The organism is Marinibaculum pumilum, from assembly GCF_042646425.1.
Classification (GTDB): Bacteria; Pseudomonadota; Alphaproteobacteria; order Ferrovibrionales; family Ferrovibrionaceae; genus Marinibaculum; species Marinibaculum pumilum.
On record NZ_JBHRTR010000036.1, the window covers coordinates 1,477 to 57,790 of the forward strand.

Below are 56,314 nucleotides of genomic sequence, written 5' to 3' on the forward strand. Positions count from 1 at the left end.
GGCGCCGCGGGTGGAGGCGGCGCTGGCGCAGCTGCGGCGCACCCCCGGCGTCGCCGCGGCCGACGCGCTGCAATCGACGGAGATCGCCGCCCTGCTGCGGCCCTGGCTGGGCGATGCCGCCCTGCTGCAGGACCTGCCGCTGCCCGGCGTGATCGAGGTCCGCCTGGACGGCAATGCCGCGGTCGACCGGCGGGCGCTGGCGGTCGGCCTGCAGGACGCGACCGCCGGGGTCCGGGTCGACGATCCGCGCGCCTGGCTGTCGCAGCTCTCCGCGGTATCCGAATCGCTGCGGGCGCTCGGCTTCGGCGTGGTCGCGGCGATCGCGCTGGCCACCGTGGCGATGATCGTCTTCGCCACCAATGCGGGCCTGGGCAACCACCAGGAGACGATCGCGGTCCTGCACACGATCGGCGCCCGCGACCAGTACATCGCGGCGCAGTTCCAGTGGCATGTCCTGGGCCTGGCCCTGCGAGGCGCGGTGATCGGCCTGGCCCTGGCCGCCCTCGTCGCCTTCGCCGTGGCGGAGACCGCCGCCGACCTGCAGGCGGCGCTGCTGCCGCCGATGCGCCTGTCGCCGCTCGACTGGGCGGGCATCCTGGCGATCCCCCTCTGCTCCGTCGTCCTGGCGGCCGTGACCGCAAGGTTCACGGTGCTGCGGGCGCTGCGCCGCGAGGTCTGAGATGCTGGTGCTGCTGGACCGCGACGGCGTCCTCAACGTCAATCGCGAGGATTACGTGAAGGCGCCATCGGAGCTGGTGATGCTGCCGGGCAGCGCCGCCGCCGTGGCCCGCCTGAACGCCAACGGCCACCGGGTGGCAGTCTGCACCAACCAGAGCGTCGTCGGCCGCGGTATTATCGGCGAGGAGCGGCTGGCGGAAATCCACGGCCGGCTGCAGCAGGAACTGGCGCGCGCCGGCGCCCGGCTGGACGCCCTGTTCCACGCCCCGGACCCGCCCTGGGCGGCCAGCGACCGGCGCAAGCCCGGCCCGGGCATGCTGCGGGAGGCAATGGCGCGGCTGCGCAGGGGCGCGGAGCCGGTGCTGTTCATCGGCGATTCGCTGTCCGACCTGCAGGCCGCGCATGCCGCCGGCTGCGCCCGGGTCCTGGTCCGCACCGGGCATGGCGCGACGGTACAGGGCCGCGGCATCCCGCCCGAGCTCCTGCCCGTGCGGGTGCTCGAGAGCCTCGCCGATGCTGTGGAGCGGCTGCTGGCGGAGGCGCCGGCTTGACCCGTCGCCCGGTGTTCCGGCGCCCCTCCGGGCCGAGCGGACGCCTCTGGCTGCTGCCGGTGATCGTCGTGCTGGTGCTTGCCGCCCTCTGGGCCGGAGCCTTCCTGCAGTTCCTGTCCGGCCTGCCGTCGGGGGAGAGCATCGACCGTCGGAAGACCGATGCCGTGGTCGTGCTGACCGGCGGGCCGGTCCGGCTGGCCGAGGGGCTGAACCTGCTGCAGCAGGGCCTGGCCGGACACATGCTGGTCTCCGGCGTCAATCCGACCGTCGACAAGGCCGCGCTGGGCGAGGTGGCCGGCCGGGCGGAGCTGCTGGACTGCTGCGTCGACCTGGGCTTTGCCGCCCGCAATACGGAAGAGAACGCCCTGGAGGTGGCCGAATGGGCGCGCAGTCGCGGCTATGACAGCCTGCGGGTGGTGACCGCGGCCTATCACATGCCGCGCAGCCTGCTGGAACTGCGGCGGGCGGACCCGGAGATCGACTATATCGCCCATCCGGTCTTCCCGGAGCAGATCCGCCTGCGGGACTGGTGGCGCTGGCGCGGCACCGCGGAGCTCCTGGTGGGCGAGTTCCACAAGTATTTCGCCGCGCTGCTGCGCGCCCGCGCCGAACGGGCGCTGACCGGCAAGCCGCCCGGTGCCGGCAATGCCGGCGCATTGGAACCGGTGCCGGCGGAGGGCACGGTCCCGGCGCCGGAGATCTCCATCGGCGGATCGCCGTTGTCGGTCGAGCGGTCCCGCGGCGGCGATGCGGCCCGCGGCGGCAGCGATACCTAGGCGCGGAGACGGACATGACCTGGCTGCGCGCCCTGCTCTTCAACCTCTGCTTCTACCTGTCCACGGCGGGCTTCTGCATCGCCTATCTGCCGCTGCTATGGTCCGACCGCCGCATCCTGGTGCGCGGTATGGACCGCTGGAACCGGCTGGTGAACTGGCTCCTGCGCCGTATCGTCGGCCTGCGCCACGAGGTGCGCGGCCTGGAGCACCTGCCGGCCGGCCCCTGCATCGTGGCGGCGAAGCACCAGTCGGCCTGGGACACGATGATGTTCCACAGCCTGCTGGACGATCCGGCGCTGGTGATGAAGAAGGAACTGCTGCGGATCCCGCTCTATGGCACCTATGCGCGCCGGGTCGGCATGATCCCCGTCGACCGCAGTGCAGGCGCCACCGCGCTGCGCGACATGCTGCGGGTCGCGCGGGCCTGCGCCGATGCGGGGCGGCCGATCGTGATTTTTCCGGAGGGCACCCGGGTCGCGCCGGGGGAGCGCCGGCGGCTGCAGGCGGGGATCGCCGCCCTCTACGACCGGCTCGACCTGCCGGTGGTGCCGGTGGCCTTGAACTCCGGCCTGTTCTGGGGCCGCAAGGCTTTCATGAAACGGCCCGGGACGATCCTGATGGAGTTCCTGCCGCCGATCCCGGCAGGGCTGAAACGGCCCGAATTCATCGCCCTGCTGGAGGCGGCGATCCAGGACGGCAGCGACCGGCTGGCCATGGAGGCCCGGGTCGGCATCGAAGCCGAAAATCCAGCAAAAACAGAGCTTTGACTAACCCTGCCTGACATGTTGCGGCGAAATGGACGTCGCACATAACGGGAACATTCATTGACGGCAGCGGGCCGCTGCCGATACAATCGCCCTTCGGTGAGGATGCCGGTTGCGGGATCGGCAAGGCGTTCGCACCGCCCTCCCGACACTATGCAGACAAACCGTCCAGGACGAGCGACCGGCCATGCCCGAGCAGCAGATCGCCCCGATCTCCCGTCAGATCTGGGACATGAAGTACCGCCTGAAGGATGCCGACGGCACGCCGGTCGACCGCACCCTGGACGACAGCTGGGACCGCATCGCCCGTGCCCTGGCTGCGCCGGAGGCCGATCCCGAAGCCTGGATCCCGCGCTTCCGCGAGGCGCTGGAGGATTTCCGCTTCCTGCCGGCGGGACGGATCGTCGCCGGCGCCGGCACCGACCGGCGGGTGACCCTGTTCAACTGCTTCGTCATGGGGACGATCCCCGACGACATGGCGGGGATCTTCGACAACCTGAAGGAAGCCGCCCTGACCATGCAGCAGGGCGGCGGCATCGGCTACGACTTCTCCACCCTGCGGCCGCGTGGCGCACCGGTCCGCGGCGTCGGCGCCGACGCCTCCGGGCCGCTGACCTTCATGGATGTCTGGGACGCGATGTGCCGCACCATCATGTCGGCCGGCCATCGCCGCGGCGCCATGATGGCGGTGATGCGCTGCGACCATCCCGACATCGAGGCCTTCATCGCCGCGAAGGAGGATGCCGGCCGCCTGCGCATGTTCAACCTGTCGGTCCTGGTCACCGACGCCTTCATGGAAGCGGTGAAGGCGGATGCCGGCTGGGACCTGATGTTCGACGGCACCGTGTTCCGGACCGTGCAGGCGCGCGACCTGTGGAACCGGATCATGCGGGCGACCTATGCCTATGCCGAACCCGGCGTGATCTTCGTCGACCGCATCAACCGGCTGAACAACCTGCACTATTGCGAGACCATCGCCGCCACCAATCCCTGCGGCGAGCAGCCGCTGCCGCCCTATGGCGCCTGCCTGCTGGGCTCGATCAACCTGGCGCGGCTGGTGCGTGAGCCGTTCACCGACGCCGCGGCGCTCGACCTGCAGGCGCTGGACGCGCTGGTCCGCACCGCGGTGCGGATGATGGACAACACCATCGACGTGTCCGGCTTCCCGCTGCCGCGGCAGCAGGAGGAGGCGCGCAACAAGCGGCGCATCGGCCTTGGCGTCACCGGCCTGGCCGATGCGCTGATCATGACCGGCGCCCGCTACGGCAGCGACCGGGCGGTGCAGCTGACGGAAGCCTGGATGGCGGCGCTGCAGCGGGCGGCCTATCTCGCCTCCACCGAACTGGCGGCGGAGAAGGGCGCCTTCCCGCTGTTCGACCGCGAGGCCTATCTGGCGGGCGGCCATGTCGCCACCCTGGATGCGGACGTGCGCGACGCGATCGCGCGATCGGGCATCCGCAACGCGCTGCTGACCTCGATCGCGCCGACCGGCACGATCTCGATCCTGGCGGACAATGTCTCCTCCGGCCTGGAGCCGGTGTTCAGCTTCTCCTACCGCCGTTCCGTGCTGCTGCCCGACGGCAGCCGGCAGGAAGAGGAGGTGACCGACTATGCCTATCGCCTGTACCGCCGGCTGCGCGGCGAGAATGCGCCCCTGACCGACGCCTTCGTCGATGCCCAGACCCTGGCCCCGGAGGCGCATGTGCGGATGCAGGCCGCGGTGCAGAAATATGTCGACAGCTCGATCTCCAAGACCATCAACCTGCCGGAGGACATCTCCTTCGAGGCGTTCAAGGACGTCTATGTCCAGGCCTACGAGCAGGGCTGCAAGGGCTGCACCACCTACCGACCGAACCCGGTCACCGGCTCGGTGCTGAGCCTCGCGCCGGACAAGGACAAGGCGAAGGCGCAGGAAGCCGCCGCCCAGGCGGAACTGCCCCTGGCGGCGCCGGCGCCGAAGCCGAAGGATGCCTTCGAGGCCGGCGGCGTGGTCTACATGACCCGGCCGCTGGACCGGCCGGAGGCGCTGCCGGGCCAGACCTACAAGGTGGTCTGGCCGGAAAGCGAGCATGCGATCTACATCACCCTGAACGACATCGTCGCCGACGGGCGCCGGCGGCCGTTCGAGGTCTTCATCAATTCCAAGAACACCGAGCATTACGCCTGGACGGTGGCGCTGACCCGGATGATCTCCGCGGTGTTCCGGCGCGGCGGCGACGTGGCCTTCGTTGTGGAGGAGCTGAAGGCCGTCTTCGACCCGCGCGGCGGCCACTGGATGCGCGGCCGCTACGTGCCGTCGCTGCTGGCGGCGATCGGCGAGGTGATCGAGCGGCACATGATCGACATCGGTTTCCTCAGCGCCCCCGAGGAACGCAGGACCGAGCAGCTCGCCTACCTGAAGGCGGTCGGGCAGGAGGAGGCGCGGCCCGGCGCCGGCCTGGCGCAATGCCCGAAATGCGGCCAGCCGAGCCTGGTCCGGCAGGAAGGCTGCGATATCTGCACCTCCTGCGGCTATTCCCGCTGCGGTTGAGCGCGGGAGAGGCGGCCATGAGCGAGCCGGAGCATGCCAACCCGTTCCGCAAGCTGACCTTCGGCGGCAACCAGGAGATCTTCACCGAGGGCCAGCGCGGCGACGTGATGTATTTCGTCGAGGAGGGCCAGGTGCGGATCTGGACCGGCCGTCCGCCGAACGACCGCACCCTGGCGACCGTCGGCCCCGGCGGCTTCTTCGGCGAGATGGCGCTGGTCGACGGCAAGCCCCGCTCTGCCAACGCCACGTCTATGGGGTTCGTCGCGGTGCGGGCGATACCGGGCACCACCCTGCGCCGCAAGCTCGCCAATGCCGACCCGTTCCTGAAGGCCCTGGTGCGGATCCTGGTCGAGAACCTGCGCTCGACCAGCACCACGGGCCGGTAACCGTCAGTCCGGCCGACCGCCCGGATCGGCACCCCGGTCAGTGCCCGGATGGCAGCGGGCAGCCGGCCCGCCCCAGGTCATGGCCCAGACGGGCAGCCGCGCCAGCATCGGCGGCCCGCAACGCCGCGTCGAGGCCAAGCGCCAGTTCGATGCAGGATGCCGGCGCCGCTTCGACATCATCGTCGAACCACAGGCTCAGGCCCAACGGCACGGCAATCGCCCAGAACGACAGGATCAGCGGCACTGCCCAGAACGGCCGCCCGCCATCCTCCCGCTCGTCATGCCAGCCGGCGTCGAAACTGCCGGGCACAGCGGTTTCCGGCAGGACGGAACCGGGCACGGCTGCGCCCTGCACGGTCGGCGGCAACCCGTCCGTCGTCCGGCCCGGCACCCGTCCGGCCGGGCCCTCGTTTCCTGTCATGGGACGACCTTCTTTCCCCGCAGCCGTCCATCGGCGACCGGGAAGGATGCAATTCCAGATGGCAACCACCCCGGTCACTTGCCATCGCTGAGTGTACAACAGCCATGCCCGCCGTCACAGGCAATCTTGCTGCCGCACCGCCGGCTGGCAGGGCCAGGACACCGGGGACAGCCAGGGCCAAGAATTGGGGCATCCAGGTCCAAGCTGCCACCGGCCGGCCGGCCGCGCGCCGGCATAGAATGCGCGGACAATGGGTCCAGTCGACAGGGAAAGCGGCATGGCAGACGATCTGGAGGCGCGCGTCGCGCGGCTGGCGGCGATCGAGGAGATCACCCGGCTGAAGCATCTCTACTGGCACTACAACGACCAGGGCCTGGATGCGGCCCGGATCGGCCCGCTGTTCGTCGACGAAGGGGTCTGGAGCAATGCCGAGCTGGGCCATCACGAGGGCCGCGCCGCGATCGAGGACTTCTTCGGCGGCGCCTCGGCCACCATCACCTTCTGTGCTCATCTGGGCATGAACGGCATCGTCGAGGTCGATGGCGACACCGCCCGCGGCCGCTGGCGGCTGCTGCTGCCCTGCACCTTCATGCAGGACGGCCGCAAGGTCAGCCGCTGGATCCTGGGCGATTATGACGACGCTTTCGTCCGCCGCGACGGCAGCTGGCTGTTCAGCCGCCTGGACGTGATCTTCAATTTCAACGTGGCCCAGGGCGACAGCTGGGCCGGCATGGAGCAGGTGCGCGCGGGCTGATCCCGCCGCCGGAACGGGAAGGGAGCAAGGGCAATGACGGCATCCGCAGACGAGACGGGCTTGAGGGAACGGTTCGAGGCCTGGAGCAACGCGCTCAACACCGGCGACCTGGACGGCTTCTGGGCGATGTTCGACGAGCGCTGCGAGATCCTGGACGAGGATTATCCCTGGCGCATGACCAAGGCCGAGTTCATCGACCATATCGACTTCCACGCCCGCGGCTGCGGCCTGGGCGACGGCCAGGGGCTGTGGGAGTTCTTTCAGTGGATCCCGCGCGAGGTGAACGTCCTGGCGATCGGCGATATGGGCCATGTCAGCGGCTTCTCCACCTTCCGCGGCAAGCCGCGCGACACCGGCTTCCGGCAGCGCTTCATGGGCTTCACCCTGACCTGGGCGCGGATCGACGGCACCTGGCAGCTGGTCTGCTGGCACCAGAGCGTGTTGGCCGGGCGCATCGCCGGCGCCTCGCCGGGCTGAACCGCCGCCCGCAATACCCCTCCGCCGCGAACTGTGGTGAACTGGCATCGCTGCGCCCGGAAACGGTGCGGCCGGCGATGCGGGAGGCGGATGTCATGCAGGCGCCTGGCGGCGAGACCAACCTGCGGCAGATCGATGTCGGCGGGGTGCCGCCCGAACGGCGCCTGCAGGCCTGGGCCGACGCGATCTACGACAGCTACTACCCGGTCGATCTGACCAATCCGGCAGCCACCGCATTCCGCAGGGGCGAGCTGGCGATCTTCGACCTGGCCGGCGCACGCTTCTGCATGGTCGATTGCGACCCGATGCTGGTCGACCGCCGGCGCTGCCATATCGGCGATGGCGGCGACTACTACATGCTGCCCGTGCCACGGCGGCAGCCGCTGGAACTGCACCAGGGCGGCCGCCAGGCACGGATCGCGCCCAGCGACCTGGGCATGATCGGTACCGCCGATACCTACCGCTACCTCCAGGCCAGCCCCGACACGCTCACCACCCTGCGGATCGAGGGGCCGATGGCGCGCGACCGGCTGCCGCTGATCGACGACCTCACCGCACGGACCATGGCCGGCAATGCGCCGCTGGTGCGGATCTTCCTGGATTTCATGGAAGCGATCGTGGCGCAGCGTACGCAGCTGTCGCCTGCAGAGGCGGCACGGCTGGTGCCGCAGCTGCTCGACCTTCTCGCGCTGGCGCTGACCGCGCCGGCCGCTGCCCTGGAAAGCGACGAGAGCGCGGTCCGGCTCGCCCATCTGCGCCGGCTCTACCGCGCCATCGACCGCCATCTCGGCGAAGAGCGGCTGGGGCCCGACTTCCTGGCGCGCGACCTTGGCCTGTCGCCGCGCTATGTGCAGAAGCTGCTCGCCGCCAGGGGGGAAACCGTCTCCGCGACGATCCGCGCGCGGCGCATGGCGGCGGCCCGGATCCGCCTGGCCGACCCCGCCCGGCGTGGCCATTCGGTGGCCACCATCGCCTATGGCCTGGGCTTCGCGGATCCCGCCCATTTCAGCCGCCTGTTCAAGGCGGAGACCGGGCTGTCGCCGCGCGACTGGCGCCGTCAGCGCATGCAGGGCAACGCGTGACAGGGGCCGGGCGCTATCCCATCTCCATCAAGGGAATCCTGGCCTTCGACGGCAAGGTCTGCCTGCTGCGCAACGAACGCGGCGAGTGGGAGCTGCCGGGCGGCCGCCTGGAGGCGGACGAGACACCGGAACAGACGATCATCCGCGAGATCGCGGAAGAGCTCGGCATCGCCGCCACCGGCCCGCGGATCGTGGACAGCTGGCTCTACCGTATCGACAGCCTGCCGGCCGCGCCGGAGGTCTTCATCGTCAGCTATGCCCTGTCGAGCACAGCCGCCGCCGGCGATTGCCGGCTGAGCGATGAGCATGATGCGTTCGGCCTGTTCGGCTTCGCGGAGCTGGAGGCCCTGCCCCTGCCAGCGGGCTATCGCCGCTCGATCGCCCGCGCCCGCGACCTGGGGCTGCTGGCGCTGTAGACGCCCTTCCTCAGACGTCCAGCGCCGCCACGCGGCGCATCAGCCGCTCCAGCGCCGGGTCGCGGAACCCCAGGCCGGCGATCCGCTGCACCGTCGTCTCCAGATAGTCGCGGTTGTGGCCGCTGAGACCGGAGGCGCGCGCGACCACCCGGGCCGCCTCCTCCTCCCCCAGATGGCGGGCGAACTGCAGATGCGCCGTATCGGCCACGAAAGTCAGCGCCGGCACCCGCCCCCGGGCGGTATGCACCGTCACCAGCCGCGGCAGGTAGACCGCGGTCACCAGCTCCCGCCGCGCCAGATAGGCGAGCGCCGCGGCCCGGGCCTCCGTGGGCACCTTGTAGGCCAGGCCCCAGCACTGCCCGCCGGGGCGCAGGCCGAGCACCAGCCCCTCCGCCCCCGGCCGCCCGCGATGATGCACCGACCAGACGCAGAGCGCCCGCTGCCAGCCGGACAGCCGCGCCCGCAGCACCGCCTCGACCGGGAAGCCGGGCCGCCACATCAGCGAGCCATAGCCGAACACCCAGAGCGGGCGCCGGCGATGCGCCAGGTCCAGCGGCAGCCGGTGCCGCTGCGGCAGGGGCGGCAGCGGCTGGCGGCGGCGCAGCTCCGCGGTGCGGCGCGAGGGCGGCTTGTGCCCGGCCGTCATCGTGTCGATCCCCCGCGGCCCGCCCCCCCGCGGCCCAGACCGGCACGGCTGCGCGGCCGTGCCTGGGCCAAGGCCACGCCGGTGACCGCCAGGACCATGCCGGCCAGTTCCTCCAGCCCGAAGACCTCGCCGAAGATCGCCCAGGACATCAGGGCGGTGACCGGCGGCACCATGAAGAACAGGGCGGAGACCGCCGTCGCCGCGCCGCGGCGCAGCATCCAGTACAGCAGCGAGATCGCGCCGATCGACAGCACCAGCACCGCCCAGGCCAGGGCGCCGACGAAATCGGCCGCCCAGGTCACGACGAAGCCCTCGAGCAGCCAGGCCAGCGGCACGGTGACGGCGGCAGCGGCCAGGAACTGGACCGCGTTGCCGGTGCGCAGGTCGAAACTGCCGCAGAAGCGCTTCTGGTACAGGGTGCCCAGCGCGATCCCGGCCAGGCTGGCGATGCAGGCGAGATAGGCGGTCCACAGGGCCAGGTCGCCGGACAGGCCGTCCGCCACCACCAGCGCCACGCCGGCGAAGCCCAGCACCAGGCCGGCCCATTGCCGCCAGATCACCCGTTCGCGCAGCACCGGGCCGGCCAGCACCGCGACCACGACGGGGTGCAGGCTGACGATCAGCGCCGTTTCCGCCGGGCCGAGGCCCAGGCCGATAGCAATGAAGACGCCGCCCAGATAGGCCGCCTGGACAAGCACCCCCGCGATGGCTAGATGCAGCCAGTCCAGGGCGCGCGCCGGCCAGGCGGCGCCGGCCAGCAGCGCCAGGCCGGCGAGCAGCGGCACCACCAGCAGAAAGCGCAGGCCGAGGAAGGTCAGCGCCCCGACATAGGGCAGCGCCAGCCCGGCGGCGATGAAGCCGGTGGACCAGAGGCCGACGAAGACCACCGGCCCCGACAGGACCAGGGCCCGCGACGGCGCGCGGGCCTGTTCCGGCGCGGCGGTCATGCGGCCGAAGCCGGCGCCGGCCGGGGGCGGTTGCGCCGGACCGGACCGGATGGGAGACCGGCGGCGAACGGATCGCCGGCAAACGGAACATTGGGGCCGATCGGCACGGAGTGCGGCATGCGTTATTTCGTTCTGGCTGCGGTACTGGTCGTCATGGTGGGCGGGTATACAGCCTATTGGTTCACCCTTGCCACTGCGACCGAGGACGGGATCGTGGCCTGGCAGGAAGCCGCCCGCAGCGACGGGGTCGTGCTGCGTCATCGCGGCGTCGCCGTCGGCGGCTATCCGTTCCGGCTGGAGGTGACGATGGAGGCGCCGTCGCTCAGCTTCGAGGAGGCCGGCGGCACCACCACCCTCTCCGCCGACGAGGCCTTCGCCGTGGCGCAGCCCTGGCAGCCGGACCATATCCTGGCCCGCAGCATCGGCCCGCTGCGCATCGACTGGCGGCCGCCCGAAGGGGCGCCGGCCGCCGCGGCCGAGGCGAACGAGGCGGAGGCGAGCCTGCGGATCGGCGCGGACGGCCGGATCGACCGCGGCGCGGTCGACCTGCACGCGATCCGCGGCGAGAGCGCCGCCGGTGCCTTTTCCGCCGCGCGCGGACAGGTGCATCTGCGGCGCCTGCCGCCGGATGCGCAGGCGAGCCGCGAACCGGCCGACGGCGCCGGTGCGCCCGATGCGGCCGTCCCGCCGGTCTATGACGCGGCGATCCAGATCGACCTGCTGCAGTTGCCCGATGGCAGCGCACCGCCGGAACTGGGCCGGGAGGTGCAGGACCTCGACCTGTTCGCCACCCTGCGCGGCGACTGGCCCGCCGGCCCGTTCCCGGCCGCCCTGGCAAGCTGGCGCGATGCCGGCGGCGTGGTCGACGTCACCGACCTGAAACTCGCCTGGGGACCGACGACCCTGACCAGCGAGGGCAGCATCACGGTCGACGAGGCGATGCGCCCGCTGGGCGCCTTCACGGTGCGGATCGGCGGCTATGACCGGCTGCTGGAGATCGTGGGCGCGGCACGACGGATCGACGGCACGCAGATGGCGCTGCTGAAGCTGCTGCTGGACAGCATGTCGCGCACCGACGCGCAGGGGAATACCAGCGTGCAGTTCCCGGTCAGTGCCCAGGACGGGCGCCTGTTCCTGGGCCCGATCAGCCTGATGCCGGTGCCGCCGCTCCTGTAGCGACGGCCGTTCGGTGGATACAGGGATCAGCGGCGGCCGAAATCGGGTGCCGCCGTCTCCTGCCCGGCATCGATGATCTGGCGGCGGATGGCACGGGTGCGGGTGAACAGTTCCAGCAGCCGGTCGCCCTCTCCCCAGCGGATCGCCCGCTGCAGCGCGGTCAGGTCCTCGGTGAAGCGCGCCAGCATCTCCAGCACCGCCTCGCGGTTGTTCAGGCAGACGTCGCGCCACATCACCGGGTCGGAGGCCGCGATGCGGGTGAAGTCGCGGAAGCCGCCGGCGGAATACTTGATCACCTCCGACTTCGTCACGCTTTCCAGGTCGTCGGCGGTGGCAACGATGTTGTAGGCGATCAGGTGCGGGACATGGCTGGTGATCGCGAGCACCAGATCGTGGTGCTGGGGATCCATCCGCTCCACCGTGCTGCCCAGCAGGGCCCAGAACCGTTCGACCAGGGCAACCGGTTCCGGCGCCGCGTCTTCCGGCGGGGTCAGGATGCACCAGCGGTTGACGAACAGCTCGGCAAAGCCGGCATCCGGCCCCGACTGCTCCGTGCCCGCAACCGGATGCGCCGGCACCAGGGCGACCCCATCGGGCAGCACCGCGCCCAGGTCGCGCAGGACGCAGGCCTTGCTGCTGCCGACATCGCTGACGACCGTGCCGGGCCGCAGCCGCGGCGCGATCTCGGCGCCGATCGCAGCGTAGCTGCCCAGCGGGGTGCAGAGGATCACCAGGTCGGCCCCCTCCGCCACGGCCGCCGCGGACCCGGCCACTTCGTCCAGCAGGCCGAGTTCGGCTGCCCGCGCAAGGTGCTGCGGATTCGCATCGTAGCCGGCGATCACCTCCGCCGCCCCGCGGGCCCGCGCCGCCCTGGCGAGGGAGGAGCCGATCAGCCCGACGCCGATCAACGCAAGGCGGCGCACCGCTGGTGCGGCAGCGGCGGTGCCCCCGCCGCTCATCCGTCCGCCGCCTGACCCGCCATGAACTCGGTCAGCATGTCGATCAGGATGCGGTTCTCCTCGTCGGAGCCGATCGTCGCGCGCAGCGACTCCGCCAGGCCATAGGCGGCCATGCCGCGGATCAGCACGCCGCGCTTCGTCAGGAAAGCGTTCGCGGCCGCGGCCTGGTCGGCCCCGCCCGGGAAGCGCAGCAGCAGGAAATTGCCGACGCTGGGCGGCACGGTCAGGCCGATCGCCGTCAGGGCGGCGGTCAGTTCCGGCAGCCAGTAGTCGTTATGCGCCCGCGCCTTGTCCAGCCAGGCCTCGTCCGCCAGCGCCGCGATCCCGGCCGCCTGGGCGATGGCGTTCACGTTGAAGGGCCCGCGCACCCGGTGCAGCACGTCCACCACCCCCGGCGGGCCGTAGAGCCAGCCCAGGCGCAGCGCCGCCAGGCCGTGGATCTTGGAGAAGGTGCGTGTCATCACGGTATCGTCCCGCTCCGCCACCAGCGCCGCGCCGGGCTCGTAGTCGTTGCGGCTGACATATTCCGCATAGGCGGCGTCGATCACCAGCAGGACCCCGTCCGGCAGGCCTTCCCGCAGGCGGCGCACCTCGGACTCCGCCAGGTAGCTGCCGGTCGGGTTGTTCGGGTTGGCCAGGAAGACGATCCGGGTCTTCGGCGTCACCGCCGCCAGCAGGGCGTCCACGTCGGCGGTCAGCTCCGTCTCCGGTGCCTTCACCGGGGTCACGTCATTGGCCATGGCGGCCAGGGCGTACATCAGGAAGCCATGTTCGGAATAGACGATCTCGTCGCCGGCCTTGCAGTAGGCATGGACCAGCAGCGACAGCAGTTCGTCGGAGCCGTTGCCGCAGATCAGTCCGTCCTTCGGCAGGTCGTAGCGGGCCGCGATCGCGTCCCGCAGGCGGGAGGCGCCGCCGTCGGGATAGCGATGCGCCTCCTCCGCCGCCGCGCGGATGGCGGCGATCGCGCGCGGGCTGGCGCCCAGCGGGTTCTCGTTGGAGGACAGCTTCAGGATGCGGGCGACCCCCTCGGCGGAGCTTTCGCCGCCCTTGTAGGGGGTGATCTCCATCAGTCCGGGGCGCGGGGCAGGCAGGGTCATGGCAGTCTCTGAGGAAAGGTGGCCGCGCCGGGGGCGCGGGCGGGGCGGCGGATAATCCCGCCGCCGGCGGGGCGAGTCCTAGCCGGAGGCGGGTCCGGCGCCAAGGGGAACGGCATAGGCGCCGATCACCGCGACATGGGAAACCGCCTCTCCGGCGCGGCGGCGGAAGGCCTCGATCCGGGGATCGTCCGGCGGCAGGAAGTCGTCGATCTCCACCAGGAAGTCCCGCGGCCCCCCGGCGGCGGGGTCGCTGCCGCGTTCAACGGCGGCGGTCGCGGTCACCATCCGGGCGGTCAGCCCGGCATCGGCAAACATCCCGATGAAGCGACCGCGACTCATCTCCTCCAGCTCCACGGTCACATAGACCAGGCTGACATCGTCACCCGAAGGATCGGGCATGCCGGGTCCGACCATCAGCCAGGCCGGCCGCCGCGGCAGGGCGGCGCCGTCGATGGCATAGAACGGCAGGCCGCCGATCACCTTCGGCACCAGGCCGGCTGTGGCCGCCAGCTGCCGCCACCAGTAGACCCGGCCCTCGTCATCGGGGGTGGGGATCAGGCCGACGCAGTTCGGCACCTCGCAGACGGCGCCGATCACGGCACCCGGATCGTTGTGCCAGCTGATCTGCGCACTGGCGCCGAAATGGTTGCGGGCGACGTCCCAGACGCCGAGGCGATCGCCATCGGCCTGGATCGCGATCCGCACCCTGCCCTGCAGGCCGTAGAGGCTGCCGATCACCTCGCGGAAGATGCGAAGCAGATTGCCGTTCTCCAGCGGCGCAGCCTCCGCCTGCGCCAGCCGGCGCAGGATCTCCGCCTCCCGGCCGGGGCGCAGGATGAAGCCGTTGCCCGGGCCGCCGGCCGCACCGGGAGCTGCGGACGTGCCGCGCCCGCCGCGGCCCTTGCTGCGCCCCACTTCCTGCACGATGGCTGCGCGCCGGCGCAGCAGCCCGACCAGGTCCTGGTCGAGCTGGTCCAGTTCCTTGCGCAGCGTCTCCAGCGAACGCGGCTTCTCCGCCATTTCTGTCAGGGCCCTGTTGTTGCGGCGTCCATCCCGCCCCCGCCGCCCGAACCTGAGGTCCGGCACGGCCGGGAAAGGCAGCCGGGCGCCAAGGCGGCAAACTGATAATCTCTCGGGCCGGCAAAATCAAAGGGACTTCGCGGGCGAAGGCCGTGCGGCTTGGCCCCCGCCCGGCAAACGCGCTATACCGGCCCCGCCTCCAGCGGTGGCAGGTTCAGGGCGGACCGGCCGCCCGTGACCACAGGCAGCGGCGCCGGCGCCTTCGTTTTCCCCGGCCGGCCGCAGGCGGAGCCATGAGTGCAGAATCAGTAACCAGGGATGCCGCGGGTCCGCCTCCGGTGCGGTTCGGACGCGACCATCCCCTGCCGCTCGATTGCGGCGTCCATCTCGATGACCTGACCATCGCCTACCAGACCTTCGGCCGCCTGAACGCCGAACGGTCCAATGCCGTGATGATCTGCCATGCGCTGACCGGCGACCAGCATGTCGCCGGGATCCATCCGGTGACCGGGCGGCCGGGCTGGTGGGACATGCTGGTCGGCCCGGGGCGGCTGATCGATACGAACCGCTTCTTCGTGATCTGCTCCAACGTCGTTGGCGGCTGTCAGGGCACCACCGGGCCGAAGGAAGCGGACCCGGAGACCGGCAGCCCCTATGGCACGGCCTTCCCGGTGATCACCATCGCCGACATGGTCCGCGCGCAGGTCATGCTGCTGGACCATCTGGGCATCGACCAGCTGTTCTGCGTGATCGGCGGGTCGATGGGCGGGATGCAGGTCCTGCAATGGGCCAGCGCCTATCCGGAAAGGGTCTTCGCCGCGGTGCCGATCGCCACCGCGGCCCGGCATTCGGCCCAGAACATCGCCTTCCACGAGGTCGGCCGCCAGGCGATCATGGCCGACCCGGACTGGTGCGGCGGCCGCTATCTGCAGTTCGACGTGAAGCCGCGGGCCGGCCTGGCGGTCGCCCGCATGGCGGCGCATATCACCTACCTGTCGGAGACGGCGCTGCACCGGAAGTTCGGCCGCAACCTGCAGGACCGGGACACCGTCACCTACGGCTTCGAGGCGGATTTCCAGGTGGAGAGCTATCTGCGCCACCAGGGCTCGACCTTCGTCGACCGGTTCGACGCCAATTCCTACCTCTACATCACCCGCGCCATGGACTATTTCGACCTGGCTGCGGAGCATGACGGCGTCCTGGCCCGCGCCTTCGCCGGCACCCCGGTGCGGTTCTGCCTGGTCTCGTTTTCCTCCGACTGGCTGTTCCCGACATCGGAGAGCAAGATTCTGGTGCGGGCGCTGAACGCCGCCGCGGCGAATGTGAGCTTCGTCGAGATCCAGTCCGACAAGGGCCATGACGCCTTCCTGCTGGACGAGCCGGAGTTCCACGCCACCCTGGAAGGCTTCCTGAACGGCTGCGCCGAACAGCGCGGCCTGCCGCCCGCCGGTGGCTCGTGACCGGGGGCGCGATGCCGCCCGGGCTGCGCCCCGACCTGGCGCCGATCGTCGGCATGATCGAGCCCGGCAGCCGGGTACTCGACATCGGCTGCGGCGAGGGCGAGCTGCTGGAATACCTGGTGCATCACCGGGACGTGACCGGACGCGGAATGGAGATCGAGCAGGCCGGCGTGAATGCCTGCGTCGCGCGCGGCCTGTCGGTGATCCAGGGCGACGCGGATACCGACCTGCGGGACTATCCTGCGGCAGCCTTCGACTATGTCGTGCTGACCTTCACCCTGCAGGCGACCCGGGACCCCCGCCAGGTCCTGTCGGAAATGCTGCGCATCGGCCGCTACGGCATCGTCTCGATCACCAACTACGCCTACTGGCCGCTGCGACTGGGCCTGCTGCTGCGCGGCCAGATGCCGACGGCGGAGGTCGACGGCGTGCCCTGGTACGCCTCTGGCAATATCCGCCGCTGCTCGATCCGCGACTTCGAGACCCTGTGTGCGGAACTCGGCCTGGCGGTAGAGCAGCGCATCGGCCTGGGCGACCGCCGTCCGGACGGCCGGCAGGAGATCGTCGGCCGCATCGCCAACCTGCGCGCCAGGCAGGCGATCTTCCTGCTGCACCGCGGCTGAGGCGACGGTACCTGCCGGGTTCAGGCCCGCGGCGGCCCGTAGGGTGCCGGGCTGAGCACCGGCACCTGCACCGGGCTTGCCAGCCGTGCGCGGCGCCGGCTGCGCTGCGCCCGCGCCTGGTAGACCTGCTTCTCCGCCTCCGCCAGCCAGACGCCGCAGAACTGCGGCGAGATCCGCCGCCCGGTCCGCTCCCAGGCGCCGGCGGCCCGCAACAGCCAGCGACGCTCGCTGGGCGGGACGTAGAGCGCGCCTTCCTGGCGCAGCGGGGAGAACATCGCCGCCTGCAGCTGCCGGACGATCTGTCCCTGGCTGTAGGGATGGCCATGGCCGAAGGGGGTCCGCTCCTGCCGGGCCCAGAGGCCGCTGCGGTTGGGGACGATCACCAGCAGCCGGCCATGCGCCGCCAGCACCCGCCAGACCTCCTGCAGGGCGTCGGTGGCGCTGTCCCAGGCCTCCAGCCCGTGCACCAGCAGCACCCGGTCGAAGCAGGCGTCGGGAAAGGGCAGCCCGAATTCGTCGCCCAGCGCGACCAGCCCGGGGGCGCCCGGCGGCCACGGCACAACCCCCTGCTGCGCCGGCATCAGGGCAACCGCGCGGGCGCTTTCGTCCACGAAGGGGCGGAGGAACGGGGTTGCATAGCCCAGCCCCAGCACATGCATCCGCCGCAGGTCCGGCCAGAACTCACGAATCCGGCCGCGCAGGATGCGGCGCGCCGACTGGCCCAGCGCCGTCCCGTAGAAGCTTCGCAGTTCTATGACATCGGGGCGCAACACGCGGCGGAGAGTATCATCGCGGCGGCGTTAGCGCAGCGCGTCAGTGGCAGCCGATATCCATCGCACCCGATATCCATCACCGGGCGCCGATGCTATCGTCCGGCCGCGGCCGGTGGTCACGGCCGGCGCAGACCATTGTCCAGGGGGAAACCGGAATGAAGCTGTTCTATTCGCCAGCCTCGCCTTACGTGCGGAAGGTGCGCGTGGTCGCCATCGAAAAGGGCCTGGCCGACCGGATCGAACTGCTGACGACGGCGCCCCGCGATCCCGCCACCGGCCTGCACGAGCGCAATCCCGGCGCCCGGGTGCCGACCCTGGAGCTCGACGACGGCACGATCCTCTTCGACAGCCCGGTGATCTGCGAATATCTGGACAGCCTGGGCGGCAGCCCCGCGCTGTTCCCGTCCGCCGGCCCGGCACGCTGGACCGCCCTGGTGCAGCAGGCCCTGGGCGACGGCATCATGGACTATGCCGTGCCGCTGCGGCACGAGACGATGCGCACCGATTCCGAACAGTCGGCGGAGTTCATGGGCCGTGCCCGGGCGGCGATTCACCGCTCGCTGGACCATCTGGAGCAGCAGGTCGGCGGCTTCGCCGACTGGGACATCGGCACGATCGCCATCGCCTGCGCACTCGGCTATCTGGACTTCCGCTTCGGCGACGATCCCTGGCGGGGGGGCCATCCGAAGCTCGCCACCTGGTTCGAGGCGGTCGGGCAGCGGCCCTCGATGGCCGAGACCAGGCCCGCCTGAGCGGGGCCGCAGCGATGCAGAACCCCATTGGCCAGGACCCCGAGGAGATCATCCGCACCCTCGGCATGCAGCCGCATCCGGAGGGCGGGCATTTCGTCGAGAGCTGGCGCGATGCAGACGGTCCCGGCGGGCGCGGCTGGTCCACCGCGATCTATTTCCTGCTGCGCGCCGGCGAGCGGTCGCACTGGCACCGGGTCGATGCAACGGAGGTCTGGCACCACTATGCCGGCGCGCCCCTGGACCTGAGCATCGCGCCCGATGCGTCCGGGCCGGTCACCACGATCCGGCTGGGCATCGACCTCGCCGCCGGCGAACGTCCGCAGGGCGTGGTCCCGCCGGGGCACTGGCAGGCGGCCGAAAGCCGTGGCGCCTGGACCCTGGTGGGCTGCACCGTCGCCCCGGCCTTCCGTTTCGAGGGCTTCGAACTGGCGCCGCCGGACTGGGCGCCGGCTCGCGGCTGCTGACCGCAGGGACGGACCGTTCGTGCCGATCCGGATGCTGTCGCTTCCCGCGCCGGGCCAGGCGCTGGCCCGGAAGCCGGCCCGGGAGCCGGAGATGGACCCGGCATGACCCCGATCTCCATTCACATGGCATCGCTGGGGATGACCCTGCTGGCGCTGTTCTGCGTCGGCACGCAGATCTCCGTCCCGATGATCTCCAGCCAGGCCCGGCACTGGCGCACCCTTCTGGTGATCTGCATCGGGCAGTGGCTGGTCTTGCCCCTGATCCTGCTCGGCTACCTGGAAATCCTTGGCAGCGACGACCGGGTGACCCTGGCCGTGGCGGTGGTCGCCATGGCACCGGCCGGCATGTTCGCGGTGACGGCGCTCTACCTGATCGGCATCAGCTTCTCGGCCGCCCTGGTCGGCGTGCTGGCGCTGCAGATCCTGGGCGCGATCCTGCTGTTCGGCGCGATCGACCTGCTGTGGAACACCGAGATCATGCCCGCCGACGACCTGCAGGAAAGCCTGACCGACATGTCGCGGTCACAGCTGGTGCTCCTGTTCCTGCCGATGCTGGTCGGTCTGGCGACCCGCTACCTGTTCCCCAGCCTGGGGCCGATGCTGTACCGGCCCACCCGACTGGTGATCTGGGGTGCCTACATCACCGTGGCCGCCCATGCGATCAGCCTGAAAGCGCATTTCAGCTATCGCGCCGACGTCATCGGCACCATGCCGATGGTGGTTGGCATGGTCGGCTGCGGCATCCTGGCCGGCTTCATCGTCTATCTGCTGAGCCACCGCGTGCTGAAGCTGGACGGCCATGACACCGTGATGGCCAGCACGCTGATCGGGGTGCAGGGCCCGGCGCCTGCCCTGCTGCTGACCCAGATCCATCGGGACGACTGGACCGAACTGGCGGCGGTGACGATCAACTATGCGCTGCTGCTGCCGATCCTGGCCGGAATCTGGCTGCTGATCTCGAAGACCCGCTGGGGATCCATGCTCCTGCCCCGATGAGGCGGCCCCGGCCCGGACCCGCCGGACCGGGAACTGCCTGAGCCCCGCTCAGTACATGTGCTGGCCGCCGTTGATCGACATCGTGGAACCGGTGACGAAGCCGGCATCGTCGGCGATCAGGAACAGGACGCCGCGGGCGATCTCCTCCGCCTTGCCGAGGCGGCCGACGGGGATCCGGGCGACGATCTTCTCCAGCACATTGGCGGGCACGGCCGCCACCATGTCGGTGTCGATATAGCCCGGCGCGATCGCGTTCACGGTGATGCCCTTCGCTGCGCCTTCCTGGGCCAGGGCCTTGGTGAAACCATGGATGCCGGACTTCGCGGCGGCGTAGTTGACCTGACCGTACTGGCCAGCCTGGCCGTTGATCGAGCCGATATTGACGATGCGGCCGAAGCTGCGGGACCGCATCCCGTCGATCACCGCGCGGCTCATGTTGAAGCAGCCGCCCAGGTTGGTGTCGACGACCTTCTGCCAGTCCTCATGGCTCATCTTGTGCATCGTCGCGTCGCGGGTGATGCCGGCATTGTTCACCAGCACGTCGACGGGACCGACCTCCGCCTCGATGGTCTTGACGCTGTCGACGCAGGCCTGGAAGTCGGAGACATCCCATTTCATCGCGCGGATGCCGGTTTCCGCCTCGAACGCCTTCGCGCGTTCCTCGTTGCCGGCATAATTGGCAACGACGTTGTAGCCGGCCTTCTTCAGCCCGGTGCAGATCGCGGCGCCGATTCCGCGGGTGCCGCCTGTCACAACAGCTGTGCGCGCCATGTTCCTCTCCCTGTCCCTGTGCGCCGGCATTGCCGGTTGCCGGGGAGGATAACATGAAAAACCCCCGGCCGAGGCGGCGAAACCCGGCCGGGGGGTGGCAAAAAGACGCTGAATTTCAGCCGTTTACGCCGGTACGGCGAGTCCCGCTCAGTCGCGGGCGACGCACATCGCGATGCCCATCCCACCGCCGATGCACAGGGTGGCGAGGGCCTTCTTGGCATCCCGCTTCTGCATCTCGAACAGCAGGGTGGTCAGCACCCGCGCGCCGGAGGCGCCGATCGGATGGCCGATGGCGATCGCGCCGCCATTGACGTTCACCTTGTCGGTGTCCCAGCCGAGATCCTTGTTCACCGCGCAGGCCTGGGCGGCGAAGGCCTCGTTCGCCTCCACCAGGTCCAGGTCCTCGGCGCTCCAGCCCGCACGCTCCAGCGCGCGGCGGGAGGCGGGGATCGGGCCGGTGCCCATGATCGACGGATCCACGCCGGCCTGCGCCCAGGAGACGATGCGCGCCAGCGGGGCCAGCCCGCGGCGGGACGCCTCCTTGGCGGTCATCAGCACCACCGCGGCGGCACCGTCGTTGATGCCGGAGGCATTGGCGGCGGTCACCGTCCCGTCCTTCTCGAAGGCAGGCCGCAGCTTCTGCATCGTGGCGATATCCACGTCGTGGCGGATATATTCGTCGTCGGCGACCACGGTCTCGCCCTTGCGGTGCTTCACGGTCACCGGGATGATCTCGTCCTTGAAGCGGCCGGCCTTCTGTGCCGCGGACGCCTTGTTCTGGCTGCGCACGGCGAACTCGTCCTGCTGCTCGCGGGTGATCTGCCACTGCTTGGCGACGTTCTCGGCGGTATTGCCCATGTGATAGCCGTTGAAGGCGTCCCACAGGCCGTCGCGGATCATCGTGTCGACGAGTTCCGCATTGCCCATCCGGACGCCGGCGCGCAGATACTGGGCGTGCGGCGCCTGGCTCATGCTTTCCTGGCCGCCGGCCACGACGATGCTGGCATCGCCGTTCATGATCGCCTGGTAGCCCAGCGCCACCGAGCGCAGGCCGGAACCGCAGAGCTGGTTCACGCCCCAGGCCGGGACCTCCACCGGGATGCCGGCATTGACGCTGGCCTGGCGGGCCGGGTTCTGGCCCTGGCCGGCTGTCAGGATCTGGCCGAGAATGACTTCGGTCACCTCCGCCTTTTCTGTCTTCGCCCGCTCCAGCGCGCCTTCGATGGCGACCTGGCCCAGATAGTGCGCCGGCACGGTGCCGAACGCGCCGTTGAACGATCCGACCGGCGTGCGCGCGGCGGATGCGATGACGACCTCTTCGCTCATTATGGCTGTCCTCCAGTCTTGCCGGCCGCGGATCGCTGCGGCCTGCCCGGGACCGTCCTGCGGGCCCGTCGATGAATTGATTGGCTGTCGCCGGCGCGGTCGCCCGATCGCGGCGACCGGCGCGCCGGCCGGCAGGCGTTTCACTGGCTCGCGCCGACCCCCGGCGACGGCATGGCACCACACCGGACGGACCGGTTATGTGTGCATGCACGTTCCTTCCAGATGGCGCGCGCGGCACCGCCATTCAATCACGCTGCACTGCAGCACGCCAGGACCCACTCCGCCAGCGGCTGCCAGAGACCGGCGCGGGCGCCGCGACCCGCGACCATGCCGACATGCCCACCCGGCACCCGGATCGTCGCAGCCTGCGCGAGCCGCCCGACCAGGGCCTCGGCAGAGACGGGCGGCACCAGCCGGTCCCTGGCGGCGATGGCGGCGAAGACCGGCAGGGTCAGCGCCTCCGGCCGCATGATCTGTCCACGGATCTGCCATGCGTCGGTCGCAGGCGCATTGCGCCCGAACCAGTCGAACAGGCATTCCTCCGCCGCGGGCCCCGCCAGCGGCACGCCGTCATTGGCCCAGCCTTCCAGGTCGAGGAAATTGCCGGCCGTCGCGCTGCCGGGCGGCAGCCCGGCAAAGCCGGAGAACTTGCGCACCGGCAGGGCCGGGTCGCGCAGCACGAACAGGGCCTGCAGGAATTCCGGCGGCAGGCCGCCGGCACTGCGGATCCAGCGCCGCATCGACCCTTCCTGTGCCAGCATCAGCGCCCCGACGGCGGAGAACAGCGGGTCGGCGCCGAAATCCCATGGTGTGGCGACCAGCGCCAGTCCGGCTGCCAGGTCTTCGACCTCGCCCGCCGCCTGCGCGCCGAGCAGCGCGCCCAGGGTCAGCAGGCCGCCCATGCAATAGCCCAGCACGACGGGGCGCGACGGCGCGGACCGCCAGCGGGCCGGCACCTGCCTGGTGTGCAAATGGGCGGCCTGGGCCGCGGCGAACCGCAACGCGGGCCGCACCCGCTCCGCGACATAGTCGGCGATCCCGAAGCCGCCCTCCTCCGGTCCCGGCCGGTCCCAGTCCAGCAGCAGCGGACGGATGCCGGCGGCGGCCAGATGGCCGACCAGACCGTGACCGTCACCAAGGGCCAGGATATGGGCGCGATTGATCAGCGAGGGGACCAGCAGGACATGCGCCCCGCCGCGCCCCGCCAGATGCGGGGCGCCATCGTGGATCCGCGTCGTGCCGGCCTGCCAGACCACCGGACCGGGCGGTGCCGGCCGTGCCGGCGGATCGCCGGCATAGCGTTCGATGCCGGCCTGCACCTGCGACAGCCGGGCACAGGCAGCCTCCAGCACCGCCGGCCCGAGAAGCTCGGGCGGGCAGGCCTGCAGTTGTGGCAGAAGCTCAGCGGCGTCGCTTCGGCAGGCCGGCTTCCAGTCGATCGAGCCGTTCCTCGCAAGCGGCCAGGCGGCGCAGGAGCTCGCCAGGATCAGGTTGCTCAGGCCCAGGTGCAGCGGCAGCGGCACCGGCCATCGCGGCGGCCCGCTCTCCGCCTCGCCCGTCCCCGTCTGGCCCGTCCGAGTCTGGCCCGTCTCCGGATGGCTCTTCGGTCCGCGCGCCAAGATCCACCTCCTGCCCGCCATCCTTGCTGCCGCCGCTGGCCCCGCCGGTGCTCCGCTCTGGGGCACCGGCCTGGCCCCCGGTCGCCCAGTCCATCATTGCAGGCACCTGCGCCAGCCATTGTGCCATGCCCCGCGCCACCGTCGGATCGTCCATCATCGCAGTGGCCTGGCGCTGCCAGAGGTCGAGGAACCGCTCCGCCAGGGCGCGGGCTGCGGCGGCGTCCGGTCCTGCCTGCGTCCCGGGACCCGGCTCCGGCGATGCGGCACCCGCGGCATCGGCCTGCGCCTTCCGGCTGCCGGCGCCTTTCGCCCCGGCAGCGCCGGAGGCCGGCTTCCGGGTGCCCGCCCTGCCGCGCTCCGACTTGCGAGTGCCCGGCTTCCGGCTCCCGGGCGCCCCTGCACCGGCCTGTTTTCCCGCCATCGTCAGGCCCGCATCGCCCGCAGCGGCCTGCCGCAGGCGGCGGCCGGAAGATCGCGGGCGATCATAGCGCTTGCACCTGCGCGCCAATTGTGAATGAAATGGCAGATCGTTGGTTGCATTGCAGCATTTTTTGCGGGGGGTCCACCGCGTGAGCACAACGACCGCCGAAGCGTCTCCGGAAGCCATCGTCATCAAGAAGTACGCGAACCGGCGGCTCTACAATACCGCCACATCCAGTTACGTCACACTGGATACGCTGTGCCAGATGGTCAAGGACGGCACGGAGTTCGTCGTGTTCGACGCAAAGACCGGCGAGAACATCACGAAGCCGGTGCTGACCCAGATCATCTTCGAGGAAGAGGCCAAGGGGCAGAACCTCCTGCCCGCCAGCTTCCTGCGCCAGCTGATCCGCTTCTACGGCGACAGCCTGCAGGCCCTGGTGCCGAACTATCTCGAGATGTCGATGGAAGCGTTCACGCGGAACCAGGAACAGTTCCGCCAGTACGTCTCCGACGCATTCGGCGGCATCACGCCCTTCGCCCCGCTGGACGAGATGAACAAGCAGAACATGGCGATGTTCCAGCGTGCCATGGAGATGTTCAATCCCTTCGCCGCAGCGGAGCATCTGCCCGGCATGCCGTCGGCCGGACGCGCCCCGTCGCCCCGCCCGCCGGCCCCGGCCGCGGACGGCACGTCGGAGATGGATGTGCTTCGCTCCCAGCTGAACGCCCTGCAGCAGCGCTTCGACGCGCTGACCGGCGAGGCCGGCACGCAGGGTGGCGGCGGGTCCGCAGAGCGTCATTCCGACAGTGCCGCAGCGGCAGATCCGCGCAAGGACCTGCCCGGTTCGGGCAAGAAAACCGGCTGATCCCGACGCCCTGCCCAACGCCCTGGGCGAATACCGCGATCGCGTTTTTTGACCTTCCGGTTCGCCGCTGCCGTTGACGCCGCGGCGATCACGCTGCATCCCTGTAGAAGGGAATGCACGTGCGGTGCCTCCCCAGGCTGCCCCAAACTGTACCGGAACCATGGCCTCTGCACAGGACCGGGCGCGGATATTCGACCTGCTGATTGTCGGCGGCGGCGTCAACGGCTGCGGCCTGGCGCGCGACGCTGCCGGGCGCGGCCTCAGCGTCTATCTCTGCGAGAAGGGCGATCTCGGCAGCGCGACCTCTTCTGCCTCCACGAAGCTGATCCACGGCGGGCTGCGCTACCTGGAGTACTACCAGTTCCGGCTGGTTCGCCAGGCGCTCGCCGAGCGCGACCGGCTGCTGTCGATCGCGCCGCATATCGTCACGCCGCGGCGCTTCGTCGTGCCGCACGATGCGCGGCTGCGCGCGGCATGGCGGATCCGCGCCGGCCTGTTCCTCTACGATCATCTGGGCGGTGCCGCTCGCCTGCCGATCAGCATCCCCGTCGATCTGCGCAGCCATCGCTACGGCCGGCCCCTGAAGCCCGACTTCCCGCGCGGCTTCGTCTATTCCGACTGCTGGGTCGACGATGCCCGCCTGGTGCTGCTGAACGCCGTCGACGCCGCGAACCGCGGCGCCCGCATCGCCACCCGCACCACCTGCACCGGCCTGCGCCGGCAGGGGGATCACTGGGTGGCGCGGCTGCGACGCCACGGCATGGAATGGCAGGTGCGCGCCCGTGCCCTGGTCAATGCGGCCGGGCCCTGGGTGGAGGATGTCGCCGCCGTCATGCAGGACGCGACCGGCCCGGCGGGCAGCCCACCTGCCGAGGCACCGCCGCAGCCGCGGATCCGGCTCGTACGCGGCTCCCACATCGTGGTGCCGCGCCTGTTCCAGGGCCAGCAGGCCTATCTCTTCCAGGGCGAAGACCGGCGGGTGGTCTTCGCGATCCCGTTCCAGGATGCCTTCACCCTGATCGGCACCACGGACGAGCCGCATCCCGACCCGGCGCAGCCGCCGGCCGCCAGTCCTGCGGAGATCGCCTATCTCTGCAGCGCCGTGAACCGCTATCTCAAGCGCAGCATCGCGGCGGCGGACATCGTCTCCAGCTTTTCCGGCATTCGCCCGCTGTTCGACGACGGCCAGGAAGATCCCAGCGCGGTGTCGCGCGACTATGTGCTGCACCTCGACGCGCCCGGCCCGGAGGGCGTCGGTGGCGCCGCGGCCCCGGTGCTGACGATCTACGGCGGCAAGATCACCACCTATCGGCAGCTGGCGGAGCGGGTGCTGGACCGGCTGGCGCCGCACCTGCCGGCGCTGTCGCGGCCCTGGACGGACAAGGCGCCACTGCCCGGCGGCGATCTGCCGGGGCACGACCTGGAAGGCTTCATCGGCGACCTCATCCTGCGCCATCCGGGGCTGGACCGGACCTTCCTGCGCCGCATCGCACGGCGCCACGGCAGCCTGACCGACGCGGTGCTGGACAATGCGAAGCGCCCCGCGGATCTGGGCCGCGATTTCGGCGGCGGGCTGACGGAGTGCGAGATCGACTGGCTGCACCGCAACGAATGGGCGGAAACGGCGGAGGATATCCTCTGGCGCCGCACCAAGACCGGCCTGTTCATGTCGGAGGAGGGGCGCGACCTCTTCGCCGACTGGTTCGAGCACCAGATCGCCGCCTGAGCGCAATCCCCCGGCTTGACTTTGACCGCCCCGGCCGCAGGAATGCCGGGCGACGGCCGGTGCATGCACCGCCCCGGGCGGATCCAGGGTCCACAGGTAGAGATTTCTTAGACAGAGATGCGGGGGTGACGAGTTGGCGGACACGATACTGGGGCTGATCGAGGCCCAGGCGCCCGGCGCGCGGGCGATCGGCGACACCAATGGCGGGGGCCTGACCTATGGCGACCTCGCCGCCCTGGCGCGGCAGACGGGGGAGGCGCTGGCCGCGGCGGGCGTGAGCCGCGGCGACCGGGTCGCCATCGTCCTGCCCAACGGTCCCGCCATGGCGAGCTGCTTCGTCGCGGTCGCCGCCTTCGCCACTACGGCGCCGCTGAACCCGGCCTACAAGCGCGACGAGTTCGCCTTCTATCTGGAGGACCTGGACGCGCGTGCCCTGATCGTCGATGCCGGCTCCGACAGCCCGGCGATCGCCGAGGCGGAGGCGCGCGGCATCCGCATCCTGGACCTGACGGAGGATGCAGGCAGCCCCGGCCGCTTCACCCTGTCGGCGCGCGGCGGCGGCGGCCCGGCGGCGACCGCGACCCCGGCCGAGCCCGGCGATGTCGCCCTGATCCTGCACACCTCCGGCACCACGTCGCGGCCGAAAATGGTGCCGCTGACCCACGGCAACGTCACCGCCTCTGCCCGGCATATCGGCACCGCCCTGGCGCTGACCCCGGCGGACCGCTGCCTGAACGTGATGCCGCTGTTCCACATCCACGGCCTGATCGGCGCCGTGCTGGCATCGATCGGCGCCGGCGCCAGCATCGCCTGCACGCCCGGCTTCAACGCCCTGCGCTTCTTCGCCTGGCTGGGGGAAGCGGCGCCGACCTGGTACACGGCCGTGCCCACCATGCACCAGGCGATCCTGGGCCGTGCCGCCCGCAACCCCGACGCGATCGCGGCCGCGCAGCTGCGGCTGATCCGCTCGTCCTCGGCCTCCCTGCCGCGACCGGTGCTGGAGGAACTGGAAAAGACCTTCGGCTGCCCGGTGATCGAGAGCTATGGCATGACCGAGGCCAGCCACCAGATGACCTCGAACCCGCTGCCGCCGCGGGCCCGCAAACCCGGCAGCGTCGGCATCGCCGCCGGGCCGGAGGTGGCGGTGATGGACGATTCCGGCGCCGTCCTGCCGTCCGGCGAGACCGGCGAGGTGGTGATCCGCGGCCCCAACGTCACCGCCGGCTACCTGGCCAATCCGGAAGCCAACGAAAAGGCCTTCACCGGCGGCTGGTTCCGCACCGGCGACCAGGGCGTGATCGACGCGGAGGGCTACCTGACCATCACCGGCCGGCTGAAGGAGATCATCAACCGCGGCGGCGAGAAGATCGCGCCGAAGGAGGTCGACGACGTCCTGATGGACCATCCGGCGGTGGCGCAGGCGGTGACCTTCGCGATGGCGCATGCGTCGCTGGGCGAGGAGGTCGCCGCCGCGGTCGTGACGGTGGACGGCGCCGAGGTCGACGCCGCGACCCTGCGGAAGTTCTGCGGCGAACGGCTGGCCGCCTTCAAGGTGCCGCGCGAGATCGTCGTGGTGCCGGAAATTCCGAAGGGGCCGACCGGCAAGCTGCAGCGCATCGGACTGGCCAAGGCCCTGGGCCTGGAGTGACAGCGTCATGAAGATCTGCATCTACGGCGCCGGCGCGATCGGCGGCTGGGTCGGCGGCCTGCTGGCCCGCGCCGGCGCCGACGTCACCCTGATCGCCCGCGGCCCCCACCTGGCGGCGATGCGCGAGAAGGGGCTGAAGGTGGTGAGCGAAACGGAAAGCTTCACCACCCGACCGGCCTGCACCGACGACCCGGCCGAGGCAGGGCCGCAGGATGTCGTCATCGTCACCCTGAAGGCGCCCAGCGTGCCGGCGCAGGTGCCCCGCATGGCGCCGCTGCTGGGCCCCGACACGGCTGTCGTCACCGCGGCCAACGGGGTGCCCTGGTGGTACTTCCACGGTGTCGAGGGGCCCTGGCGCGACCGGCGGCTGGAAACCGTGGACCCCGGCAATGTGCAGTGGGACGGGATCGGCCCGCACCGCGCGATCGGCGCGGTGCTGTGGCCGGCCTGCGAGATCGAGGCGCCCGGCGTGATCCTGCACCGGTCCGGCGACCGCCTGCCGCTGGGCGAGCCGGACGGCAGCCGGTCGGAGCGGGTGACGGCCCTGTCGAAACTGCTGATCGCGGCCGGCATCAAGGCGCCGGTGCGCCCGAACATCCGCAACGAGATCTGGGTGAAGCTCTGGGGCAATCTGAGCTTCAACCCGATCAGCGCCCTGACCACCGCCACCCTGGCGCAGATGGCGGAGGATCCGGACACCCGCGCGGTGGTGACGAACATGATGGCGGAGGCCCGGGCCATCGGCGAGAAGCTGGATGTGCGCTTCCCGATGTCGATCGAGGACCGGATCGAGAGCGCCCGCAAGGTCGGCGCGCACAAGACCTCGATGCTGCAGGACCTGGAGACCGGCCGGCAGATGGAGATCGACGCCATCGTCGGCGCGGTCGCGGAGCTGGGCCGGATCGTCGGGGTGCCGACACCGACGATCGACACCGTCCTGGGCCTGGTCCGCCAGCGCGCCCGCATCGCCGGATGCTACGGCGACTGAGGGCGGGAGGGCCGGCGGCAGTGCTGCTGGCGGCGGCCCTCCTGCTGTGCCGGCCGGGGGCTGCCGGCGCACAGCAGGACGCCGCCACGCCCGCAGCGGCAACGGCCGGCGCGCAACAGGCGATCGCGGCGACGAAACAGGCGCCGCCCTTCGTCATGCGCGATCCCAACGGCACCTGGCGGGGGCTGGCCGTCGACCTGTGGCAGGCGGTCGCCGCCGAGGCCGGCATCGACTACGCCTTCCAGGAGGTCACCATCCCGGAACTGCTGGACGGTGTCGCCGACCAGCGCTTCCTGATCGGCGTCGCACCGCTCACGATCACCCGGGCGCGGGAAGAAAAGGTCGATTTCAGCAATCCGTTCTACACCACGGGCTGGAGCATCGCGGTCCCGCACCAGAAGGAGCGGCCGATCATCCTGCAGGTGCTGGAAGGGCTGTTCTCGGTGGCCTTCCTGCTGGCCGTGCTGGGGCTGGCCGCGGTGCTGGCCGGCGCGGGCTTCCTGCTCTGGATGTTCGAGCGCCGGCGCAACCGGGAGCAGTTCGGCGGTTCGGCGCATCGCGGCCTGGGCCATGCCTTCTGGTGGGCGGCGGTGACGATGACCACCGTCGGCTATGGCGACAAGGCGCCGGTCACCCTGGGCGGCCGGATCGTCGCCCTGGTCTGGATGTTCGCGTCGATCCTGCTGATCTCCACCTTCACCGCGGCGATCGCCTCGTCCCTGACCGCCTCGCAGCTGCAGGGGCGGGTGAAGGGCCTGTCGGACCTGGCCCATGTCCGCACCGGCACCCTGGGCGATTCCGCCAGCGAGGAATTCCTGCGCGAGCGGGCGATATCGCCGGTGCTGTTCCCATCGGCGGAGGCAGGCCTGCAGGCCCTGGCGGACGACCGCATCGACGCCTTCCTGCACGACGCGCCGATCCTGCGCTACCGGGCGGCGCATGACTTCGCGGGGCAGGTCTCGGTCCTGCCGGCGACCTACGGCCGGCAGGACTACGGCTTCATCGTGCCGCAGGGCAGCGGCCTGCGCGAACCGGTCAACCGCGCCCTGATGGGGGTGCTGGAAAGCACCTACTGGGATGAACTGCTGAGCCGCTACCAGATGCCGGAATAGCCAGGCCCCCCAGCGGCACGTCGATCCTGCCCGCCCGCGGCCCTACCACCCCAGGGCGCAGCCGTCCTTGCGGGGGTCGGAGCCGGCCGCCAGGGTGTCGTTGTCCCAGTCCAGCATGATCGCCTGGCCGCCGCCCCAGGGCATTTCCGGCGTGGTGACGTTGTGGCCCAGGGCCGCCAGGGCGGCCCGCACGTCGGTCGGCACGCCGCGCTCCACGTCCAGCCGGCCGCCGTTGTAGAACACCCGCGGGCAGTCCAGCGCCTCCTGCACGTCCATGCCGTAGTCGACGATGTTGGTCAGCACGTGGCACTGGCCGACCGGCTGGTAGTCGCCGCCCATCACGCCGAAGGACAGGAAGGGCCGGCCGTCGCGGCTGGCCAGCGCGGGAATGATGGTGTGGCGCGGCCGCTTGCGCGGCGCCAGGCAGTTCGGATGCCCCTCCACCAGGGAGAAGCCGGCGCCGCGGTTCTGCAGCAGGATGCCGGTGCGGTTGCCGCAGAGCCCGCTGCCGAACGGGAAGTAGAGCGAGTTGATGAAGGAGCATACCATCCGCTCGCGGTCGACCACGGTCAGGTAGACCGTGTCGCGATAGACATGGCCGGAGAGCTCGGCGACGTTCTCCATCACCGAATCGCGTCCGATCCGGCCGCGCTGCTGGGCGGCATAGTCCCGCGACAGCAGCCGCTCCACCGGCACGTCGACGAACTTCGGGTCGGCGATATGGGCGTCGCGCGCGGCATAGGCCAGCCGCGAGGCCTCGGTCTCCAGGTGCAGGCGCTCCACCCCGACCGGGTCGAGGCCGGGCAGGTCCAGCCCTTCCAGGATGTTGAGCATCAAGAGGGTGGTCGCGCCCTGGCCGTTCGGCGGGATCTGCCAGACGGTATGGCCGCGATAGTCGGTACTGATCGGCTCCACGAACTCCGGCTCGTATTCGGCGAAGTCCGCCATTGCATGACGGCCGCCGACCGCGTTCAGGGTCTCCACCAGGTCCTCGGCCACCCAGCCACGGTAAAAGGCGTCGGCGCCGTCGGTCGCCACCGCCTTCAGCACCGCCGCCAGGGCCGGCGCGGCGAAGCGTTGACCGGCCTTCGGGTAGGCACCGTCGCGCAGCCAGTGCCGGGCGGCATGCTCATGGTCGTGCAGCTTCGTCCCGGCGCGTTCCCAGTCGACGGCGACCCGCGGGGTGATGGCGAAGCCGTCTTCCGCGGCGTCGATGGCGGGCTGCAGCACCTGCCACCAGGGCAGGCGGCCGAAGCGGTCGTGCAGCTTCTGCCAGCCGGCGATGGCGCCGGGGATGGTGACCGCATGCGGGCTCTGCAGGCCGACCCGCTCGCCATCGTCTTTGCGGGCGATCTCCGCCGTCAGGCCGGCCGGCGCGAAGCCGGAGGCGTTCAGGCCGACCGGCCGGCTCTCGCCCGGCGGCACCACCAGGGAGAAGCAGTCGCCGCCGATGCCGGTCGACATCGGCTCCACCACGCACTGCACGGCGCAGGCGGCGATCGCGGCATCCACTGCGGTGCCGCCCTTCCGCAGGGTGTCGATGGCGGCCATCGTGCTGACGGGATGCGAGGTGGCGGCCGCGCCCTTCACCGCATGGACCACGGACCGGCCGGGCAGTTGCAAGTCGCGCATCGTCAGCTCCTGTTCCTGTCGTAAGCCGCCCCGGAGCGGCAGGCTACCATGTCCAGTCCGGGTCGGGGATGTTGGCGACGGCGGCCGCCAGGCCGTCCGTCCATTTCTTGCGCAGGCCGCCGAAATAGCCGTCATCCTCGGTGATCCGCCGCTGCAGGCCCAGCTTCAGCGAATCCCGCTCATAGATCGCCAGGTCCAGCGGCAGGCCGACGGAGATGTTCGACTTCAGGGTGGAATCCATCGACAGCAGGGCGCATTTCAGCGCCTCCCGCAGGCCGGTCTCGAAGGTCAGGACCCGGTCGATGATCGGCTTGCCGTACTTGGTCTCGCCGATCTGCAGGTAGGGCGTCTCCGGCGTCGCCTCGATGAAATTGCCGGCGGTATAGATCATGAACAGGCGCAGGCGCCGCCCGGCGATCTGCCCGCCCAGCAGGAAGGAAGCGACGAAGTCGACCCCCTGCTTGCCCAGTGCCTCGGCATCGCGGCGATGGACCTCCCGCACGGCGGCGCCGACCAGGCGCGCCGCCTCGAACATCGTCGGCACGTTCATCAGGGTGGTGCCATCGTCCATGGCGCCGCCCTCGTCCAGCAGGCTGACGACCGACTGGGTGATCGCCAGGTTGCCGGCGGTCATCAGCATCAGTACCCGTTCGCCCGGCTGTTCCCAGACATGCAGCTTGGTGACGCTGGAGACATGGTCGACGCCGGCATTGGTGCGGGTATCCGCCAGCGCGATCAGGCCGTCGCGCACCAGCATGCCAACGCAATAGGTCATCGTCGCGCTTCCCCCTGCCGCATGCCGCCGGTCGGGACTGTCCTGTCAGGAACCGGGCGGCCGCCCCGCTGCGGCTATGCCCCAGGGCGGGCCGGCGATCAAGCGGAAGCTTGCGCCTGTTTCTGTTCCGCCGGGTCGGCGGCCCCCATGAAGTCGCGCGCGATGGTCATCCCGAGCTTGATATTGCCGTCGATCTGCTCGGTCAGGAACTCGTGCAGGCCGTGGGCGAAAATCTCCTCGATCTGGATGTAGCGCAGGCGGCTCTGCATCGCGAAGGCCATGCGGGTGGAGGCATAGTCCCGCGCATAGGCGTCGCGCAGGGTGAAGAGGGTATCCGTGATCTCCTCGAAGCTGGCGGCGATCGACCGCGGCATGGCCGGGTTCAGGATCAGCAGGTCGGCGACCTTCGCCGGCTTGATGCTGTCGCGATAGGTGTTGCGATAGGCGCGGAAGGCGCTGACCGAGCGCAGCAGCGCCGCCCACTGGTAATGGTCGACCAGGCCGCCCACGTCGCGCGGGCTGGGCAGCAGCATGTGGTACTTCACGTCCAGCAGGCGCGCAGTGGCATCCGCGCGCTCCAGCGCGGTACCCAGGCGGACGAAGTGGAACGCCTCCTCCCGCATCATCGTGCCCATCGTCACGCCGCGGAACAGGTGGCTGCGCTCCTTCACCCATTCGAAGAAGTCGCTGTAGCCGACGCTGACGAGATGGGCATATTCCATCTCCCGCATCTCCAGCCAGGTGGAGTTGATGCTCTCCCACATCTCCGTCGTGATCTCGCTGCGCATGGCGCGCGCATTCTCGCGCGCGGCCTGCAGGCAGCGGCGGATCGACGACGGGTTGCCGGCGTCCAGCGCCAGGTAGTTGATGACGTTGTGGCTCTCCAGCGGCAGGCCGGTGGCGGCGAAGCCGGCATCGCAGCCGGCGATGATCAACGGCGGCTCCCACTGGCTGCGCGGCTCGTCGCTCGACGGCATCAGCGACATCCGGTAGCTGACGTCCAGCATGCGCGCCATGTTCTCGGCGCGCTCGATATAGCGCGCCATCCAGTACAGATTGTCCGCAGCCCGGCTGAGCATTCCGTTCCTCCGCTACTGTCCGCCGGCGATCAGGCCCGCAGGACCCAGGTATCCTTGGTCCCGCCGCCCTGGCTGGAATTCACCACCAGGGAGCCCTCCGCCATCGCGACCCGGGTCAGGCCGCCCGGCACGACCTGCACCTGTTCCCCCGACAGCACGAAGGGGCGCAGGTCGACATGGCGCGGTGCGATACCGTCGGCGACGAAGGTGGGGCAGGTCGACAGCGCCAGGGTGGGCTGCGCGATGAAAGCGCCGGGATCCTTCAGCACCCGCTCGCGATAGGCGGCGACCTCGGACTTCGAGGCCTTCGGCCCGACCAGCATCCCGTAGCCGCCGGCGCCATGCACCTCCTTCACGACCAGTTCCTCCAGATGCTCCAGCACATATTTCAGGTCGTCATCGTTGCTGAGCCAGTAGGTCGGCACGTTGTTGAGGATCGGCTCCTCGCCCATGTAGAAGCGCACCATCTCCGGCACGTACATGTAGACCGCCTTGTCGTCGGCAATGCCGGTGCCGACGGCGTTGCACAGGGTCACCCGGCCCTGCGCATAGCAGTCGAACAGGCCCGGCACGCCGAGGACGGAGTTCGGGTTGAAGACGGTCGGATCCAGGAAGTCGTCGTCGATCCGGCGGTAGATCACGTCGACCCGGCGCAGGCCACCGGCGGTCTTCATGTAGACATGCCCGTCGCGCACCAGCAGGTCCTGCCCCTCCACCAGCTCGATGCCCATCTGTTCCGCCAGGAAGGCATGCTCGAAATAGGCGGAGTTGAAGAAGCCGGGGGTCAGCAGCACGACGGTCGGATCCTCGCGCACCGCCTCCGGCGCCATCGACCGCAGGGTGGTCAGCAGGGTTTCCGGATAATGGCTGACCGGCGCCACCCGGTTGCGGGCGAACAGGTCGGGAAAGAGGCGCATCATCACCTCCCGGTCCTCCAGCATGTAGGAGACGCCGGAGGGGACCCGCATATTGTCCTCCAGGACGAAGAAGTCGCTCTCGCCGGTGCGGACGACATCGACGCCGGCGATCTGGTTGTAGATCTGCCGGGGCAGGTCGATGCCCACCATCTCCTTGCGGAACTGGCTGTTCTGCAGCACCAGGCGCTCAGGCATGCGGCCGGCCTTGATGATCTCCTGGTCGTGATAGACGTCGTGCAGGAAGGCGTTCAGCGCGTTGACCCGCTGGATCAGGCCCCGCTCCAGATAGGCCCATTCGTCGGCCGACAGCACGCGCGGTACGATGTCGAAGGGGATCAGGCGCTCGGTATCGCCGCCCTCGGTATAGACGGCGAAGGTGATGCCCAGGCGCCGGAACAGCAGCTCGGCTTCCCGCCGCTTCCTGTCCATCTCCTTGACCGGGATCTTCTCGAGCCAGTCGGACACTCCGGCATAGGCCGGTCGCACCGTCCTGTCCGCCTTGCGCATCTCGTCGAAGAAGTCCGGTGCTGCCATCGCTGCCTTCCCGCTGTTGCGTGGTCCCATCTATGGGCTTGCGGCGGCCCAACCGGGCCACCGGGGTGCGCTGGAGTATCAGAGAGTCTTAAGCCATACCGCCATGCTTCGGCAAAGCCCCCGCCCACGGCACGATAGAATCCGGTGGCGACGCGCGGCCCCCGGCCGGGGGTTAAGCCGGCGCGGGCGGCCTGCTCCGGACTGCAACGCCTGTACCCGGAGGCCCAGGCCGCCGACGGCAACCGGCCACCCCGATCCCGGTTCCCGCCGCCATTCCGGAAACAGCAGGCCCCCGGAAAAGGTCCCATGGCTGTCGCAAAAGGAGGGCTGCTTAAGGAGGGCTGCCGCAAAAGGAGGGTTCGCAACGGAAGCCCCGGGCGCCGCCGGACTCTGCAAAAAAAGGGGGCCCGGGTGGAACCCGGGCCCTAGGCGGTGCACCGGCCGGGACAGGTCCCGGCCGGCACCCTTGGGGGAACGCGTCAGCGCTGGCTGCCCGCGCCGAACTCGGGATAGGCCTCCATCCCAAGCTCGGCCTTGTCCAGCCCTTCATTCTCTTCCTCGTCCGTCACCCTGACACCGGTGGTGAAGCGCAGGATGCCCCACACGATGCCGCTGGTGATCACGACGAAGGCACCGATCGCCAGGATGCCGACGATCTGGACCCCGAAATTGGCACTGCCGAAGATGCCGACGGCGAGGGTGCCCCAGATGCCGCAGACAAGGTGGGCGGAGATCGCACCGACCACGTCGTCGATCTTCAGGCGATCGATCAGCGGCACCGCGACCACGACCAGGATGCCGCCGATGGCACCGACGATGATCGCGACGAGGTGGTTCTGCAGGTCCGGCCCGGCGGTGATCGACACCAGGCCGCCGATGGCGCCGTTGAGCACCATGGTCAGGTCGATCTTGCGGTAGATCGCGCCGGTCAGGACCATCGCCGCGACCACGCCGCCGGCCGCCGCCAGGTTGGTGTTGACATAGACGATCGACATCGCGATCGCGTCGGCGGCGGAGCCCAGGGCCAGCTGCGAGCCGCCGTTGAAGCCGAACCAGCCGAACCACAGGATGAAGGTGCCCAGGGTGGCGAGCGGCAGGTTGGCGCCGGGCATCGGGTGGATGGTGCCGCCGGGGCCGAACTTGCCCTTCCGCGCGCCGATGATCAGAGCGCCGACCAGGGCCGCCCAGCCGCCCACGGAATGGACGATGGTGGAGCCCGCGAAGTCGGAGAAGCCCATCTGGGCGAGCCAGCCCTGGCCCCAGGTCCAGGAGCCCTGGATCGGATAGATGATGCCGGTCAGCACCGCCACGAAAATCATGAACGGCCAGAACTTCGCCCGCTCGGCGATGGTGCCGGAGACGATCGAGGCCGCGGTGGCGACGAACACCATCTGGAAGAACCAGTCGGAGGCCACCGAATAGCCGTTGTCGACCGCCGCGGCCAGCGGGGCGGCGGCGGCGGCGGCATCGTCGCCGGCAGCCAGCAGGGCGATCTCGCTGTCGCCGGGGTTGTAGAGAAGGGTGACGCTGCCGATCCAGCTGATGCTGTCGCCGACATACATCAGGTTGTACCCGATCAGGTAGTACATGATGCCGGCGATCGAGTAGAGGGCGATGTTCTTCAGGCAGATCGCAGCCGTGTTCTTGCTGCGGACCAGGCCGGATTCCAGCATGGCGAAGCCGGCCGCCATGAACATGACAAGGAAGCCATGCACCAGGAACGAGAACGTGTTCAGGACAAAGGCCGTTTCCGTGCTGACTTCGGCCAGCGCCGGGGTCGCTGCGACACCCATACCGCCGGCCAGCCCCATGGCCAGGACCTTGCGTGTGATCGACATTGGTTTTGCGGTCATTCTCTTTCTTTTCCCCTCGCGGCGACACGTATCTGGACCCGCGCCTGCCTGTCATGCAGGCGGGGCCGCACACGCATGCGACTGCCGAACCTCTGCGGCTCTGCTGGCGCCGGAAATTACAAGATCCGTGCCACCGCCGGCAGGCCGGCGGAGCGCCGCCTGCCCGCTGGCCCTGCGACGGGGCAAAGCCGCGATCGGGCGGCCGGACACGGCGATGCGCCGCTGAAAGCGGCAGCCGGGGGCAGCGGCTTGACCAAAATTTGTGCAACAATGACGGGCGACAGCGGGGCATTTGTCGCCTCATGTTAGGGAAGCGTGAACCCATTGGCGGGCAGTGTGTCGAAACCGACGCGTGCATGAATGCGCGGTGGCCCGGAAGGTCGTGCAGGGCACAGTCTCGTGAAGCACGGGCGTGCGGGACACGGGGGACCCGGCGGGGAATCTGATGCAGCTTTGGCAGTTCGGGAACGAATGACGGAAGCACGGCCCGGCGGGGGCGGCACGGCAGAGATGCCGCAGGGCAAGAGGCAGGCAGGCGCGGCGCAACCGCGCCGGCATGGCGTCGGCGCCGTGGCGCTGCTGCTTGCCCTGCTGTGCATCGTCGCCGGCGTGCCGCTGCTGATCCAGGCGATCTGGACAGACGCCCTGATCCGGGAGCGCGCCGGCGATCAGATGGCCGATGACACCGCCGCGCTGGCGGGTCGTATCGCCACGCGGCTGGAGCTGTTCGGCGTCCATGTCGCCGGCGTGGTCCATGCGGCCGACACGCAGCTGCGCGCAGGCGGCGGGACCGCCGCAGCGGCGGCGGAGCGGCCGGCAGTCGCGGTTGACGAAGCCCTCCACCCGCTGCTGGGCAGTTCGGGCATCCGCCATGTCGTCCTGATGAGCCCGGACGGCCGGATCGGTCCCTGCCTGGCGCCGCCGGGAGCCACCTGCCCCGCCTCGATGGCCTGGATACACGAACAACCCGACCTGGCGGAACGGGCCTTCCAGCCCGGCAGCGTGCTGTTCGCATCCGTCGCGCGGGACGAGGCGGGCGCCCCGGGCATCCTGCTGGTCCAGCCACCGCCGCGAGCGGGCGGCGATGCCAACGCCACTTTCGCCTGGATATCGGCCGATCAGATCGCCGCGATCGCAGAGGCCGGCGGCCGGCCGCAAGCGGCGTTCGTCGCCGTCCACGGCCCGCAGGGCCGGCTGCTCTATCACGAGGATCCGAAGCTGCGGCTGACCCGTCGCACACCGGCCGGCGAGATGCCGCGCACGCAGCCGGACCCCGCCACCACCACCTTCACCGATCCTGCCGATGGCCGGACCTATCCGGCGAGCCATGCAATGGTCGCCGGTCTTGACTGGACCGTCACCGCCTACCGCCGGGACCAGGGCCTGGCCGACATGGTCGGCAGGGTCTGGACGGTGGCGGCGATCCTGCTGGGCCTGGTGGCGGCCGTCGCCGTCGCGGTGTCGGCCCTGGCGCAGCGGACCCTTGCGCGGCTGGTGCGCCAGATCGGCGGCGCCCTTGCCGCGGTCCGCCAGTCGTCGTCGAAGACCGACAGCGATCCCGGCGATGGCCCGGATCCGGCGGAGACGGCCGAGCGCCTGGCCGCCGCGGCGGCACGGCATCCGCTGCGGGAGGTCCGCCAGCTCGGGATCGCGACCGGCCAGATGGCGCTGGCGGTGCAACAGCGCCAGGCCCGCGATGCCGAGACGGTGCGTGCCGCCCGGCTGTCGAACGAAAAGCGGTCGGCCTTCATCGCCAACATATCCCACCAGCTGCGGACGCCGCTGAATTCGATCATCGGTTTCTCGGAAATGATGACCGACCAGCTGTTCGGCCCGCTGGGCCACGCCAAGTACCTGGAATACGCCCTGTCGGTGCATAACAGCGGCGAATACCTGATGCGGATCCTCAACGATCTGCGCGACCTGTCGCGGGCAGAGATCGGCGTGCTCGACCTGGAGGAGACGACCCTCGACGTGGGCCGACTGCTGCGCTCCAGCGTCAGCATCGTCAGCCGCGAGGCGAAGGTCCACAACGTGACCCTGTCGATGATGACCGACGACGACATGCCCGTCGTGCGGGGCGACGAGCAGCGGCTGCAGCAGGCCCTGATCAACCTGATGAACCATGCGGTACAATCCTCGCCCACCGACGGCCAGGTGGAGATCGCCGCAGTGATCGCGCGCAATGGCGAGCTGCACGTCCGCATCCACGATGACGGCCCGCCGATCCCGGAGCGCGACGTGGCGAAGCTGCTGACCCCGTTCGACGAGGTGCAGCGCAGCTACGACCGGCGCTTCGAGGGGACGGGCCTGGGCCTGCCCCTGGCCCGTACCATGCTGGACCTGCATGGCGGCCGGCTCGACATCCGCAGCGCCGCCAACGAAGGCAATACCCTGACCGCGATCCTGCCGGCCAGCCGGGTGCTGCGGCAGACCGCGGCCTGATCCGCTTCATCCCCGATGCGGCGCGGCTGACGGACCGGCGCCACCTGGTCTAGTCTGCGACAAATGCCTTAGGAGAGGGCCCATGCCGCAGAAGACCATCCTCACCTGCGCCGTCACCGGCAACCTGACGACGCCGGCCCAGAACGAGAACCTGCCCGTCTCGGCGGAGCAGATCGCCCGGCACTGCCTGGACGCGGCGGCAGCCGGCGCCGCCATCGTCCATGTCCATGTCCGCGATCCCGCCACCGGGGCGCCGTCGATGGAGCTGGCGCATTATCGCCGGGTGATGGAGCTGATCCGGGAAAGCAACGACAGCCTGATCATCAACCTGACCACCGGACCCGGCGGCCGCTTCCACCCCAGCGACGAGGATCCGAAGATCGCCGGGCCGCGCACCAACCTGATGCGGCCGGAACTGCGGGTGGAGCATATCGCGGCGCTGCGGCCGGAGATCTGCACCCTGGACCTGAACACCATGACCTTCGGTCGGGAAGTGGTGATCAACACCCCCGGCAATGTCACGAAGATGGCGGAGGTGATCTACGAGGCCGGCGTGAAGCCGGAATTCGAGATCTTCGATTCCGGCGACATGGCGCTGGCGCTCGACCTGTTCGCCGGCGGGGTGCTGAAGACGCCGGGCATGTTCTCCTTCGTCCTGGGGGTGAAGTACGGCATGCCCGCCTCGCCGGAAAGCATGCTCTACCTGCGCAACATGCTGCCGCCGGGCAGCGCCTGGACCGGCTTCGGCATCGGCCGCGCGGCCTTTCCCATGGTGGCGCAGGCCGTCGTTGCCGGCGGCCATGTGCGGATCGGCATGGAGGACAGCGTCTACCTTTCCAAGGGCAAGCTGACGCCGGACAATGCGGCGCTGGTGCGCAAGGCGGTCGGCATCGTGGAGAGCCTGGGCGGCGAGATCGCGACCGCGGCGGAGGCCCGCGAGATGCTGGGCCTGGCGCCCCAGGGCCGCGCGCCGGCCCGGGCGGCGGCGGAATAGGCGGCCCGCGGATGACCGAGGAGAATGCCGAGCCGCGGATGAAGATCGCCATTCAGCCGGTGACCCCGTTCCAGCAGAACAGCTGCCTGATCTGGTGCACCGAGACGATGCGCGGCGCCTTCACCGATCCCGGCGGCGAGACCGACCGCCTGCTCGCCCTGGCCGAGGCCCAGGGCGTGACGGTGGAGAAGATCCTGATCACCCACGGCCATATGGACCATGCCGGCGGCGCGGCGGAGCTGGCGGAACGGCTGCAGGTGCCCATCGAGGGACCGCATCCCGACGATGCCTTCTGGCTGGAGAGCCTGGCGCAGCAGGGCGCCAAGTACGGCATGACCTGGTGCCGCGACTTCACCCCGGACCGCTGGCTGCAGGACGGCGACACGGCGACGGTCGGCAACCTGGTGCTGGACGTCTATCACTGCCCCGGCCACACGCCCGGCCATGTCGTGTTCCACAACCCGGCGCACCAGGTCGCGATCGTCGGCGACGTCTTGTTCCAGGGCTCGATCGGCCGCAGCGACCTGCCGCGCGGCAATCACCAGCAGCTGATCCGGTCGATCACCGGCAAGCTCTGGCCGCTGGGCGGCGAGACGGCGTTCGTGCCGGGCCATGGCCCGACCTCGACCTTCGCGCATGAGCGGAAGTTCAACGCCTTCGTCTCCGACTTCGCCGTGGAGCAGATGGACGACGACTAATCGTCCGCCGGCGCCGGTTCGCCGGCGAGGATCGCCGCCACCGCCTGCGGATGGCTGTCCAGCATGCCGTGCGTGCCGCCCGCGACCGGCACCGCCCGGCCGTTCGGGGTCAGCCGCGCCATGACGCTTGCCAGCCGGTGCGTCGCCTCGGGGCTGGCGGTGCCATAGGCGATGTCCACCGGCATCGGCAGCGCGGCCAGATCCGCAACCGTGTACTGCTCTGCGAATGAGGCCTGCACGTCGCGCACGTTCACCAGGGTGCGCGCCTCCATGTAGGCCTGCACCGCCGCCGGCATCGCGTCGAAGCCGCCCGGGCCGAACCAGTAGTCGATCATGAGGCGCGCCGCCTGCGGTTCGCCGGCCAGCGCCGCCGCGATATAGCGGTCGAAGGCGGCCTTGGTATGGTCGTAGGCGTCCATCGCCCCGCCGGTCTCGAGGATCGCGATCAGCACCGGCTCGAACAGGACCAGCCGCGCCACCTTCGCCGGCACCGCGCGGGCGACGTTGAGGGCGACATTGCCGCCATAGGAATGGCCCGCCAGAAGGACCGGCGCCGGTTGGGCGCGCAGCCAGTCCGCCAGGGGTGCGGCATGGGCGGCGGTGGAGACCGGCGGCGCCTCGGTCACCGTCCGGACGCCGCCATGACCTTCCAGGGTGGGCAGGGCCAGCCGGAAACGCCCCTCCAGATGGCGCGCGACCCGCGCCCAGGAGCGCGGCCCCCCGGGCGAACCGTGCACCAGCAGCGCCGTCTCCGCCCCGTCTCCCCTGATCTGCATCCCCGCTCCCCCGGTCGGACCGTGCTGCACGATTGCGACAATAGGCGCCGGCGCGGTGCGCCGCGCCGGATGGCACCTGATCCCGGCGGCAACCATATAGGATTCCTGCCCGACAGGGCGCATCCTGGACCTGATAAGATTGCCCCCGGTGAGGCTGCCATGGCCGACGACAAGATTGTTCTCGCCTGCCCGCATTGCGACACGCTGAACCGCGTGCCCAGGGCCCGCCTCGATGCCGGCGGCAAGTGCGGCAAATGCGGCGGCAAGCTGTTCACCGGCCATCCGCTGGCCCTGACGGGCGCCCGTTTCGACCGGCATGCCGCGCAGTCGGAACTGCCGCTGCTGCTGGATTTCTGGGCGTCCTGGTGCGGGCCCTGCCGCGCCATGGCACCGGTGTTCGAGGCCGCGGCCGCCGAGCTGGAGCCGCGGTTGCGGCTGGCAAAGGTGGACAGCGATGCCGAGCCGGACCTGGCGGCCCGCTTCGGCATCCGCTCTATCCCGACCCTGGTCTTGGTGCAGGGCGGCCGCGAACGCGCCCGCCACAGCGGCGCCGTCTCTGCCGCCGCGCTGCGGCATTGGGTGGAGAGCCAGCTTCCCGGCTGACCGCGGCGACCAGCAGCAGCGGAATGGGGCAGCAGCGGAATGGGGCAGCAGCGGACCGGTCAGGCTGTGCCCGTGTCCGGCGCTCCTTCCCGCCGGGCCTCTGCGCCGGGGCCCTCGGTCTCCCGCAGCGCCGTGTACAGGGCGGCGGTCAGGCAGGCCCAGAGCACCATGAGCACCGCGTTCACCAGCATGAACAGCAGGTAGAACAGCATCTGCAGATTGCCCAGCGCCGCCATCGCCTGCGAGACGGCACCGGTGACCACCATCGCCACCAGCAGGACCAGGAAGATCGTCCAGCGCCGGCCCTTGGTGATCTCGGCGCTGCGCCGCAACGCGCCCGCGCCGCTTTCCCCCTCCCTCAGGACGGCGAGCGGCCAGATCCACCAGCGCACCGCCAGAATGATTCCGGGGACGATCAGCAGCATGAAGCCGATCGTGAGGCAGAGCCAGAAGAGCAGCCCGCCGCCCAGCATCGGCCAGAATCGCCGGAAGACCAGGGCGAAATCCTCGCGCAGCCGGCCCGGCGCCGGCCCCATCCATGACCAGGCATGGCGGACCGCAGCGAAATGCAGGATCAGGTTCGCTATGAAGAAAAGCATCACTGCCAGGAGGCCTCCGAAGGCCTGCCCCGGCTCCAGATCCGCGATCTCGGAGGCCGCCGCGCCCTGCTCGTCCGTCGCTGCGGCCTCCGCCGGCAGCTGGTCCCCGACACCGAGGATGCCGAAGGCGACCTCCAGCAGGACAGACAGCGCCAGGCCAAGGACGATCAGGACCGCAAAGCCCCGCCAGCCGTTGTTGAATGCCTGGAAGGTCAGGCCGAAGATCCGGTCGAAGCCGAACACGGCACCGGGGCCGGTCGGGCCGGCCCGCTCTGTCTTGTCGTCAGTCTGCATCTTCGCGCCCCCAGCGCCGCAATCGCCCCTCGCATATCCTAGGGGTGCCGCCCGATGACGGCCAGGCGGCCGCTGCAAATCCGCAGCCGGTCCTCATGCAGGGGGAGCCAACAGCCAGGTGGGATCAGTCGCCGACCGCACCACGCCGGCCGCCCATGCGGACCAGCAGGTGGAACAGCACCAGCGCCGAACCGCCCAGAATCGCCTGCGCGACGGTGATGGCCGGCACGCCGTAGCGTGCCGAGAGGATGCTGACGACGGCCGTCGCCACCGCCGCCGCCGCCATCTGCATGCAGCCCAGCAGGGCCGCGGCCAGTCCGGCACGGTCCGGATATTCCAGCATCACGCCGGCGGCGGTGTTGGGCGCCATCAGGCCGGTGCCGAACATGAAGGCGAACTCCAGCACCATCAGCCCGGTCAGGTCCAGGGTGCCGAAGGACGACCAGAGCAGCAGCAGGACCGGTGGCACCGCCATCAGCACGGTGCTGATGGAGACCAGCAGCCGGATACCGGCACCCAGCCGGCGCAGGGCCAGCATCGCCGCGACGATGCCCAGCAGGAAGCCCACCATCACCAGCCCCAGCCCCTGGCCGAGTTCCTGCCGGGTCAGCCCCATCTGGTCGGTCAGCGCGAAGGCGCCGCCGGCGAAGAAGGCGAGGATGCCGGCATAGCCGCAGGAATGGGTCAGCATGTAGGCCAGGTAGCGCGGATTGGCGAACAGGTCGGCATAGTTCCGCAGCAGCCGCAGAAGCCGCAGCGCATGCGGATCCGGCCGGGCATTGGTCTCCCGCAGGGCGAAGAGGCAGACCAGGCCGAGGATCAGCGCCGCACCGCCCTGCAGCCAGAAACCGACCCGCCAGCCCAGCCCGTCGACCACCAGCCCGCCGATCACTGGCGACAGGATCACCGCCACCGAAAGACAGAGGAACAGCAGCCCCATGACCGGCGCCGCCCCCTGCCGGCCGAAGCGGTCGCGCACCATCGCCCGGGCGACCACATAGCCGGCGCAGGCGCCGAGGCCCTGCAGGACGCGGCCCAGGATCAGCCAGCCGATCGACGTCGCGAGCAGGGCGATCGCGGTGCCCGCCAGGAAGACGACCAGCCCGGCCAGCACGCCGGGCCGGCGACCGAAGCGGTCCGACAGCGGGCCGAACAGCAGCTGGCCGATGGCGAAGGCCAGCGCATAGCCCGACAGGGTGTACTGGACGATCGCCTCCGGCGCGCCGAACAGCTCCACCAGCGCCGGCAATGCCGGCACGAACATCGTGTTCGACGCCTCGCCCAGGACGTAGAGCGCCATCAGGATGGCGATGAACAGCGACGCCCGCCCCCCGGCCACATTCTCCCGGGCCACATCGTCCCCGTCCGCGTTCCGGCCGGCGGGGCGGTCGGTCACAACGCGGGACCCGTTGCGGACCGGCCTGCGGTCATCCGGAAATCACGCAGTTCCGGCCGAGCCGTTTCGCGGCATAGAGGTTGTTGTCCGCCCGCTGGAACATGTCGCGCAGGGTCTCGTCCGCCTGCGGGTTCCGGGCCGCCGTGCCCACGCTGACCGTCACGATGCTGTTGCCGGCGGTCGGCGCATGAACCATGGCCTGCGCCTCCACCGCGGCGCGCAGCTTCTCCGCCCGCTCCGCGGCCACGACCTCGTCGGTGCCTTCCAGGATGCAGGCGAACTCCTCTCCGCCATAGCGCGCGACGAAGCCGCTGAAGGCCTGTGCCGCCGTCTTCAGGGCCCCGGCCACCCGCGTCAGGCATTCGTCGCCGGCGCCGTGGCCGTAATGGTCGTTGTACTGCTTGAAGAAGTCGATATCGATCAGCGCCAGCGACAGCGGCCGGTTGCGCAGGACGGAGTCCCGCCAGGCGGCGTCGATCCGGTCGTCGAAATTGCGCCGGTTGGGCACGCCGGTCAGGCCGTCGATATAGGCGACCTGGCTGAGATAGTCGCGATAGCGCTTGAGAACCAGCTGGCTGCGCACCCGTGCACGCACCACCGGCGCGCTGAACGGCTTGGTGATGTAGTCGATGGCGCCGAGTTCGATGCCCTTTGCCTCGTCATCGTCCATGCCCAGTGCGGTGACGAAGATCACCGGGATGTCCCGGGTGCGGTCGCGGGCCTTCATCTCGATGCAGACGGTATAGCCGTCCATTTCCGGCATCATGACGTCGAGCAGCACCAGATCGGGGCGCTCCCGCTCCGCCAGCTCCAGTGCCTTGGCGCCGCTGGTGGCGAAGGAGATCTGGCCGAAATCGGCCAGCACCTCGCACAAGACCTGGACGTTGAGCGGCTCGTCGTCGACCACGAGGATCTTCGGCGGCTGCTCCCAGGCTGCGATGTCAGGATGCGGTGCCTGCATTGCCGTCATCTGCCTCGTCTGGTCCATCTGTCACCTCTGCCCGCATTGCGGCCAGAACCTCACGCGCCCTGGCAAAGTCCAGATCGCCGACCGCCGCGCGAAGGTCGGCGATACCGGCCGGCGCGCTGGCGCCCAGCAGCCCCGACAGGGCCTCGACCTGGCGGCCGGCGCTGAAGCGGTTGGCCTCCAGGTCGGCGTCGAGCGCATCGAACGCCGCTGCGACATCCGCAGTCGTCGCCGCCGGTGCTCCGGCGCCCGTCGCGGCCGCGTCACCCCGCGCCGCATCCGGGCCCTGCCCGGCGTCCTGCGGCGCGGCGGCGGACAGAGCCGCCAGCGCCGCGGCCAGCCGGTCGACCAGGCCCGGTGCCACGGCACCGCTTTTCGCCGCGGCCTCCACCGCGCCGGCCTCTGCGGCGGTGGCATAGGCCCCGACCGTCGCCGCTGCGCCCCTGACGCTGTGCGCCAGGGCCCCGGCCTCGGCCACCGCGCCCGCAGCCAGATGGCGCCGCATCTGGTCGCCGGCGGCCTGATATTTCGCGAGAAAGCGGTCCAGGAGACCCCGGACCATGTCGCTGCTCCCCCCCAGCCGGGCCGCGGCCTTGTCGAGATCCAGCACGGGCTGCCGGTCGCCTGCGGCGGCTTCCTCCCCGGAATCGGGCTGCGCCCGATGATCACCCTCTACACGCTTACCTGTGGATTGACCAGTTTCGCCGTCGCTGGCCGCGGCGCCGTCGTCGGGCAGGGCGGGCGTTCCGGCCTCGCCGCCCGGGCCCTGCCGGCTGCCGTCAAGGGACCAGCGGATCAACGCATCCAGCAGTTCGTCGCGGTCGATCGGCTTGTTCAGATGGTCGTTCATCCCGGCCTGCAGGCTCTGATCCCGCTCCTCGGCCATCGAATGGGCCGTCAGGGCGAGGATGGGCAGGTCGGCCGCAGGCACATGCCGGCGGATCTCCTGCGTCGCTTCCAGGCCGTCGAGCACCGGCATCTGGACATCCATCAGCACCAGGTCGTAGCGCCCCGGCCCGGCGGCCAGCACCCGGTCCACGGCGCTGCGCCCGTCCGCCACCAGGTCGACCTCGACCCCCATATTCTCCAGCAGCTCGCGGGCGACCTGCTGGTTGATCTCGTTGTCCTCCGCCAGCAGGACGCGCAGGCCCTTCACTGAAGCCATGCGCTCCGGCGGCGTGTCGGGTGCGGCGTGGCGGCGCTCGGCCTCTTCCGCCTGCCGGTTGCGCCCGGTGAGGACCGAAACGATCGTGTCCATCAGCAGCGAGGCACTGACCGGCTTCAGCAGCAGGCCGGCCAGGTCCAGGTCGTCGGCATGGGTGATCACCTCCTCGCGCCCGTGGGCGGTGACCATGAAGATCAGCGGCACGTCCGGGATGTCCTCGGCGCCGAGGATGCGCCGCGCGGTTTCGATGCCGTCGATCTCCGGCATCAGGAAGTCCATCAGCACCAGGTCGTATTTCTGACCGCGGATCGCCGCCGCCCGCACCGCCTCGATCGCCTCCGGGCCGTTTTTCGCCGACTGCACCTGGAAGCCCAGCGACAGGGTCAGCTCCTCCAGGATCTCGCGCGCGGTGTCGTTGTCGTCGACGATCAGCACCCGCATGCTGGTCGGGTCCACCCCTTCCGGCAGCGGCGGCAGCGCCGCATGCGGCCGGACCCCGAGACGGACCGTGAAGCGGAAGGTCGAGCCCATCCCGGCCTCGCTCTCCACGCCGATGGTGCCGCCCATCAGCTCGACCAGCCGCTTGCAGATCGCCAGGCCCAGGCCGGTGCCGCCATAGCGGCGGGTGGTGGAGGCATCGGCCTGGGAGAAGGACTGGAACAGTCGTGCCTGCTGTTCCTCGGTGATGCCGATCCCGGTGTCGCGGACAGAGAATGCCAGCAGGGCGCCGTCCTCGTCCCGCTCGACCACCGCCGCCTTGACGACGATCTCGCCCTCTTCCGTGAACTTGGCCGCATTGCCGGTCAGGTTGGTCAGAATCTGGGTCAGGCGCAGGGGATCGCCGATCAGGTGCTGCGGCACGTCCGGCGCCGTCCAGACCAGGACCTCCAGGTCCTTGTCCCGGGTCTGCACGTCCAGCATGTCGCAGACATTGCGCAGCACGTCGTCGAGACTGAAGTCGATCTGCTCCACCCGCAGGTTGCCCGATTCCACCTTCGAGAAATCGAGGATGTCGTTGATGATGCCGAGCAGCGAGCGGCCGGAGCGGTAGATCTTCTCGACATAATCGCGCTGCTTGACCGTCAGGTCGGTATCCAGGGCGAGCCGCGACAGGCCGATGATCGCGTTCATCGGGGTGCGGATCTCGTGACTCATATTGGCCAGGAAGGCGCTCTTGGTCTTTGCCGCCTCCTCTGCCGCGATCCGGGCCTCTTCCAACGCGTCCAGGGTGTTCTGCCGGTTCAGCTCGATGCCGAACCACTGCCCGATCAGGCGGACCAGGGCCAGGTCGCCGTCGGAGAAGGGCTCGTCCCGAGCCTCCCGGGAGAAGAAGCTGACGGTGCCGTAGCGCCGTCCGTCGACGTCGATCGGTGCCGCGATGAAGGCGTCGGAGGGCAGCAGCGGCGACAGTTCGCCGGCGGTGCCGGCGGACATCGCCGCCGCCGCGCCGACCTTGCCGGTATCGCGGCGGCGATTTGCCTCGGCCTGACCGGGCGCCAGGAGTTCGGCATCCTCCGCCACCGCGAGGTCGGCCCCCACCGGCGGCAGCCAGTCCGGCCCGTCCGCCTGCTCCACCACGAAGCTGCCGTCCTGCAGCCTGCCGACCAGGGCCGCCTCCAGGCGGAAGCTGCGCCGCGCGAAGGCCAGCACCTTGGCGGTCCGCTCCTCCGCGGTCAGCCCGGCATCGTTGGTGATGCCGTGCAGTTCCAGCAGCGCGGCAGAGGTGCGCTGCACCTCCTCGCGCAGCCGGTTCTGCTCGGTCACGTCCACCACCACACTGAAGGTGTGCATGATGCCGCCTTCGGCGTTGTAGGCGGCGTCGGCGGAGAACAGCACGTCCCGCAGCTCGCCCGACTTTGTGACCAGCTTGTAGGGGATGTTGCGGAAGCGGCCCTCGACCCGGAACCGGGGCATCACCTCCGACTGCGCGCGCTCGGCCGATTCCTGTGTCATGAAATCGAAGATCGGCCGCCCGATCACTTCGTTCTCGGCATAGCCCAGCGCCAGCAGCCAGTAGCGGCTGACCCGCACGATCTCGCCCTCCGGCGTGATCGAATGCAGCATGATCGGGGTGTTGTCGTAGAGCGACCGGAAGAACTCCTCCTGCGCGCGCAGACGGTCCGCCGCCCGCTTGCGCTCCGTCACGTCGGAGCAGATGACGATGCGCAGCCATTCGCCGTCGGACAGATACCAGCCGGAGATCACCTCGGCGGTGAAGCTGTGGCCGGCGGCAGTGGTGGCAGTGACCTCTTCCACCCGCGGCGCCTGCAGCGCCGTGCGCCCCAAGGCATCCGCTCCGGCCGCGCCTTCCCCGGCCGCGCCCTCCCCGGCCGCGCTTTCCGCCGCCTCGGCCGGACTGGCCCCGGCAGGCGCCAGCGGCAGCAGCGCGGAAAGGCGAGGGACATTGCCGCCGATGCCCCGGTCCAGCTCCAGCAGTTCCAGCGCCCGGGCATTGGCCTGGCGGATATTGCCGTCGGCGTCCACCACCATCATGCCGCCCGGCGCGTTGGCGAACACCGCCTCCAGGTGCAGGCGGGTGCGGTCCTCCTCGGTGCGGGCCCGCCGCACTTCCGCCCATTGCAGGCGCAGCCGCTGCGAGATCGGCAGGAAGACGAACAGGCCGACGATGATCACGCTGCCGACGATCGTCGCCTGCACGACCCGGTTCCAGGCGCGGATGTTCTTGATCGCCTCCCGCCCGTCCTCCTCGAAGCCGGCCACCGCGCCGTCCAGCCGCTCCAGCAGGCGCCCGGCGCCGACCGTGTTGAGGTAGGACAGCTTCTCCTGCAGGTCCGGGTCCAGCTGCGGCCCCATCAGGGCCTGGCCCGACTGCCAGGAGGCGACGGCGCGGGCGCTGGACAGGAAATGCTGCAGCAGGGATTCCAGGCTTTCCGAGCCGTCGAAATAGATGTCCCGCATATGCTCGGTGCGCAGCCCCGGCACGCCCTGCACGTCGGAGCCGCGGACCAGCGCCTCGTGCGAGGCGGTCATCAGGTTGATCGCGCTCTGCAGTTCGGAGCGCACCCGCCCGCGTTCCGCCGGCGGGCCGTTCACCAGCCGGTTGGAGAGCAGGGTGATGCGCTGCGACAGCATGCGCTGCCGCGCCGCCATGGCGATCACCCGGCCGGTGGCCTCCTCCTCCGCCACCAGGTCGTCGATACGGGCATGCGACAGCGCGGAAAGCAGGCCGAACAGGACGACGGTGCCGATGAAGACCCAGGGGGCGACGTTCGGGCTGGCCAGCCGGTGGAAGAAGCCGGACAGCACCTCGCCCCGGCGCGGGCCCGCCGGGGCCGGCGTGCCGTTCCGGCCCCAACCGGTGCTGTTCGTTTCCTGCGCCTTCACCACAACCACTCCGGATCGCAGGCCGCGGCCGACAGCCTGCGCCGCAGGACCCGCCGCGGCGGCGGATCTCACCCCAATGCAGCCGGCCGCAACCTTACCTGCTTCGCCGCCCGGCCGGAACAAGCAGTCGCACCTGTTGCCGGCGGCCGGCCACCTTGCCTGTCGGGAAGCGGCGGCCGATGATCGCGCCATGACCAGCATGACCGCCGGCCGACCGGCCCCTCCCGACTTGCCTGCCACCGTGGCCGATCCCGGCCGCATTGCCGGCCTGGCTGCCGAACAGCGCAGCGGCGGCCTGACGGCTGCCGCCCTTGTCGACAGCTGCCTGAGGCGGATCGCCGAGGTGGAGGACCGCGTGATGGCCTTCCGCCAGCTGGCCGAGGCCGCCGCCCGGGTGGAGGCGGCTTCCTGCGACGCGGAGGCGGAGGCCGGGCACTGGCGCGGCCGGCTGCACGGCATCCCGGTGGCGATCAAGGATGTCCTGGACGTCGCCGGCATGCCGACCCGCGCCGGCAGCCCGACGCGCGCCGACGCCCCCCCGGCCGGCGCCGATGCCTGGATCGTCGGCGCCCTGCGGGCTGCCGGAGCGATCGTCCTGGGCAAAGCCCATACCACGGAGTTCGCCTTCTTCGAGCGGCCGCCGCCGACCCGCAACCCGCATGCGCTGGACCATACGCCGGGCGGCTCGTCCAGCGGCCCGGCCGCCGCCGTCGCGGCCGGCATGGCACCGGTCGCGGTCGGCACGCAGACCGCCGGCTCGGTCTCCCGCCCCGCCGCCTTCTGCGGCATCGGCGCGTTCAAGCCCAGCACATTGGCGCTGCCCGGCTACGGCATGCTGCCCTTCGCGCCGTCGTTCGACACGCCGGGCCTGTACGGCTACCGGCTGGCCGATGCGGTCGCCGTCTTCCAGGCGATCGCACCGCCCTACCTGGCGCCGGCGCCGGCCACGGAGGCGCCCGACGAGGTACCGGTGGTGGTGCTGGACGATCCGCTGCACGAGGAAGCGGAGCCGGAGGTGGCGCGGGCGCTGGCGCAGGCCGCCGGGGTGCTGTCGGCGAACGGCCACCGCATCCTCCGGCTGGCACCGCCGGTGCCGCTGGGCCGCATCCTGGACGCGCATCGCACGGTGATGGAGTACGAGCTGGCACGGGTGCATGAGGGCTTGCAGACCGCGCCGCTGGACGATGTCGCCCTGGCGCTGCGGGAGGCGATCTCGCGCGGCGGCTGGATCGAGGCGGCCGGCTACCGCCAGGCCCAGGCCGAGATCGCCGCGGCCCGCCAGCAGCTGGCGGCTGCCCTGCCGCCGGGCGCGGTGCTGCTGCTGCCGCCGGCGCCGACGCCGGCACCGCCCGGCATGGCCACCGGCGATCCGCGGTTCATCATTCCCTTCACGGCGCTTGGCGGTCCGATCGCCAGCTTCAACGTGGACCGCAGCCCGGCGGGCCTGCCCCTGGGGGTGATGCTGGCCGGCCTGCCGGGAAGCGACCTGGCCTTTGCCCGCACCGCCTGCCGTTTGGCGGACCTGGTGGAACGGCCGCCCGGAGCGGTCTAGCCGGACCGTTTCTCCCGGATCAGATCTCCAGGGGCGGCGTGCGGCCGCTCTCCTCGAGCTCCCATTCCGCGCTCCAGCCGCCATCCCGGCGGAACAGCATCAGGTAGTTCCGCTCGCTGGTATAGATCCGCCTGCGGCCGGGCAGCGGGAACATCCGGATCCGCCGGCCGGGCAGCGGTTCACCGCCGAGCCGGGCCAGAAAGCCCAGCCCGGGTCCGAAGATCGCGGGCGGCTTCGGATGGGCGATGCCTGAGGAGATCAGCTGGTGCAGGCGGCGCACGCCGCCCAGGCGCATCTCACCGCGGCCGGCCAGATGGATCTCGCCCGACAGCAGGGTCACCGGTGTCTGCCGCGCGACCACCTCCCGCTCCAGCCCCGCCAGGAAGCGCCGCCATTCGGCCCGATGCGGCCGGCTCTGCCACTGGTCGCGCAGATCGTCCTCGTATTTCTGCGCACCCGGGATCAGGTCCATCAGCCATTCCACCCAGCTCAGCCGCGGCCCCAGCCCGGGCACGGTGGAGATCACCAGCCGCCGGTCGCCGGCGGGGGCCTCGCTCAGAAGCCGCTCGTAGACATTCCAGCCGGCCGCCGACATCACCCTGTGCGGCCGCCTTTCGCTGCGCAGGTCGGGGGCCACCACGGTCAGGCCCGGAAAGCGGGCCGCCCAGGTGAAGGTGCCGCCCTCGGCATCGCCGCAGATCTCCGGCAGTTCGTCCGCCGCGGCGCCCAGCTGGAACAGGGCGCACATCTCGCGCGCGACCTGGAACAGGCCGCGGCCGACCGCGCTGTCCAGCACCGCAGGCGGATGGCTGCCCCAGCCGTCCATGATGTCGTGGTCGTCCCACATCATCAGCGACGGCACCGCCGCCATCAGCCGGGCGATCGGCGGCTGCGCCGCAATGGCCAGATAGCGCCCGAACAGCCAGCGGCGCGCCGCCGTGCGCACCGCTTCATCAAAGCGCATGTCGCCGCGCCGCCGGGGCGGCAGCGCATGCCACGCCACCAGGTCCGGATGGGCGGTGAGGATCTCGTCGGCATAGACCTGGTCGCCGCCGTGCAGCAGCAGGTGGCAGGCTGCACGCTCATGTTCCTCTGCCAGGCGGTCCCACATGGCATCGCGCTCCGACAGGCTGCGGGCGGCATCGCCATGTTCCTGCCCGTTGCAGGAAACGAAGGCGACGCGCAGGTCGCCGCGCAGGTCCGTCGCGACCGGATAATGCCGGCCATCTACCGAATAGCCGGCGCCGTCCGCCACCGGCAGGGCAAGGTCCCAGCGGCGCACCACGCGGTCGAACAGCCGCGCCAGTTCGACCGGCGCCACCTCCGCACCGTCAGAACCGTGCAGGCGCGGCGGCGGTGCGGCCGCCGCGGTCACCATGACGACGGCGATCCGGCAGGCCGTCTCGTCCGCGCCGCGTGCGAACAGCAGCGGCCCCACCCGCTCTGGCGGAATCTGGGCTTCCGGGCCGGGCGCGGCGCCCGGTTCCAGGGGCGCCACAGGTTCGTTCGGTGCGGACGGGGTGTTCACGGACGCGGGCAACCTATCTCTGTGGTGCGAAGCTAGGTCTTAGCACCACGACGCAAGGAGAAACCATGGCCGCAGGCACGAAGGAAGATGCGACCGGGAGCGGACCGCGGCGGGAGGCCATCCTGCACCGCGAACTGGAACGGGTGGACGGGCATCCGCCGGATCCCGCCGCTCCCCTGGCCAAACACCGCAAGATGGCGGCCAATCCCTTCCGCTTCCTGCGGGGCGCGGCCCAGATCTACTACGCCGACATGAAGGCCGGCCGGATCGCGATCCCGCCGGTCTTCGCTTCGCCGCCGCACCGGACCCTGGTGATGGGCGACTGCCACCTGTCGAACTTCGGCTTCATGACGGAGGAAGGCTCGCACAGCCGCCGGGTGATCTTCGCCCCCAACGACTTCGACGATGCCTGTGTCGGGCCGGCGGCCTGGGACCTGGTGCGCTTCATCGCCAGCCTGTTCCTGGCGGCCGGCTATGGCCGCGGCATCCTGGAGGGTCGCTTCCGGTCCAACGAGGCAACCGATACCGCCGGCCTGGCCGCGCCCGACGACGGCGATGCCGAGGCCGCCGCCAGGGCCTTCCTGGAGGCCTACCGGCGGACCTGCCAGGCGGTGGCCGCCGATCCGGAGCGGCGGCAGGACGCGCTGCAGAAGTTCGGCAAGGGCCATTGCCTGCGCAAGCCCTACAAGAAGGCGCGCCGCCGCGCCGCCGGGGGACGCGACTTCGCACGCAAGAGCGCGCTCGGCAAGGCGGTGGAGATCACCGCCGACGGGCTGCGGTTCCGCGATCGGCCGGACCGCTACCGCCGCCTGGACGCCGCCACCGGGTCAAAGGTCCGGGCGGCCTTCCGCCCCTATGTCGACGATGCGGTGCTGGACGTCGTCGCGCGTCTGGACGCCGGCACCGGGTCGGTCGGCATGGAAAGGTACTACCTTCTGGTAGGGCCGGAGGATTTCGCCGGGCCCGAAGACCTGCCGCTCTGCCATGTGGTGGAAGTGAAGCAGCAGCGTGCCGCGGCGCCGCTGTTTCACTTCCCCGACCTGGACCCTGTCAACGGCATGAATCCAGCCCACCTGACGGTCGATTGCCAGCGGCGCATGCAGCGCCGGCCCGACCTGGTCCTGGACGAGGTGGTCTGGCAGGACCGCCACTGGCTGGTGCGCTCCCGCCACCACGCCCGGGTCTCTCTGGATCCCGAGGATCTGTGCCTGCTGCCGGCGCAGCAGGACCTCTCCGCCCCGCTCCGGCACTATGCCGCCGCCTGCGGCCAGGCTCTGGCGCTGGCGCATGCGCGCGGCGATCGCCGCTCCACCCGCTTCGAATCGGCGATGGCGCGGGCGCTGAAGGCACAGGGGGCAGCCCTGATCGCCGCCGGTCGCGCCCAGGCGCGGCGGAGCGAGGCCGATTGCGACCTGCTGCGGGCCATGCTGGATGGCAACTGACCGGCGCGGAGCTTGGCCCGACAGCAGAAAGATGTGTATACACATTTTAATCGGGGAATCGAGAGCGGGAGGATCGCCATGACGGCACAGAACGGGCCGGTTGCCCTTGTCATCGGCGCAGGCGATGCGACCGGCGGCGCCATTGCGCGGCGCTTCGCAGCCGGCGGCTACACCGCAGTGATGACCCGCCGGCCGCGCAACATCGAGCAGCTGGAAGCCCTGGCGGGCGTGATCGGCGCCGCCGGCGGCAAAGCCCATGCCTTCGGCATCGACGCCCGCGAGGAAGCGGAAATGGTCCCCTTCATCGAACGGGTGGAAGCGGAGATCGGGCCGATCGAGGTCGCGGTGTTCAATATCGGCGCCAATGTCCGGTTCGGCATCACCGACACCACCTCGCGGGTCTACCGCAAGGTCTGGGAGATGGGCGCCTTCGCCGGCTTCCTGACCGGACGGGAAGCCGCCCGCCACATGCTGCCGCGCGGCCGGGGCACGATCATCTTCACCGGTGCGACGGCCAGCGTCCGGGGCGGTGAAGGCTATGCCGCCTTTGCCGGCGCCAAGCATGCGCTGCGCGCGCTGGCGCAGTCGATGGCGCGGGAGCTGGGGCCGAAAGGGATCCATGTCGCCCATGCGGTGATCGACGGGGCGATCGACACCGCCTTCATCCGCGAGAATTTCCCGGACCGCTATTCCCTCAAGGCGCAGGACGGCGTGCTGCAGCCGGACGACATCGCGGAGGCCTATTGGATGCTTCATCGGCAGCCGCCTTCGGCCTGGAGCTTCGAACTGGATCTGCGGCCCTGGATCGAGCAGTGGTAAGCGGTAGCGCGGGGCGGGAGCAGGGCTTCCGAGCTGCGGCTTGCGTCAGTTGCCGGGGCCGGCCGCCGCTCGCAGTTCCTGCAGCTCCGTCGCCCGGTCCAGAACCTGGCGCAGCTTCACCGCCAGGTCCTGCTGCCGGTAGGGCTTGTTGAGGAGATGCACCCCGGGATCCAGGCGGCCGTGATGGACGATGGCGTTCTCGGCATAGCCGGAGGTGAAGAGGACCGGCAGGCCGGGTTGCAGCTTCAGGGCCGCTTCCGCCAGCTGCCGGCCATCCATGCCGCCGGGCATCACGACATCGGTGAACAAGAGGTCGATCTGGCGGCCGGTCCGCAGCACGTCCAGGGCCTCGGGCCCGCTGGCGGCGGCGGTCACCCGATAGCCCAGGGCCTCGAGCTGGCTGCCGACATGCCGCCGCACCAGTTCGTCATCCTCCACAAGCAGAATCCGCTCCGTTCCCCCGGTCGTCCCGGCCGACAGCCGGGCGCCGGGCAGCACGGCTTCGCCTTCCGCCGCACGCGGCAGGTATAGGCGGACGGTGGTACCCTGCCCAGGCTCGGAATAGATCTTCACATGACCGTGGCTCTGCTTGGCGAAGCCGAACACCATGCTGAGCCCCAGGCCGCTGCCCTGCCCCACCCCCTTGGTGGTGAAGAACGGCTCGAAGGCCC

The 56,314-nt window shown here is 70.5% G+C and carries 50 protein-coding genes and 1 pseudogene (1 of these 51 cut by a window edge); 28 read left to right on the plus strand and 23 right to left on the minus strand.

What is annotated here, in order from left to right:
• The 6 genes from ACFOGJ_RS22455 to ACFOGJ_RS22480 form a co-directional block, all read left to right on the plus strand.
• The coding region (locus tag ACFOGJ_RS22455) for a cell division protein FtsX (protein ID WP_379904809.1) at positions 1-679 on the plus strand (679 nt) is incomplete at its 5' end.
• A 1-nt stretch (position 680) separates the two neighbouring features.
• Positions 681-1,229 carry a D-glycero-alpha-D-manno-heptose-1,7-bisphosphate 7-phosphatase gene (locus tag ACFOGJ_RS22460; protein ID WP_379904811.1) on the plus strand — a complete coding sequence of 183 codons (549 nt, stop codon included), beginning with the start codon at positions 681-683 and terminating at the stop codon, positions 1,227-1,229.
• Positions 1,226-2,005, plus strand: a complete 780-nt coding sequence (locus ACFOGJ_RS22465; RefSeq protein ID WP_379904812.1) for a YdcF family protein — start codon at positions 1,226-1,228, stop codon at positions 2,003-2,005. The genes ACFOGJ_RS22460 and ACFOGJ_RS22465 overlap by 4 nt, the downstream gene beginning before the upstream one ends.
• Before the next feature lie 14 nt (positions 2,006-2,019).
• Complete coding sequence (locus ACFOGJ_RS22470; protein WP_379904814.1) at positions 2,020-2,772, plus strand: lysophospholipid acyltransferase family protein; 753 nt, start codon at positions 2,020-2,022, stop codon at positions 2,770-2,772.
• A gap of 184 nt (positions 2,773-2,956) precedes the next feature.
• Positions 2,957-5,299, plus strand: coding sequence for an adenosylcobalamin-dependent ribonucleoside-diphosphate reductase (locus ACFOGJ_RS22475; protein WP_379904816.1), 2,343 nt, complete (start codon positions 2,957-2,959; stop codon positions 5,297-5,299).
• A 17-nt stretch (positions 5,300-5,316) separates the two neighbouring features.
• Positions 5,317-5,685 carry a Crp/Fnr family transcriptional regulator gene (locus ACFOGJ_RS22480; protein ID WP_379904818.1) on the plus strand — a complete coding sequence of 123 codons (369 nt, stop codon included), beginning with the start codon at positions 5,317-5,319 and terminating at the stop codon, positions 5,683-5,685.
• A 37-nt stretch (positions 5,686-5,722) separates the two neighbouring features.
• On the opposite strand, the gene ACFOGJ_RS22485 is transcribed toward ACFOGJ_RS22480, so the two are convergent.
• Positions 5,723-6,106 (minus strand): hypothetical protein, encoded by a 384-nt coding sequence (locus ACFOGJ_RS22485; RefSeq protein ID WP_379904820.1) that lies wholly within the window; start codon positions 6,104-6,106, stop codon positions 5,723-5,725.
• A gap of 277 nt (positions 6,107-6,383) precedes the next feature.
• On the opposite strand from ACFOGJ_RS22485, the gene ACFOGJ_RS22490 reads away from it, so the two are divergent.
• From ACFOGJ_RS22490 to ACFOGJ_RS22505, 4 genes are all read left to right on the plus strand, one after another.
• Positions 6,384-6,860 (plus strand): nuclear transport factor 2 family protein, encoded by a 477-nt coding sequence (locus ACFOGJ_RS22490; protein WP_379904822.1) that lies wholly within the window; start codon positions 6,384-6,386, stop codon positions 6,858-6,860.
• 33 nt (positions 6,861-6,893) lie between these two features.
• Positions 6,894-7,337: a YybH family protein gene (locus ACFOGJ_RS22495; protein WP_379904825.1), complete on the plus strand. Its 444-nt coding sequence runs from the start codon at positions 6,894-6,896 to the stop codon at positions 7,335-7,337.
• A 95-nt stretch (positions 7,338-7,432) separates the two neighbouring features.
• Positions 7,433-8,419 (plus strand): helix-turn-helix domain-containing protein, encoded by a 987-nt coding sequence (locus tag ACFOGJ_RS22500; protein ID WP_379904827.1) that lies wholly within the window; start codon positions 7,433-7,435, stop codon positions 8,417-8,419.
• Entirely contained in the window at positions 8,416-8,835 is a 420-nt protein-coding gene (locus ACFOGJ_RS22505; protein ID WP_379904829.1) for an NUDIX domain-containing protein, read from the plus strand. The genes ACFOGJ_RS22500 and ACFOGJ_RS22505 overlap by 4 nt, the downstream gene beginning before the upstream one ends.
• Before the next feature lie 10 nt (positions 8,836-8,845).
• On the opposite strand, the gene ACFOGJ_RS22510 is transcribed toward ACFOGJ_RS22505, so the two are convergent.
• The 3 genes and pseudogenes from ACFOGJ_RS22510 to ACFOGJ_RS22520 all read right to left on the minus strand — a co-directional run.
• Complete coding sequence (locus ACFOGJ_RS22510; protein WP_379904831.1) at positions 8,846-9,481, minus strand: gamma-glutamylcyclotransferase; 636 nt, start codon at positions 9,479-9,481, stop codon at positions 8,846-8,848.
• Positions 9,478-10,014, minus strand: coding sequence for a DMT family transporter (locus ACFOGJ_RS22515; protein WP_379905143.1), 537 nt, complete (start codon positions 10,012-10,014; stop codon positions 9,478-9,480). The genes ACFOGJ_RS22510 and ACFOGJ_RS22515 overlap by 4 nt, the downstream gene beginning before the upstream one ends.
• Positions 9,994-10,428, minus strand: a pseudogene (locus tag ACFOGJ_RS22520) (EamA family transporter); the annotation flags it as partial. The pseudogene ACFOGJ_RS22520 and the gene ACFOGJ_RS22515, both read right to left, overlap by 21 nt.
• A gap of 117 nt (positions 10,429-10,545) precedes the next feature.
• Between ACFOGJ_RS22520 and ACFOGJ_RS22525 the strand changes: the two are divergent.
• Complete coding sequence (locus ACFOGJ_RS22525; protein WP_379904833.1) at positions 10,546-11,604, plus strand: DUF2125 domain-containing protein; 1,059 nt, start codon at positions 10,546-10,548, stop codon at positions 11,602-11,604.
• Between the two features lie 26 nt (positions 11,605-11,630).
• Here the strand turns inward: ACFOGJ_RS22525 and ACFOGJ_RS22530 are convergent, their stop codons facing one another.
• From ACFOGJ_RS22530 to ACFOGJ_RS22540, 3 genes are all read right to left on the minus strand, one after another.
• Positions 11,631-12,563, minus strand: a complete 933-nt coding sequence (locus tag ACFOGJ_RS22530) for a prephenate/arogenate dehydrogenase family protein (protein WP_379904835.1) — start codon at positions 12,561-12,563, stop codon at positions 11,631-11,633.
• Positions 12,560-13,663 (minus strand): histidinol-phosphate transaminase, encoded by a 1,104-nt coding sequence (hisC, locus tag ACFOGJ_RS22535; RefSeq protein ID WP_379904837.1) that lies wholly within the window; start codon positions 13,661-13,663, stop codon positions 12,560-12,562. Before hisC ends, ACFOGJ_RS22530 begins: the two co-directional genes overlap by 4 nt.
• 78 nt (positions 13,664-13,741) lie before the next feature.
• Positions 13,742-14,683: a chorismate mutase gene (locus ACFOGJ_RS22540; protein ID WP_379904839.1), complete on the minus strand. Its 942-nt coding sequence runs from the start codon at positions 14,681-14,683 to the stop codon at positions 13,742-13,744.
• Between the two features lie 293 nt (positions 14,684-14,976).
• Between ACFOGJ_RS22540 and metX the strand changes: the two genes are divergently transcribed.
• Together metX and metW are read left to right on the plus strand one after the other, a co-directional pair.
• Positions 14,977-16,143 (plus strand): homoserine O-acetyltransferase MetX, encoded by a 1,167-nt coding sequence (metX, locus tag ACFOGJ_RS22545; protein ID WP_379904841.1) that lies wholly within the window; start codon positions 14,977-14,979, stop codon positions 16,141-16,143.
• Positions 16,144-16,154: 11 nt separating this feature from the next.
• Positions 16,155-16,766 (plus strand): methionine biosynthesis protein MetW, encoded by a 612-nt coding sequence (metW, locus tag ACFOGJ_RS22550; RefSeq protein ID WP_379904843.1) that lies wholly within the window; start codon positions 16,155-16,157, stop codon positions 16,764-16,766.
• Between the two features lie 20 nt (positions 16,767-16,786).
• Here the strand turns inward: metW and ACFOGJ_RS22555 are convergent, their stop codons facing one another.
• Complete coding sequence (locus tag ACFOGJ_RS22555) at positions 16,787-17,539, minus strand: class I SAM-dependent methyltransferase (RefSeq protein ID WP_379904844.1); 753 nt, start codon at positions 17,537-17,539, stop codon at positions 16,787-16,789.
• A 155-nt stretch (positions 17,540-17,694) separates the two neighbouring features.
• Here ACFOGJ_RS22555 and ACFOGJ_RS22560 point away from each other — a divergent pair, with 155 nt between their 5' ends.
• The 3 genes from ACFOGJ_RS22560 (at position 17,695) to ACFOGJ_RS22570 (ending at position 19,751) form a co-directional block, all read left to right on the plus strand.
• A complete protein-coding gene (locus ACFOGJ_RS22560) occupies positions 17,695-18,291 on the plus strand; it encodes a glutathione S-transferase N-terminal domain-containing protein (protein ID WP_379904846.1) in 597 nt (198 codons plus the stop codon).
• Between the two features lie 14 nt (positions 18,292-18,305).
• Positions 18,306-18,755 (plus strand): cupin domain-containing protein, encoded by a 450-nt coding sequence (locus tag ACFOGJ_RS22565; RefSeq protein WP_379904848.1) that lies wholly within the window; start codon positions 18,306-18,308, stop codon positions 18,753-18,755.
• A gap of 102 nt (positions 18,756-18,857) precedes the next feature.
• Positions 18,858-19,751: a bile acid:sodium symporter gene (locus tag ACFOGJ_RS22570; protein WP_379904850.1), complete on the plus strand. Its 894-nt coding sequence runs from the start codon at positions 18,858-18,860 to the stop codon at positions 19,749-19,751.
• Positions 19,752-19,799: 48 nt separating this feature from the next.
• Here ACFOGJ_RS22570 and phbB read toward each other — a convergent pair whose 3' ends face one another.
• The 3 genes from phbB to ACFOGJ_RS22585 all read right to left on the minus strand — a co-directional run bounded on the left by phbB (position 19,800) and on the right by ACFOGJ_RS22585 (position 23,467).
• Complete coding sequence (gene phbB / locus ACFOGJ_RS22575) at positions 19,800-20,522, minus strand: acetoacetyl-CoA reductase (RefSeq protein WP_379904852.1); 723 nt, start codon at positions 20,520-20,522, stop codon at positions 19,800-19,802.
• 147 nt (positions 20,523-20,669) lie between these two features.
• On the minus strand, positions 20,670-21,848 hold the full coding sequence (locus tag ACFOGJ_RS22580; RefSeq protein WP_379904854.1) for an acetyl-CoA C-acetyltransferase: 1,179 nt from the start codon (positions 21,846-21,848) through the stop codon (positions 20,670-20,672).
• Positions 21,849-22,096: 248 nt separating this feature from the next.
• A complete protein-coding gene (locus tag ACFOGJ_RS22585) occupies positions 22,097-23,467 on the minus strand; it encodes a hypothetical protein (protein WP_379904857.1) in 1,371 nt (456 codons plus the stop codon).
• A 569-nt stretch (positions 23,468-24,036) separates the two neighbouring features.
• On the opposite strand from ACFOGJ_RS22585, the gene phaR reads away from it, so the two are divergent.
• The 5 genes from phaR to ACFOGJ_RS22610 all read left to right on the plus strand — a co-directional run bounded on the left by phaR (position 24,037) and on the right by ACFOGJ_RS22610 (position 30,230).
• Positions 24,037-24,756 carry a polyhydroxyalkanoate synthesis repressor PhaR gene (phaR, locus tag ACFOGJ_RS22590; protein WP_379904859.1) on the plus strand — a complete coding sequence of 240 codons (720 nt, stop codon included), beginning with the start codon at positions 24,037-24,039 and terminating at the stop codon, positions 24,754-24,756.
• A gap of 160 nt (positions 24,757-24,916) precedes the next feature.
• Complete coding sequence (locus ACFOGJ_RS22595; RefSeq protein ID WP_379904861.1) at positions 24,917-26,482, plus strand: glycerol-3-phosphate dehydrogenase; 1,566 nt, start codon at positions 24,917-24,919, stop codon at positions 26,480-26,482.
• A 133-nt stretch (positions 26,483-26,615) separates the two neighbouring features.
• Entirely contained in the window at positions 26,616-28,130 is a 1,515-nt protein-coding gene (locus ACFOGJ_RS22600) for an acyl--CoA ligase (protein WP_379904863.1), read from the plus strand.
• A gap of 7 nt (positions 28,131-28,137) precedes the next feature.
• Positions 28,138-29,118, plus strand: coding sequence for a 2-dehydropantoate 2-reductase (locus tag ACFOGJ_RS22605; RefSeq protein ID WP_379904865.1), 981 nt, complete (start codon positions 28,138-28,140; stop codon positions 29,116-29,118).
• Between the two features lie 20 nt (positions 29,119-29,138).
• Complete coding sequence (locus ACFOGJ_RS22610) at positions 29,139-30,230, plus strand: transporter substrate-binding domain-containing protein (RefSeq protein ID WP_379904866.1); 1,092 nt, start codon at positions 29,139-29,141, stop codon at positions 30,228-30,230.
• Between the two features lie 42 nt (positions 30,231-30,272).
• Here the strand turns inward: ACFOGJ_RS22610 and ggt are convergent, their stop codons facing one another.
• From ggt to ACFOGJ_RS22635, 5 genes are all read right to left on the minus strand, one after another.
• Entirely contained in the window at positions 30,273-31,862 is a 1,590-nt protein-coding gene (gene ggt / locus ACFOGJ_RS22615) for a gamma-glutamyltransferase (protein ID WP_379904868.1), read from the minus strand.
• A gap of 43 nt (positions 31,863-31,905) precedes the next feature.
• Complete coding sequence (locus ACFOGJ_RS22620; protein ID WP_379904870.1) at positions 31,906-32,637, minus strand: peptidase; 732 nt, start codon at positions 32,635-32,637, stop codon at positions 31,906-31,908.
• 98 nt (positions 32,638-32,735) lie between these two features.
• Positions 32,736-33,716: an alpha-E domain-containing protein gene (locus ACFOGJ_RS22625; RefSeq protein WP_379904872.1), complete on the minus strand. Its 981-nt coding sequence runs from the start codon at positions 33,714-33,716 to the stop codon at positions 32,736-32,738.
• Between the two features lie 29 nt (positions 33,717-33,745).
• On the minus strand, positions 33,746-35,167 hold the full coding sequence (locus ACFOGJ_RS22630; protein WP_379904874.1) for a circularly permuted type 2 ATP-grasp protein: 1,422 nt from the start codon (positions 35,165-35,167) through the stop codon (positions 33,746-33,748).
• A 479-nt stretch (positions 35,168-35,646) separates the two neighbouring features.
• Positions 35,647-37,020, minus strand: a complete 1,374-nt coding sequence (locus ACFOGJ_RS22635; protein WP_379904876.1) for an ammonium transporter — start codon at positions 37,018-37,020, stop codon at positions 35,647-35,649.
• A 471-nt stretch (positions 37,021-37,491) separates the two neighbouring features.
• Between ACFOGJ_RS22635 and ACFOGJ_RS22640 the strand changes: the two genes are divergently transcribed.
• The 3 genes from ACFOGJ_RS22640 to ACFOGJ_RS22650 all read left to right on the plus strand — a co-directional run bounded on the left by ACFOGJ_RS22640 (position 37,492) and on the right by ACFOGJ_RS22650 (position 41,157).
• Positions 37,492-39,465 carry a sensor histidine kinase gene (locus tag ACFOGJ_RS22640; RefSeq protein WP_379904878.1) on the plus strand — a complete coding sequence of 658 codons (1,974 nt, stop codon included), beginning with the start codon at positions 37,492-37,494 and terminating at the stop codon, positions 39,463-39,465.
• A gap of 82 nt (positions 39,466-39,547) precedes the next feature.
• A complete protein-coding gene (locus ACFOGJ_RS22645) occupies positions 39,548-40,459 on the plus strand; it encodes a BKACE family enzyme (RefSeq protein WP_379904880.1) in 912 nt (303 codons plus the stop codon).
• 11 nt (positions 40,460-40,470) lie between these two features.
• Positions 40,471-41,157 (plus strand): MBL fold metallo-hydrolase, encoded by a 687-nt coding sequence (locus tag ACFOGJ_RS22650; RefSeq protein ID WP_379904882.1) that lies wholly within the window; start codon positions 40,471-40,473, stop codon positions 41,155-41,157.
• Here the strand turns inward: ACFOGJ_RS22650 and ACFOGJ_RS22655 are convergent.
• On the minus strand, positions 41,154-41,933 hold the full coding sequence (locus tag ACFOGJ_RS22655; RefSeq protein ID WP_379904884.1) for an alpha/beta fold hydrolase: 780 nt from the start codon (positions 41,931-41,933) through the stop codon (positions 41,154-41,156). The two genes, ACFOGJ_RS22650 and ACFOGJ_RS22655, sit on opposite strands and share 4 nt — an antisense overlap.
• A gap of 159 nt (positions 41,934-42,092) precedes the next feature.
• Here ACFOGJ_RS22655 and trxC point away from each other — a divergent pair, with 159 nt between their 5' ends.
• Complete coding sequence (gene trxC / locus ACFOGJ_RS22660) at positions 42,093-42,536, plus strand: thioredoxin TrxC (protein WP_379904886.1); 444 nt, start codon at positions 42,093-42,095, stop codon at positions 42,534-42,536.
• A gap of 59 nt (positions 42,537-42,595) precedes the next feature.
• Here the strand turns inward: trxC and ACFOGJ_RS22665 are convergent, their stop codons facing one another.
• From ACFOGJ_RS22665 to ACFOGJ_RS22680, 4 genes are all read right to left on the minus strand, one after another.
• Complete coding sequence (locus ACFOGJ_RS22665; RefSeq protein WP_379904888.1) at positions 42,596-43,429, minus strand: hypothetical protein; 834 nt, start codon at positions 43,427-43,429, stop codon at positions 42,596-42,598.
• 124 nt (positions 43,430-43,553) lie between these two features.
• Positions 43,554-44,783, minus strand: coding sequence for a multidrug effflux MFS transporter (locus ACFOGJ_RS22670; protein WP_379904890.1), 1,230 nt, complete (start codon positions 44,781-44,783; stop codon positions 43,554-43,556).
• Positions 44,784-44,856: 73 nt separating this feature from the next.
• Positions 44,857-45,813, minus strand: coding sequence for a diguanylate cyclase domain-containing protein (locus ACFOGJ_RS22675; protein ID WP_379904892.1), 957 nt, complete (start codon positions 45,811-45,813; stop codon positions 44,857-44,859).
• Entirely contained in the window at positions 45,767-50,302 is a 4,536-nt protein-coding gene (locus tag ACFOGJ_RS22680; RefSeq protein WP_379904894.1) for a response regulator, read from the minus strand. Before ACFOGJ_RS22680 ends, ACFOGJ_RS22675 begins: the two co-directional genes overlap by 47 nt.
• A 190-nt stretch (positions 50,303-50,492) precedes the next feature.
• Between ACFOGJ_RS22680 and ACFOGJ_RS22685 the strand changes: the two genes are divergently transcribed.
• Positions 50,493-51,854, plus strand: a complete 1,362-nt coding sequence (locus ACFOGJ_RS22685) for an amidase family protein (protein ID WP_379904896.1) — start codon at positions 50,493-50,495, stop codon at positions 51,852-51,854.
• A gap of 19 nt (positions 51,855-51,873) precedes the next feature.
• On the opposite strand, the gene ACFOGJ_RS22690 is transcribed toward ACFOGJ_RS22685, so the two are convergent.
• The gene (locus ACFOGJ_RS22690) at positions 51,874-53,382 is read right to left on the minus strand and encodes an alkaline phosphatase D family protein (RefSeq protein ID WP_379904898.1); all 1,509 of its coding nucleotides are present in this window, start codon (positions 53,380-53,382) and stop codon (positions 51,874-51,876) included.
• 65 nt (positions 53,383-53,447) lie between these two features.
• Here ACFOGJ_RS22690 and ACFOGJ_RS22695 point away from each other — a divergent pair, with 65 nt between their 5' ends.
• Positions 53,448-54,824, plus strand: coding sequence for a DUF2252 family protein (locus tag ACFOGJ_RS22695; protein WP_379904901.1), 1,377 nt, complete (start codon positions 53,448-53,450; stop codon positions 54,822-54,824).
• A 78-nt stretch (positions 54,825-54,902) separates the two neighbouring features.
• Complete coding sequence (locus ACFOGJ_RS22700) at positions 54,903-55,643, plus strand: SDR family oxidoreductase (RefSeq protein ID WP_379904904.1); 741 nt, start codon at positions 54,903-54,905, stop codon at positions 55,641-55,643.
• Positions 55,644-55,688: 45 nt separating this feature from the next.
• Here ACFOGJ_RS22700 and ACFOGJ_RS22705 read toward each other — a convergent pair whose 3' ends face one another.
• Positions 55,689-56,314 carry the final stretch of a PAS domain S-box protein gene (locus ACFOGJ_RS22705; protein WP_379904906.1) on the minus strand. 2,278 nt of this gene lie beyond the right edge of the window, so 626 of the gene's 2,904 nt are visible here — the last part of the coding sequence; the start codon falls outside the window, past its right edge; it ends in the stop codon at positions 55,689-55,691.

What these genes read in the sequence shown, in the direction of transcription:
- ACFOGJ_RS22620 (WP_379904870.1), bottom strand. Translation starts at nt 32,637, where the DNA reads ATGACCTATTGCGTTGGCATGCTGGTGCGCGACGGCCTGATCGCGCTG.
- ACFOGJ_RS22485 (WP_379904820.1), bottom strand. Translation starts at nt 6,106, where the DNA reads ATGACAGGAAACGAGGGCCCGGCCGGACGGGTGCCGGGCCGGACGACG.
- ACFOGJ_RS22560 (WP_379904846.1), top strand. Translation starts at nt 17,695, where the DNA reads ATGAAGCTGTTCTATTCGCCAGCCTCGCCTTACGTGCGGAAGGTGCGC.
- ACFOGJ_RS22490 (WP_379904822.1), top strand. Translation starts at nt 6,384, where the DNA reads ATGGCAGACGATCTGGAGGCGCGCGTCGCGCGGCTGGCGGCGATCGAG.
- trxC (WP_379904886.1), top strand. Translation starts at nt 42,093, where the DNA reads ATGGCCGACGACAAGATTGTTCTCGCCTGCCCGCATTGCGACACGCTG.
- ACFOGJ_RS22655 (WP_379904884.1), bottom strand. Translation starts at nt 41,933, where the DNA reads ATGCAGATCAGGGGAGACGGGGCGGAGACGGCGCTGCTGGTGCACGGT.
- ACFOGJ_RS22460 (WP_379904811.1), top strand. Translation starts at nt 681, where the DNA reads ATGCTGGTGCTGCTGGACCGCGACGGCGTCCTCAACGTCAATCGCGAG.
- ACFOGJ_RS22580 (WP_379904854.1), bottom strand. Translation starts at nt 21,848, where the DNA reads ATGAGCGAAGAGGTCGTCATCGCATCCGCCGCGCGCACGCCGGTCGGA.
- hisC (WP_379904837.1), bottom strand. Translation starts at nt 13,663, where the DNA reads ATGACCCTGCCTGCCCCGCGCCCCGGACTGATGGAGATCACCCCCTAC.
- ACFOGJ_RS22675 (WP_379904892.1), bottom strand. Translation starts at nt 45,813, where the DNA reads ATGGACCAGACGAGGCAGATGACGGCAATGCAGGCACCGCATCCTGAC.
- ACFOGJ_RS22565 (WP_379904848.1), top strand. Translation starts at nt 18,306, where the DNA reads ATGCAGAACCCCATTGGCCAGGACCCCGAGGAGATCATCCGCACCCTC.
- ACFOGJ_RS22700 (WP_379904904.1), top strand. Translation starts at nt 54,903, where the DNA reads ATGACGGCACAGAACGGGCCGGTTGCCCTTGTCATCGGCGCAGGCGAT.
- metX (WP_379904841.1), top strand. Translation starts at nt 14,977, where the DNA reads ATGAGTGCAGAATCAGTAACCAGGGATGCCGCGGGTCCGCCTCCGGTG.
- ACFOGJ_RS22500 (WP_379904827.1), top strand. Translation starts at nt 7,433, where the DNA reads ATGCAGGCGCCTGGCGGCGAGACCAACCTGCGGCAGATCGATGTCGGC.
- ACFOGJ_RS22525 (WP_379904833.1), top strand. Translation starts at nt 10,546, where the DNA reads ATGCGTTATTTCGTTCTGGCTGCGGTACTGGTCGTCATGGTGGGCGGG.
- ACFOGJ_RS22640 (WP_379904878.1), top strand. Translation starts at nt 37,492, where the DNA reads ATGACGGAAGCACGGCCCGGCGGGGGCGGCACGGCAGAGATGCCGCAG.
- ACFOGJ_RS22470 (WP_379904814.1), top strand. Translation starts at nt 2,020, where the DNA reads ATGACCTGGCTGCGCGCCCTGCTCTTCAACCTCTGCTTCTACCTGTCC.
- ACFOGJ_RS22645 (WP_379904880.1), top strand. Translation starts at nt 39,548, where the DNA reads ATGCCGCAGAAGACCATCCTCACCTGCGCCGTCACCGGCAACCTGACG.
- ACFOGJ_RS22595 (WP_379904861.1), top strand. Translation starts at nt 24,917, where the DNA reads ATGGCCTCTGCACAGGACCGGGCGCGGATATTCGACCTGCTGATTGTC.
- ACFOGJ_RS22630 (WP_379904874.1), bottom strand. Translation starts at nt 35,167, where the DNA reads ATGGCAGCACCGGACTTCTTCGACGAGATGCGCAAGGCGGACAGGACG.
- ACFOGJ_RS22510 (WP_379904831.1), bottom strand. Translation starts at nt 9,481, where the DNA reads ATGACGGCCGGGCACAAGCCGCCCTCGCGCCGCACCGCGGAGCTGCGC.
- ACFOGJ_RS22540 (WP_379904839.1), bottom strand. Translation starts at nt 14,683, where the DNA reads ATGGCGGAGAAGCCGCGTTCGCTGGAGACGCTGCGCAAGGAACTGGAC.
- ACFOGJ_RS22685 (WP_379904896.1), top strand. Translation starts at nt 50,493, where the DNA reads ATGACCAGCATGACCGCCGGCCGACCGGCCCCTCCCGACTTGCCTGCC.
- ACFOGJ_RS22650 (WP_379904882.1), top strand. Translation starts at nt 40,471, where the DNA reads ATGACCGAGGAGAATGCCGAGCCGCGGATGAAGATCGCCATTCAGCCG.
- ACFOGJ_RS22570 (WP_379904850.1), top strand. Translation starts at nt 18,858, where the DNA reads ATGACCCCGATCTCCATTCACATGGCATCGCTGGGGATGACCCTGCTG.
- ACFOGJ_RS22695 (WP_379904901.1), top strand. Translation starts at nt 53,448, where the DNA reads ATGGCCGCAGGCACGAAGGAAGATGCGACCGGGAGCGGACCGCGGCGG.
- ACFOGJ_RS22635 (WP_379904876.1), bottom strand. Translation starts at nt 37,020, where the DNA reads ATGACCGCAAAACCAATGTCGATCACACGCAAGGTCCTGGCCATGGGG.
- ACFOGJ_RS22495 (WP_379904825.1), top strand. Translation starts at nt 6,894, where the DNA reads ATGACGGCATCCGCAGACGAGACGGGCTTGAGGGAACGGTTCGAGGCC.
- ACFOGJ_RS22530 (WP_379904835.1), bottom strand. Translation starts at nt 12,563, where the DNA reads ATGAGCGGCGGGGGCACCGCCGCTGCCGCACCAGCGGTGCGCCGCCTT.
- metW (WP_379904843.1), top strand. Translation starts at nt 16,155, where the DNA reads ATGCCGCCCGGGCTGCGCCCCGACCTGGCGCCGATCGTCGGCATGATC.
- ACFOGJ_RS22480 (WP_379904818.1), top strand. Translation starts at nt 5,317, where the DNA reads ATGAGCGAGCCGGAGCATGCCAACCCGTTCCGCAAGCTGACCTTCGGC.
- ACFOGJ_RS22665 (WP_379904888.1), bottom strand. Translation starts at nt 43,429, where the DNA reads ATGCAGACTGACGACAAGACAGAGCGGGCCGGCCCGACCGGCCCCGGT.
- phbB (WP_379904852.1), bottom strand. Translation starts at nt 20,522, where the DNA reads ATGGCGCGCACAGCTGTTGTGACAGGCGGCACCCGCGGAATCGGCGCC.
- ACFOGJ_RS22605 (WP_379904865.1), top strand. Translation starts at nt 28,138, where the DNA reads ATGAAGATCTGCATCTACGGCGCCGGCGCGATCGGCGGCTGGGTCGGC.
- ACFOGJ_RS22475 (WP_379904816.1), top strand. Translation starts at nt 2,957, where the DNA reads ATGCCCGAGCAGCAGATCGCCCCGATCTCCCGTCAGATCTGGGACATG.
- ggt (WP_379904868.1), bottom strand. Translation starts at nt 31,862, where the DNA reads ATGCGCGACTTGCAACTGCCCGGCCGGTCCGTGGTCCATGCGGTGAAG.
- ACFOGJ_RS22625 (WP_379904872.1), bottom strand. Translation starts at nt 33,716, where the DNA reads ATGCTCAGCCGGGCTGCGGACAATCTGTACTGGATGGCGCGCTATATC.